This is a genomic window from Marinobacter pelagius, from assembly GCF_900114925.1.
Classification (GTDB): domain Bacteria; phylum Pseudomonadota; class Gammaproteobacteria; order Pseudomonadales; family Oleiphilaceae; genus Marinobacter; species Marinobacter pelagius.
In genome coordinates this window covers 1-57,671 of the sequence record NZ_FOUR01000005.1, presented here as the reverse complement: position 1 = coordinate 57,671, position 57,671 = coordinate 1, and the positions used below count along the sequence as shown (strand labels likewise).

The 57,671-nt window shown below is 61.1% G+C and carries 49 protein-coding genes (1 of these 49 running past the window's edge); 21 read left to right on the top strand and 28 right to left on the bottom strand.

The features are described 5' to 3' along the window. The 4 genes from phoR to rsuA form a co-directional block, all read left to right on the top strand. On the top strand, positions 1-1,092 hold the 3' portion of the coding sequence (gene phoR, locus BM254_RS11190; protein ID WP_092003302.1) for a phosphate regulon sensor histidine kinase PhoR. The gene continues 231 nt to the left of window position 1, outside the view; the window shows 1,092 of its 1,323 coding nt (coding positions 232-1,323); the start codon falls outside the window, past its left edge; the stop codon is at positions 1,090-1,092. 246 nt (positions 1,093-1,338) lie between these two features. Then, positions 1,339-2,475, top strand: a complete 1,137-nt coding sequence (locus tag BM254_RS11185) for a lytic murein transglycosylase (RefSeq protein ID WP_245777437.1) — start codon at positions 1,339-1,341, stop codon at positions 2,473-2,475. Between the two features lie 32 nt (positions 2,476-2,507). Then, a complete protein-coding gene (locus tag BM254_RS11180) occupies positions 2,508-3,536 on the top strand; it encodes a metal-dependent hydrolase (RefSeq protein WP_092003295.1) in 1,029 nt (342 codons plus the stop codon). Positions 3,537-3,541: 5 nt separating this feature from the next. After that, positions 3,542-4,240 (top strand): 16S rRNA pseudouridine(516) synthase RsuA, encoded by a 699-nt coding sequence (gene rsuA / locus BM254_RS11175; RefSeq protein ID WP_092003930.1) that lies wholly within the window; start codon positions 3,542-3,544, stop codon positions 4,238-4,240. Here the strand turns inward: rsuA and BM254_RS11170 are convergent, their stop codons facing one another. Continuing rightward, positions 4,241-4,720 carry an asparaginase domain-containing protein gene (locus BM254_RS11170; protein WP_092003292.1) on the bottom strand — a complete coding sequence of 160 codons (480 nt, stop codon included), beginning with the start codon at positions 4,718-4,720 and terminating at the stop codon, positions 4,241-4,243. A gap of 18 nt (positions 4,721-4,738) precedes the next feature. Next, positions 4,739-5,647, bottom strand: a complete 909-nt coding sequence (gene pbpG / locus BM254_RS11165) for a D-alanyl-D-alanine endopeptidase (RefSeq protein ID WP_092003289.1) — start codon at positions 5,645-5,647, stop codon at positions 4,739-4,741. 223 nt (positions 5,648-5,870) lie between these two features. Between pbpG and BM254_RS11160 the strand changes: the two genes are divergently transcribed. Further along, positions 5,871-8,477: an EAL domain-containing protein gene (locus tag BM254_RS11160; protein ID WP_092003286.1), complete on the top strand. Its 2,607-nt coding sequence runs from the start codon at positions 5,871-5,873 to the stop codon at positions 8,475-8,477. Here BM254_RS11160 and ilvD read toward each other — a convergent pair. Continuing rightward, positions 8,474-10,150: a dihydroxy-acid dehydratase gene (gene ilvD / locus BM254_RS11155; protein WP_092003283.1), complete on the bottom strand. Its 1,677-nt coding sequence runs from the start codon at positions 10,148-10,150 to the stop codon at positions 8,474-8,476. The genes BM254_RS11160 and ilvD overlap by 4 nt on opposite strands. 169 nt (positions 10,151-10,319) lie before the next feature. On the opposite strand from ilvD, the gene BM254_RS11150 reads away from it, so the two are divergent. Together BM254_RS11150 and BM254_RS11145 are read left to right on the top strand one after the other, a co-directional pair. Beyond that, positions 10,320-12,746 carry a phosphoketolase family protein gene (locus BM254_RS11150; RefSeq protein ID WP_092003281.1) on the top strand — a complete coding sequence of 809 codons (2,427 nt, stop codon included), beginning with the start codon at positions 10,320-10,322 and terminating at the stop codon, positions 12,744-12,746. Positions 12,747-12,853: 107 nt separating this feature from the next. Continuing rightward, on the top strand, positions 12,854-13,957 hold the full coding sequence (locus BM254_RS11145) for a PilT/PilU family type 4a pilus ATPase (RefSeq protein ID WP_092003278.1): 1,104 nt from the start codon (positions 12,854-12,856) through the stop codon (positions 13,955-13,957). An 84-nt stretch (positions 13,958-14,041) separates the two neighbouring features. Here BM254_RS11145 and BM254_RS11140 read toward each other — a convergent pair whose 3' ends face one another. The 3 genes from BM254_RS11140 to ald all read right to left on the bottom strand — a co-directional run bounded on the left by BM254_RS11140 (position 14,042) and on the right by ald (position 16,565). After that, a complete protein-coding gene (locus tag BM254_RS11140) occupies positions 14,042-14,653 on the bottom strand; it encodes a Yip1 family protein (RefSeq protein WP_092003275.1) in 612 nt (203 codons plus the stop codon). Between the two features lie 206 nt (positions 14,654-14,859). Continuing rightward, positions 14,860-15,432 carry a glutathione S-transferase family protein gene (locus BM254_RS11135; RefSeq protein WP_092003271.1) on the bottom strand — a complete coding sequence of 191 codons (573 nt, stop codon included), beginning with the start codon at positions 15,430-15,432 and terminating at the stop codon, positions 14,860-14,862. A gap of 14 nt (positions 15,433-15,446) precedes the next feature. After that, positions 15,447-16,565 (bottom strand): alanine dehydrogenase, encoded by a 1,119-nt coding sequence (ald, locus tag BM254_RS11130; RefSeq protein ID WP_092003268.1) that lies wholly within the window; start codon positions 16,563-16,565, stop codon positions 15,447-15,449. 162 nt (positions 16,566-16,727) lie between these two features. Between ald and BM254_RS11125 the strand changes: the two genes are divergently transcribed. Then, positions 16,728-17,531 (top strand): dienelactone hydrolase family protein, encoded by an 804-nt coding sequence (locus BM254_RS11125; RefSeq protein WP_092003264.1) that lies wholly within the window; start codon positions 16,728-16,730, stop codon positions 17,529-17,531. Between the two features lie 41 nt (positions 17,532-17,572). On the opposite strand, the gene BM254_RS11120 is transcribed toward BM254_RS11125, so the two are convergent. The 6 genes from BM254_RS11120 to cysZ form a co-directional block, all read right to left on the bottom strand. Further along, positions 17,573-18,283, bottom strand: coding sequence for a lysophospholipid acyltransferase family protein (locus BM254_RS11120; RefSeq protein WP_245777434.1), 711 nt, complete (start codon positions 18,281-18,283; stop codon positions 17,573-17,575). A 133-nt stretch (positions 18,284-18,416) separates the two neighbouring features. After that, the gene (locus tag BM254_RS11115; RefSeq protein WP_008172950.1) at positions 18,417-18,623 is read right to left on the bottom strand and encodes a cold-shock protein; all 207 of its coding nucleotides are present in this window, start codon (positions 18,621-18,623) and stop codon (positions 18,417-18,419) included. 246 nt (positions 18,624-18,869) lie between these two features. After that, positions 18,870-19,250, bottom strand: a complete 381-nt coding sequence (crcB, locus tag BM254_RS11110) for a fluoride efflux transporter CrcB (RefSeq protein WP_092003261.1) — start codon at positions 19,248-19,250, stop codon at positions 18,870-18,872. A gap of 77 nt (positions 19,251-19,327) precedes the next feature. Further along, on the bottom strand, positions 19,328-21,778 hold the full coding sequence (locus BM254_RS11105; RefSeq protein ID WP_092003258.1) for an acyl-CoA dehydrogenase: 2,451 nt from the start codon (positions 21,776-21,778) through the stop codon (positions 19,328-19,330). Positions 21,779-21,932: 154 nt separating this feature from the next. Continuing rightward, positions 21,933-24,791 carry an RNA polymerase-associated protein RapA gene (gene rapA / locus BM254_RS11100; RefSeq protein ID WP_092003255.1) on the bottom strand — a complete coding sequence of 953 codons (2,859 nt, stop codon included), beginning with the start codon at positions 24,789-24,791 and terminating at the stop codon, positions 21,933-21,935. 43 nt (positions 24,792-24,834) lie between these two features. Continuing rightward, the gene (gene cysZ / locus BM254_RS11095; RefSeq protein WP_092003251.1) at positions 24,835-25,584 is read right to left on the bottom strand and encodes a sulfate transporter CysZ; all 750 of its coding nucleotides are present in this window, start codon (positions 25,582-25,584) and stop codon (positions 24,835-24,837) included. A gap of 97 nt (positions 25,585-25,681) precedes the next feature. Between cysZ and BM254_RS11090 the strand changes: the two genes are divergently transcribed. Beyond that, positions 25,682-26,086: a VanZ family protein gene (locus BM254_RS11090; protein WP_092003248.1), complete on the top strand. Its 405-nt coding sequence runs from the start codon at positions 25,682-25,684 to the stop codon at positions 26,084-26,086. A 411-nt stretch (positions 26,087-26,497) separates the two neighbouring features. Here BM254_RS11090 and BM254_RS11085 read toward each other — a convergent pair whose 3' ends face one another. Further along, a complete protein-coding gene (locus tag BM254_RS11085; protein ID WP_092003245.1) occupies positions 26,498-27,157 on the bottom strand; it encodes a 50S ribosomal protein L11 methyltransferase in 660 nt (219 codons plus the stop codon). Positions 27,158-27,290: 133 nt separating this feature from the next. Between BM254_RS11085 and mnmH the strand changes: the two genes are divergently transcribed. From mnmH to BM254_RS11060, 5 genes are all read left to right on the top strand, one after another. Beyond that, complete coding sequence (mnmH, locus tag BM254_RS11080) at positions 27,291-28,394, top strand: tRNA 2-selenouridine(34) synthase MnmH (protein WP_092003242.1); 1,104 nt, start codon at positions 27,291-27,293, stop codon at positions 28,392-28,394. Positions 28,395-28,539: 145 nt separating this feature from the next. Further along, complete coding sequence (locus BM254_RS11075; protein ID WP_092003239.1) at positions 28,540-29,373, top strand: mechanosensitive ion channel family protein; 834 nt, start codon at positions 28,540-28,542, stop codon at positions 29,371-29,373. Positions 29,374-29,542: 169 nt separating this feature from the next. Then, positions 29,543-30,097: an aminoacyl-tRNA deacylase gene (locus BM254_RS11070; protein ID WP_092003236.1), complete on the top strand. Its 555-nt coding sequence runs from the start codon at positions 29,543-29,545 to the stop codon at positions 30,095-30,097. Between the two features lie 81 nt (positions 30,098-30,178). After that, positions 30,179-31,474, top strand: coding sequence for an FAD-dependent monooxygenase (locus BM254_RS11065; protein ID WP_092003233.1), 1,296 nt, complete (start codon positions 30,179-30,181; stop codon positions 31,472-31,474). A 33-nt stretch (positions 31,475-31,507) separates the two neighbouring features. Next, a complete protein-coding gene (locus tag BM254_RS11060; protein ID WP_092003230.1) occupies positions 31,508-31,873 on the top strand; it encodes a histidine triad nucleotide-binding protein in 366 nt (121 codons plus the stop codon). 220 nt (positions 31,874-32,093) lie between these two features. Here BM254_RS11060 and phoU read toward each other — a convergent pair whose 3' ends face one another. The 5 genes from phoU to BM254_RS11035 all read right to left on the bottom strand — a co-directional run bounded on the left by phoU (position 32,094) and on the right by BM254_RS11035 (position 37,598). After that, a complete protein-coding gene (phoU, locus tag BM254_RS11055) occupies positions 32,094-32,816 on the bottom strand; it encodes a phosphate signaling complex protein PhoU (RefSeq protein WP_092003227.1) in 723 nt (240 codons plus the stop codon). Positions 32,817-32,849: 33 nt separating this feature from the next. Next, entirely contained in the window at positions 32,850-33,737 is an 888-nt protein-coding gene (gene pstB, locus BM254_RS11050) for a phosphate ABC transporter ATP-binding protein PstB (RefSeq protein WP_092003224.1), read from the bottom strand. 11 nt (positions 33,738-33,748) lie between these two features. After that, entirely contained in the window at positions 33,749-35,023 is a 1,275-nt protein-coding gene (gene pstA, locus BM254_RS11045; protein ID WP_092003221.1) for a phosphate ABC transporter permease PstA, read from the bottom strand. After that, the gene (gene pstC, locus BM254_RS11040; protein WP_092003218.1) at positions 35,016-36,404 is read right to left on the bottom strand and encodes a phosphate ABC transporter permease subunit PstC; all 1,389 of its coding nucleotides are present in this window, start codon (positions 36,402-36,404) and stop codon (positions 35,016-35,018) included. Before pstC ends, pstA begins: the two co-directional genes overlap by 8 nt. Positions 36,405-36,545: 141 nt before the next feature. Further along, positions 36,546-37,598, bottom strand: coding sequence for a substrate-binding domain-containing protein (locus tag BM254_RS11035; RefSeq protein WP_092003215.1), 1,053 nt, complete (start codon positions 37,596-37,598; stop codon positions 36,546-36,548). A gap of 195 nt (positions 37,599-37,793) precedes the next feature. On the opposite strand from BM254_RS11035, the gene BM254_RS11030 reads away from it, so the two are divergent. Next, a complete protein-coding gene (locus BM254_RS11030; protein ID WP_092003211.1) occupies positions 37,794-38,198 on the top strand; it encodes an acyl-CoA thioesterase in 405 nt (134 codons plus the stop codon). Between the two features lie 3 nt (positions 38,199-38,201). On the opposite strand, the gene BM254_RS11025 is transcribed toward BM254_RS11030, so the two are convergent. The 6 genes from BM254_RS11025 to BM254_RS11000 form a co-directional block, all read right to left on the bottom strand. Then, positions 38,202-39,194: a dihydroorotate dehydrogenase-like protein gene (locus tag BM254_RS11025; RefSeq protein WP_092003207.1), complete on the bottom strand. Its 993-nt coding sequence runs from the start codon at positions 39,192-39,194 to the stop codon at positions 38,202-38,204. Continuing rightward, entirely contained in the window at positions 39,187-42,783 is a 3,597-nt protein-coding gene (gene nifJ, locus BM254_RS11020) for a pyruvate:ferredoxin (flavodoxin) oxidoreductase (RefSeq protein ID WP_092003204.1), read from the bottom strand. The genes BM254_RS11025 and nifJ overlap by 8 nt, the downstream gene beginning before the upstream one ends. Positions 42,784-42,873: 90 nt before the next feature. Then, positions 42,874-43,761 (bottom strand): universal stress protein, encoded by an 888-nt coding sequence (locus BM254_RS11015; protein WP_092003202.1) that lies wholly within the window; start codon positions 43,759-43,761, stop codon positions 42,874-42,876. A 13-nt stretch (positions 43,762-43,774) separates the two neighbouring features. Further along, positions 43,775-45,262, bottom strand: a complete 1,488-nt coding sequence (locus tag BM254_RS11010) for a SulP family inorganic anion transporter (RefSeq protein WP_092003199.1) — start codon at positions 45,260-45,262, stop codon at positions 43,775-43,777. A gap of 286 nt (positions 45,263-45,548) precedes the next feature. Further along, on the bottom strand, positions 45,549-46,688 hold the full coding sequence (locus tag BM254_RS11005) for a tRNA-queuosine alpha-mannosyltransferase domain-containing protein (protein ID WP_092003925.1): 1,140 nt from the start codon (positions 46,686-46,688) through the stop codon (positions 45,549-45,551). 14 nt (positions 46,689-46,702) lie between these two features. Beyond that, positions 46,703-47,887, bottom strand: coding sequence for an MFS transporter (locus tag BM254_RS11000; protein ID WP_092003196.1), 1,185 nt, complete (start codon positions 47,885-47,887; stop codon positions 46,703-46,705). Between the two features lie 169 nt (positions 47,888-48,056). Between BM254_RS11000 and BM254_RS10995 the strand changes: the two genes are divergently transcribed. Then, positions 48,057-48,683 (top strand): porin family protein, encoded by a 627-nt coding sequence (locus tag BM254_RS10995; protein WP_092003193.1) that lies wholly within the window; start codon positions 48,057-48,059, stop codon positions 48,681-48,683. 7 nt (positions 48,684-48,690) lie between these two features. Here the strand turns inward: BM254_RS10995 and arsJ are convergent, their stop codons facing one another. Genes arsJ through BM254_RS10980 form a run of 3 tightly spaced genes read right to left on the bottom strand, consistent with a single transcriptional unit; the run spans position 48,691 to position 51,696 of the window. Beyond that, on the bottom strand, positions 48,691-49,884 hold the full coding sequence (gene arsJ / locus BM254_RS10990) for an organoarsenical effux MFS transporter ArsJ (protein ID WP_092003189.1): 1,194 nt from the start codon (positions 49,882-49,884) through the stop codon (positions 48,691-48,693). A 2-nt stretch (positions 49,885-49,886) separates the two neighbouring features. Further along, positions 49,887-50,891: an ArsJ-associated glyceraldehyde-3-phosphate dehydrogenase gene (locus BM254_RS10985; protein ID WP_092003185.1), complete on the bottom strand. Its 1,005-nt coding sequence runs from the start codon at positions 50,889-50,891 to the stop codon at positions 49,887-49,889. Between the two features lie 40 nt (positions 50,892-50,931). Further along, positions 50,932-51,696 carry a metalloregulator ArsR/SmtB family transcription factor gene (locus BM254_RS10980; protein WP_092003181.1) on the bottom strand — a complete coding sequence of 255 codons (765 nt, stop codon included), beginning with the start codon at positions 51,694-51,696 and terminating at the stop codon, positions 50,932-50,934. Positions 51,697-51,829: 133 nt separating this feature from the next. Between BM254_RS10980 and BM254_RS10975 the strand changes: the two genes are divergently transcribed. The 5 genes from BM254_RS10975 to BM254_RS10955 all read left to right on the top strand — a co-directional run bounded on the left by BM254_RS10975 (position 51,830) and on the right by BM254_RS10955 (position 56,157). Continuing rightward, positions 51,830-53,152 carry a permease gene (locus BM254_RS10975; protein WP_092003178.1) on the top strand — a complete coding sequence of 441 codons (1,323 nt, stop codon included), beginning with the start codon at positions 51,830-51,832 and terminating at the stop codon, positions 53,150-53,152. Between the two features lie 30 nt (positions 53,153-53,182). After that, entirely contained in the window at positions 53,183-53,413 is a 231-nt protein-coding gene (locus BM254_RS10970; RefSeq protein ID WP_092003175.1) for a thioredoxin family protein, read from the top strand. A 29-nt stretch (positions 53,414-53,442) separates the two neighbouring features. Beyond that, positions 53,443-54,159 carry an arsenical resistance protein ArsH gene (gene arsH / locus BM254_RS10965; RefSeq protein WP_092003171.1) on the top strand — a complete coding sequence of 239 codons (717 nt, stop codon included), beginning with the start codon at positions 53,443-53,445 and terminating at the stop codon, positions 54,157-54,159. Positions 54,160-54,166: 7 nt separating this feature from the next. Beyond that, positions 54,167-55,231, top strand: a complete 1,065-nt coding sequence (gene arsB / locus BM254_RS10960; RefSeq protein ID WP_092003167.1) for an ACR3 family arsenite efflux transporter — start codon at positions 54,167-54,169, stop codon at positions 55,229-55,231. A gap of 128 nt (positions 55,232-55,359) precedes the next feature. After that, on the top strand, positions 55,360-56,157 hold the full coding sequence (locus BM254_RS10955) for an undecaprenyl-diphosphate phosphatase (RefSeq protein WP_092003164.1): 798 nt from the start codon (positions 55,360-55,362) through the stop codon (positions 56,155-56,157). Between the two features lie 100 nt (positions 56,158-56,257). On the opposite strand, the gene BM254_RS10950 is transcribed toward BM254_RS10955, so the two are convergent. After that, a protein-coding gene (locus BM254_RS10950; RefSeq protein WP_091999048.1) for an IS3 family transposase occupies positions 56,258-57,627 on the bottom strand; the annotation gives its coding sequence in 2 pieces (ribosomal slippage) (positions 56,258-57,150 and positions 57,150-57,627; 1,371 coding nt in all). Positions 57,628-57,671 lie beyond the last annotated feature (44 nt).

The following is a 57,671-nucleotide window of genomic DNA, read 5'->3' as shown; positions in this document are numbered from 1 at the left end:
CTGAATAAGCTGCACCAGAACCACCTGCGCACCCAGGACCGGCTGAGGGCGCGCATCAACCGGGTGCAGGAGTCCACCAATGCCATGCGCGACGGGGTCATCATGACCGATTCCCGGGGTGCGATGGAGTGGTGGAACGGCTCGGCCGAGTATCTGCTGGGTTTCCGCCGCAATACCGACCAGGGCCAGTACATCCATAACCTGATCCGCAACCCGGTGTTCAAAAGCTATTTTGATTCGCGGGACTACCGCGATCCGTTGGAGATCAACTCTCCGGCCAAACCTCACATCCATCTGCAGATCCAGATCAGCCTGTTCGGCGATGACGACCGGCTGATCGTGGCCAAGGATGTCACCCGCCTCTACCAGCTGGAGCAGATGCGCCGCGACTTTGTCGGCAACGTGTCCCACGAGATGCGCACCCCGCTGACGGTGATCAGTGGCTACCTGGAAACCCTGGTGGACCACGCCGACGAACTGCCGCCCAAGTGGCGGCGGGCCATCAACACCATGGCCGCCCAGTCCTCGCGGATGGAGGCCCTGATCACCGACCTGATCCTGCTGTCCCGGATCGAGACCGGCGAGCAGACGGTGGATGATGCCCTGACCGACGTCGACGCCCTGATCGAACAGATCTGCCATGACGCCAAGGCACTGAGCGGCGAAAAGCAGCACGAATTTACCGTCGACATCGCCGACCACCGGCTGTTGCGGGGCGACGAGAACCAGTTACGCAGCGCCTTCTCGAACCTGGTGTTCAACGCGGTGAAATACACGCCGGCCCATGGTCACATCACCATTTCCTGGACCACCAACCGGGAGGGCGCTCACCTCTCGGTCAAGGACACCGGGATAGGGATCGACCCGGTGCACATTCCCCGGCTGACCGAACGCTTCTACCGGGCCGACCCGAGTCGCCACAAGGACACCGGCGGTACCGGCCTGGGCCTGGCGATCGTCAAGCACGTGCTGCTCAACCACGATGGCAACCTGGAGATCCGCAGCCGGATCGGTGAGGGCAGCGAGTTCATCTGTCACTTCCCACGGGAAAGGCTGGTCGAGCGGGTACCGGAATCCACCGCGAACGATTAACCGGCCCCCGGGGAACCGGAAGCTTAAACAATTGTCATCACCCACTGGTGATTGCGGTATTTTCACACCACGAAAACACGCTACCATGACAACAACAGCTTCCATCCAAGACTATCCGGTTCGAGGTATCGAGTGCGCTTCACTCTCTCAAGGACATCCCGCGGGCCGCTGGCCCTGATCATCGCCAGCATCCTGGCTCCGGCTACTGGCACCGCCCTTGCCCAGGAACAGAACCAGGCCGAGCCAATCACCCAGCAGGCATTTTTCGAATGCAAGGCGAGGCTTGAGCAACAGGCCATCGACGCCGGCGTCAGCCAGGCTACTGCCAGCCAGGTCATGGCCCAGGTGGAACACCTGGACCGGGTGATCGAACTGGATCGCCGGCAGCCGGAATTCACCACCACCTTCGCCGATTACCTGAACCGTCGGGTCAATGAGGCCCGGGTCAGCAAGGGCCGGGAGATGCTGGCCGAACACCGGGACCTGCTGGAGCGGGTAACGGATGAAACCGGTGTTCCGGCACCCTACCTGGTGGCGTTCTGGGGCCTGGAGACCAATTTCGGCAGCTACTTCGGCAAGATGTCCGTGCCCAGCGCCCTGACCACCCTCGCCTGTGATGCCCGCCGGAGCACGTTCTTCACCCAGCAGCTGATCGCCGCCCTGCGCATCATCGATGAGGGCGCGATACCCGCTGACCAGATGGAGGGCTCCTGGGCCGGCGCCATGGGGCACGTCCAGTTCATGCCCACGGTCTTTCTGCAGCATGCGGTGGACGCCGATGGCGATGGCCGCCGGGATCTCTGGAACAGCCTGCCCGATGCCATGATGTCTGCCGGAAAATTCCTGCAGTCCATGGGCTGGGACGGGGACTACCGCTGGGGACGCGAGGTATTGTTGCCCGATAGCTTTGATTACAACCTGGCCGATGGCCGCCGCCTGGCGCTGAGCGAATGGCGCAACATGGGCATCACCGATGCCTTTGGCAACGCCTTATCCCGCGCCGACATCAAGGCCAAGCTCGTGGTGCCTGCGGGGCATCAGGGACCGGCGTTTCTGGTCTACGATAACTTCCGGGTGATCATGGGCTGGAACCGTTCCGAATTCTACGCCATCGCGGTCGGCCACCTGGCGGACCGGGTGGCGGGTGCCGGCAAGCTGCAGAACCCGCCACCGGAGGATGCACCGGCCCTTTCCCGGGACAACATCATGGAACTGCAGGAAGCCCTGACCGACCGGGGTTTTGACACCGGCAAACCGGACGGCATCCTCGGCCCGGCCACACGATCGGCCATTCGCAAGTTCCAGGCTGCCTCCGGCATGGTTGCCGACGGATATCCCGGACAAGCCGTTCTGGCCAGACTGAACGTATCTACCGGTAACTGATTCGATACGTAAGGCAGAGGTCGGAAAACACCATGGATTCCATAACCCAGGTTGCCCTTGGAGCCTCCATCGCCGGCGCGGTTGCGGGCAAAACCCTGGGACGCTCGGCACTCCTGATCGGCGGTGCGCTCGGCACACTGCCCGATCTGGACGTGGTCATCGACTATGGCTCCGCCGTGGCCAATTTCACCCAGCATCGCGGCTTCAGCCACTCACTCCTGGTCCTGGCGCCGCTGGCGCTGCTGCTGGCCTGGCTGCTGTGGCGCTGGAAGCCCGCGCTGGACTTCCGACGATGGCTGCTGCTGACCGGTCTCGTCCTGCTGACACACCCGATACTGGATGCCTTTACCACCTATGGCACCCAGTTGTTCTGGCCGTTTGGCGGGCCGGTTGCCGTCAACAGCATCTTCATCATCGACCCGGCCTATACCCTGCCACTGCTGGCCGGCTGCATCCTGTTCCTGATCCGACCTCCGGCCCAGCGTGCCATTGCCGTTGGCCTGGCCCTGTCCACCGTTTATCTCGGCTGGACCCTGGCCGCGCAGCAGATCATCACCAACCGGGTCACGCCCGCGCTGGCACAGGCCGGCATGGAAAACGCCCGGCTGATGGTACAGCCCATGCCCTTCAATACGGTGTTGTGGCGGGCCACCGCCATAAACGACGAACAGCGGGTGGAAATCGTGACCGGTTTCCTCGACGGTGACCAGGCGCTGACCCTGGAAACCTTCCCCCGCGATCCGCAACTGGCTCAAGCCGTGGCCGATCTACCGGAAGTGCAACGCCTGGAGTGGTTCACCGGCGGCTTTCTGGACTACGCCACCGACGGTGACCGGATCACCGCCACGGATATCCGCCTTGGCCTGCCCGGTGCGCATCCCTTTACCTTCGTGGTCGCCCGCAATAACGGCGGCCAGCTCCTGCCGCTCACCAGCAGCCGCCTGCCAAGACCCGCGGTCAATGATCAGGCGTTGAACCAGCTGTGGGCCCGGGTGACCGGCAAGAGCAAGGTGCTCTGCCTTGCCACCCTGAGCACACCGGCACCGGGACAGAGTTGCTGATGACTCTGCGCCTGGACCAGTTCATCGCCAATTGCACCGAACTGTCCCGCAAGGAGGCCAAGCGGGCAATTGGCACCGGCGCCGTTAACGTCGACGGGGCCGTCTGCAAAACCGCCAACCGGAAAATTCCCGATGATGCCCGCGTCACCCTGGACGGCGAGTTGCTGACCCTCCGCGGCGAGCGCTACCTGATGATGAACAAGCCCGAGGGCGTGGTCAGTGCCACCAGCGACAGCGAGCATCCGACCGCCCTGGACCTGCTGCCAGCAGAGCTTGCCCGAGACCTGCACATGGCCGGCCGGCTGGACCTGGATACCACAGGCCTGTTGCTGCTGACCACCGACGGCCTGTGGTCCCACCGCGTCACCTCGCCCCGGACCGACTGCCCCAAGACCTACCGGGTCAGTCTCGAAGAACCGCTGACCGAAGCGGCGGAGCAGACACTGACCACCGGGGTGTTACTGCGCAATGAGGACAGGAAAACGCGCCCGGCGACCATCAGGCGGGTGAATGACAGGGTGATCGAGCTGACCATCTCCGAGGGGCGCTATCATCAGGTCAAACGCATGCTGGCAGCGGTGGGAAATCATGTGGTGGCGCTGCACCGGCTACGGGTAGGCGAGATTGTTCTGGACCCGGAGCTTGCGCCCGGCGAATACCGTGCCCTGACCAGGCAGGAGGTCGCCAGCGTCGGTCCGGGCTGATCAGATCCGCTCGAAGCGTTTGGCCTCTAGGTTCTTGCGGACTGCCCCGGCCTCGAACACCTCGCCGTTCATGGTGATGTAGACCCCCGGCGGCAGTAATTGCACCGCCGACCAGGCGAAGCCCAGGTTGAACACCGCATCGGTACGGCGCATCCGCGCCGGCTGCATGGCTCCGAACAGCACGATGGTCCGGTCGCTCAGGGACGACAGCCGTTCCGCCGTCTGGGCCATGGTATCCGTACCGTGGGTGATCAGTATCTTCTGCCCCTCACAACCGGCCACGGCATCGAAAATCCTGTCCCTGTCATCATCGGTCATATCCAGGCTGTCCTTGCGCAACACCCCGTGGACACGGTAGCCCTCGTGGATGTTGGATTCCGACAACAGTTCGGGCAACAACGAATCACCAATCTCGAACTGGCTGCTGGCATCAAAATACACCTTGTCGATGGTGCCGCCGGTGGTGAAGATGTCGATCATGGCTCGGGTGCGTCCCTGTCAGTTCACTGTGGCGGGGCCGTTGTCGGCAACCGCGTATGAGGCGTTCTTTTCCTGCTCATAGCGACGGGCCGCCTTTGCGACGGTACCGGTTTCACCGGAAGCCAGCCAGCGCTTGATGCGCCCGGAATCCCCCAGTGGCGAGCGGGTACCCAGGGAGTCCAGCAGGACCGTCACGACCTTCTCACCATTCATGTCTGAAACCATCACCAGGCAACGCCCCGCCTCGGACAGGTAACCGGTCTTGCTCAACTCGACGCCCCAACTGTCCCGATGCACCAGCGGGTTGGTGTTGCCGAAGGACAGACTGTATCTCGGGTTCCGGAAATGGGCACGGTAATAGCCGGTGGTGGAATACTCCCGGATCTCCGGATGTTTCAGGGTAGCATTGACCAGACGAACCAGGTCCGAGGCCGTGGAGACATTGAGCACCGACAAACCGGTGGGATCCACGAACCGGGTGCCGGACATACCCAGAGCCCGGGCTTTCTCATTCATCGCTTGGACAAAAACGTCATAACCGCCGGGATGATTGCTGGCGAGGGTATAGGCGGCGAAGTTCTCCGAGGACATCAGCGCGATCCGGATCACCTCGGACCGGGGCAGGGTCGAGTCCACACGGATCCGGGTGTAGGCATTATTGGCCGCCGGGGTGTGACGTTCATGGAAAGTGAGCGCTTCATCCAGGGGCTGACCGGATTCCAGCACCACCAGGGCGGTCATCAGCTTGGTGACGGAGGCGATGGGCACCTGCCGGTCCGCGTTCTTGCCAAAAACCAGGTTATCGTCACCAACGCGGGCCACCGCGGCGTTAACCGACGCCAGATTCGGCCCGGTACCGGCCTGCGCGGTGGTCACAAAAACCATCACCAGAAGCAGCAATGCCCCGCTTTTGAATTTCCCGATCATGCCTGTCACTGCTCCCCCTGTATCGAGCCTCGGCGATAGCACCCCACTATAACAGCGGAGACGAATGTCTGACATGTCACATTTTCCCTGAAGCCTGCTGGCCAGGAAATGCAAAATAACTTAAAAATCTGTAAAATTTCCGTTAATTCATGAAGTTACATTTCGTTAATCAATGTAACCGTTGTGCAACCGTCACGCCACCGGCAGTCAGGACTCCCTCCGAATGGATTCGCATGCCCAAAGCCACGCCAACGCACCAGCTCCGGTTGCCGGCCTGCGATGCTCCGCGACACAGCTGACCCGATGGCTGCCCCTGGCCCTGCTGGCGGCAAGCGTGGTCTATGGGCTGGTTGCCACTCTCTGGCTGCTACCGGCCAATATGGTCCACGATGAGCCGCAGCCCCCGCCAATGACGCCCGCCGGTGGGGTGAGCCTGCCCAGCCATTCGGATTACCGGATCGAGCCGTTGCAAACGGTACTGGCCACCGGCTCCTGGCAGCGCGCGGATGGCTGGACCTCGAAAGACCTGGACCACTCCGGCGCAGGCTATCCCTACCAGCCGGTCACCTATCGCCTGCAGCTGAGCAACACCGCCGGTGCCCCGGTGGACAGAAAGCTGATTGTCGAAGCGCCCTACCTCGACCACCTGGCTCCGGTGATGATCCATCCGGACGGGCGCATGGAACACCTGGCGATCCTGGGCGATCTCTACCCGTTCGATCACCGCTACATTGGCCTGCCCCAGTGGATCTGGCCGGTGACCCTGGAACCGGGGACGACCACGCTGCTGATGGAGGTCCGGAACAACGGCCCGGTACTTCTACCGGTTTCCCTGGCCCGGACCGACGAAGTCATCAACCAGGGCGCTGCCAACCTCGCCTGGAAGGCCTTCATCACCGGCCTGCTGGTGTTCGCCCTGCTGCTGAACCTGAGCATTGTGTTCCGGCTCAGACGCCCCGGTCTGGCATGGCTGAGCGTGCTTATGGTCGCCGTCATCTACAGCCAGCTGATCATGGAAGGCCTGGGGCTCTGGCTGCTCTGGCCCGAACGCCCTGAACTCAACGCCCTGCTCGGCGTCACCCTACCGCTTTGCCTGATCGCCCTGTGCGAATTCACGCCCCATTTCCTGTCGGTGGGCAAGGTCGCGGCCGGGGTGCTCAGGTTACTCAGCGTGTTGGGCGGACTACACCTGCTGGCAGCCCCCTTCGCCCTGGACTGGATCGGCCAGGATGCCTTCCTGGTGATCAGCGCCCTGGGTGGTCTGTTCATATTCAGCCTGGCCCTGTGGCATCGCCGGCATCTGTACGGCCGCTATTTTGCCCTGTCGATCCTGGCCATTCTCATCGGTGCCATTGTTACGTCCATGCGGACGGTCGGCTGGCTACCGGTCAACAACCTGACCGACTCGGCCTTCTTCCTCGGAGCTGCGCTGGGCTCGCTGATCCTGACCAGCGGCGTCGGCCGGTTGCTGGTGCAGGAACGCAAGCGTCGTATGGGCTCCGATATCCGGGTCCAACAGGAGCGACAGTTACGGACCCGCATCGAGAAACGATATGACCAGCTGATGAAAACACACCGGGTAACCGGCCGGCCCAACCGCCCGGTCCTGGAAGAGACCCTGGAAACCATTGACTGTAACCAGACCCCCTTCAGCCTTTGCATTGTCCGACTGGCCCGGTTCAACGAGGTCGAACAGGCCCTGGGGTACCGCACTGCCGAAGACCTGCTCAAGCAGTACCTGCGACAACTCAACAACCTCCTCAAGCGCACCCTGGCCAGTCGGCTGGTGACGATTAACGGCCATGCCGTTGCCACGCTCGATACCGCCAACCACGCCTTCGCTTTCTACCGGGACGAGGACGGAAGCCAGAACGATCCGGCCCTGACCGCCATCACCGGTTGGCTGGGCGAGAACTTCCGGGAAGGCCGGTTTTCCTTTTCCTGGGCAGCAACGCTCGGACTCGCCCATGCTCCGGAGCATGGCCGGGATGCGTCCTCCGTGCTGTCGTCCGCCGGATTTGCATCGCTGGATGACAGCCGGCCATTGTCCGTATACGACCCGTCCGTTGCACACCGGCAATACCGCCAACAGATCCTGATCCTTGATGTTGAGGCAGCCCTGAAAGCCGGTGAGATGTGGCTGGAGTACCAGCCCAAGGTCAACATCCGCGACGGGCGAATCAGTTCCCTCGAAGGTCTGGTGCGCTGGCACCACAGTGAATTTGGCCGGGTATCACCGGACCAGTGGATTCCCCTGGCCGAAGAGGTGGGCATCATCCATCCGGTGACGCTATGGGCACTGGATCGTGCCTGCCGGGACTTTGCCGTGCTGCGCCAACAGTTCGGGCCGCATATTGCGGTCTCGGTTAACATCTCCGCAAAGGACCTGGCCCGCCCCGGGTTTCACCGGGTTGCCGCCGGTATTACCCGCCGCCACGGCCTGGCTCCGGAGAACATCATTCTGGAGATCACCGAAACGGCCATGATGAGTGACCCCCGCATCGCCCGCACCACTATCGGTCAACTAAGTGATACCGGATTCCGGATCGCCCTTGACGATTTCGGCGCCGGACATTCCTCCCTCGGCACCCTGGCCACTTTCGACCTGGACGAGCTCAAGATCGACCGCAGCTTCCTGAAGGACATCATGGCTGACCCCAGGCGCCAGAAGATTCTTCAGGTGGCTATGGAGCTGGGCGAGAGCCTGGACCTGGATGTGGTCGTGGAAGGGGTCGAGGACGAAGCCATCGCCATCTGGCTCCAGCAGTTCCCCGGCCTTTACGGCCAGGGCTACTACTGGGGGCCACCGGTGATGCCGGGAACAGATTAGGGCAGGTCTGTGACTGCGCCTTTGGAGGCGGAACTGACGGTTCGGGCGTACTTGGCCAGCACACCGCGGGTCACCCTCGGGACCGGTGCCTGCCAGGCCTGGCGCCGGCGCTCCATCTCCGCTTCTGACACGTCCAGCTCGATGCGGTTAGCCACGGCGTCGATGGTAACCGTGTCGCCATCCTCCACCAGCGCGATGGGGCCGCCGTCCGCCGCCTCCGGGGTGATATGGCCGACCACGAAGCCATGGCTGCCACCGGAAAAACGGCCATCGGTGATCAGTGCCACATCACTGCCAAGTCCCTTGCCCATAATCGCGGAGGTAGGACTCAACATTTCCCGCATACCGGGGCCGCCCTTCGGACCTTCGTAACGGATCACCAGGACATCTCCGGCCACCACGGTGCCGTCGAGAATCCGGGCCTGGGCCTCCTCCTCGGAATGAAAGACCCGGGCGCGACCGGTGAAATGAGTGCCCTCCTTGCCGGTGATCTTGGCCACCGCACCGGTAGGCGCCAGATTGCCGTAGAGAATGCGCAGATGGCTGTCGGCCTTGATGGGATCCTCGAAGGCATGGATGATGTCCTGCCCCTCGGGGTAGGGCTCGACATCCGCCAGGTTCTCCGCCAGCGTCCCGCCGGTCACGGTCAGACAGTCGCCGTGCAACAGCCCCCGATCCAGCAACATTTTCATCAACGGCTGGATACCGCCAATGGCCACCAGTTCGGACATCATGTAGTGGCCGCTGGGCCTCAGGTCCGCCAGCACGGGGACCCGCTTGCCGATCTCGGTGAAATCGGCCAGATCCAGCTCCACGCCCACGGTACTGGCCATCGCCAGCAGGTGAAGTACCGCATTGGTGGAACCGCCCAGGGCGATGACTACGGTAATGGCGTTCTCGAAAGCCTTGCGGGTCATGATGTCCGAGGGCCGGATACCCTTTTCCAGCAGGTTCAATACCGCTGCACCGGCGGCCCGGCAATCCTCCACCTTGGTCTCGGAAACCGCGTTCTGGGCCGAGCTTCCGGGCAGACTCATGCCCATGGCCTCGATGGCCGACGCCATGGTGTTGGCGGTATACATACCGCCACAGGAGCCCGGACCGGGTATGGCGGTCTCCTCGATCTGCTTTACCTCGATCAGGTCCAGATCGCCCCGGGCATGGGCACCCACCGCCTCGAACACCGAGATGATGTCGGTGTGGTTCTTGCCAGGCATGATGGTGCCGCCATAGACAAACACCGACGGCCGGTTCAACCGCGCCAGCCCCATCATGCAACCGGGCATATTCTTGTCGCAGCCGCCGATGGCCACCAGGCCGTCAAAGCCCTCGCAGCCGGCAGCGGTCTCGATGGAATCGGCAATCACCTCACGGGACACCAGGGAGTACTTCATGCCCTCGGTACCGTTGGCGATACCGTCGGACACCGTGATGGTATTGAAGATCAGGGACTTGCCACCCGCCTCGTCGGCACCGGCGGCGGATTCCTCGGCCAGCCGGTTGATGTGCATATTGCAGGGCGTGAGATTGCTCCAGGTTGAGGCAATACCCACCTGCGGCTTGCGGAAATCCTCATCGGTAAAGCCCACGGCCCGGAGCATGGCCCGACTGGCGGACTTGCCAATGCCATCCACCACCGGAGATGAGTATTGACGGCGTTTGTCGTCTGTCATGGCAGCCTCCAGATCTTCAGGAATGATCGGCTCAGGATCTCAGATTCGGCGGTTAACCTCAAAATCCCGACCGGAAACAATATGCAGTCCCGAATGACCTGCATCAAGGGGCCCCGTGCTGCCAGCTCTTACAATCCCAGACAGATCATCCCAGTCACGGAGGCATACCATGCCATCGCCAATCCAGCCCCGGCCGGCGCCGACCACCGGTCAGCATTGCCCACAATATGATCTGTGGCGACAAGGCTACGGGGTCATCCAGCACTCGGATGCAACCTGCGTTCAGGTCCAGACGCTGGCGGAGCGCCTGGTACAGCGGGGACTGCAACCGGACACCGAAGCGGTCTATCGCAAACTGGTGGCGTTGGACCGCCTGACCAGTGCCGGCCTCTGGCTGGTGGTGCATATGACCTATACCCGGCGTGTGGACATGACCGGGGCGCCCCTGACTCCCCAGGATTTCAAAACCAGCCCGGAGGGCCATACCGGTGGTGCTCTGAACATGGTCCCCGCCTACGCCGCCTACCTTGCCCTCAACAGCCTGACCGGCGAGACCCGAAGCTGGTTGATGGGTCAGGGTCATTGCGTTGCGGCGGTGGACGCACTCAACGTCCTGACCGGCAATCTCCATCCGGAACAGCAGGCGCGTTACCGGGGCCCCGAGGGCCTGTCCCGGCTGGCCGAGGATTTCTACAGTTATGGCCAGAAACCCGATGGTTCCATGGCGGCGCCGATCGGCAGCCATGTCAACCCGCATACGGCCGGGGGCATCATTGAAGGAGGTTACCTGGGTTTCGCGGAACTCCAGTACGCCCACATGCCCCTGCCCGGTGAATCCCTGGTGGCTTTCCTGTCTGACGGGGCCGCCGAGGAGCAGCGTGGCAGTGACTGGATCCCGCGATGGTGGCGTCAAGAGGATTGCGGCCTGGTTCTGCCAATCATGATTGCCAACGGACGGCGCATCGAGCAGCGCACCGAGCTGGGTACCCGGGAGGGTCTGGAACGGTTCGAGGCGCACCTGAGCCACCGGGGGTTTGACCCGGTCCGTTTCGACGGCCGCGACCCCGCCGCCTTCGTCTGTGCCCTGTTCTCCATGGAGGAGGCCCTGAAAGATCACGGGCAAGCCGCCATGAAGGGCGAAATACGTTACCCGGTGCGCATCCCCTATGGCATCGCCGAAACCGTCAAGGGTTACGGCTTCTATGGCGCCGGCAGCAATGCCGCCCATAACCTGCCCCTGCCCGGCAATCCCCGGATCGACGCCCGGGCCCGGGAGCTGTTCCAGACCCACATCAAGCCACTCTGGGTCAACCCGGACGAGCTTCAGGACGCGGTCCGGCAACTGGGCGAACATGAACGGCAAAACCGGCCCCTGGAACGTGATCATCCCCTGGCACGCCGCAACCCGGACGACCCGGTCATTCCCCGACTGGCTCCGTGCCGGGAGCCATCGTCATCGCCCATGAAAGCGGTGGACCACTTTTTCCGGGCCCTGGTTGCCGAGAACCCGGATTTTCGGCCTCGGGTCGGCAACCCGGACGAGCTTGCCAGCAATCGGCTGACCGGGATCCTGAAGGCCCTCAAACACCGGGTCAACGATCCCGAGAATGACCAGGAAGATATCCACGGCAAGATCATCACGGTACTGAACGAGGAAGCGGTGATCTCGGCATGCCTGGCCAACAAGGCCGGCCTCAACCTAGTGGCCAGCTATGAGGCGTTCTGCGTCAAGATGCTCGGCGCCATCCGCCAGGAACTGATTTTCGCCCGGCACCAGAAAGCCGTCGGTCGACCTGCTCGCTGGCTTGGGTTCCCGGTCATCGCAAGTTCCCACACCTGGGAAAACGGCAAGAACGAACAATCACACCAGGACACCACCTTCTGCGAGAGCCTGCTGGGCGAGATGAACGATGTTTCCCGAGTGATCTTCCCCGCGGACTACAACAGTACTCTGGCCGCGCTGCCCTCGGTCTACACCGACCGTGGGCGTCTGACCTGCATGGTGGTACCCAAACGGGAGCGGCCTTGTGTCTTTGACGCCCATGAAGCCGACACCCTCGCCCGACACGGCGCGCTGGTGGTGGACGAGGACACCTGTGCCGGGGAACCGCTGCTGCTGATTGCCAACGGCGCCTATCAGCTGTCCGAGACAATCCGGGCCTGTGAACGCCTGCGGGAGACCGGAACCCCGTTCCGGCTGGTCTATGTGCAGGAACCCGGCCGGTTCCGTCAGCCCCGGGATGCCGACGAAGCCGCGACCTGCGCCTCGGAATTCGAACGGGAACGACTCTTCCCCCATCGCCTGAGGCGGCGTGTCAGCCTGACCCACATGCGCCCGGAGGTTTTCAGGGGGCACCTGCATACCCTGTTTCCGGAACCGGCTCATAGCCGGGTACTGGGCTATATCAACCAGGGTGGAACCCTGAATGTGGCCGGTATGCTGTTTGCTAACCAGTGTTCCTGGGGCCACCTGCTGGTCGCCTGCGCCCAGGCCATGGAACAGCCCCCCGGGGAATGGCTGTCGAGTGCCGAACTGGCCGCTGTGGAAGGCCGGGGCGATCCGTCTGTGATCACCCGGGGCCTGCCCACCGCCTGAGCCCGGGCAAACTCGGGCGGCTTGCCAGCGGGCTCAGGGAGGCCGAGCAAGCCCCCGGTTTGTAGGCTAGTATTCGTACTTTGATCAGTGGATAGCGAGTCTGTTTTATGGAGTTGCCCGCATACCTCAAGGTCATGGCCGACAAAGGTGCCTCGGACCTGTACTTCTCCACCGGTGCACCGGTGATGATCAAGATCGAGGGCCATACCCGGCCCATCACCCAGAACACCCTGCCCCCGGGCACCGTCAAGCAGCTGGCCTATTCGGTGATGAACGACCGGCAGCGAGCGAGCTTCGAGCGGGATCTCGAGCTGGATATGGCCATCGGCGTCAATCACATCGGCCGTTTCCGGGTCAATGTGTTCTGGCAACGGGGCGAGACGGCCATGGTGATCCGCTACCTGAAGAACGACATTCCGTCGATCGAATCTCTGGGCCTGCCCGGCATCCTGGAACAGCTGATCATGGAACCCCGCGGCCTGATCCTGGTGGTCGGCGCCACCGGCTCGGGCAAGTCCACGACGCTGGCGTCGATGATTGATTACCGGAACCGCCATCGCAGTGGTCACATCCTTACCATCGAGGATCCCATCGAATATACCCACAGCCATGGCATGAGTGTGATCAACCAGCGCGAAGTCGGGGTCGATACCCACTCCTATTCCGATGCCCTGAAGCGGGCCATGCGCGAGGCACCGGACGTGATCATGATCGGTGAGATCCGGGACCGCGAGACCATGAAGCAGGCCCTGACCTACGCCGAAACCGGGCATCTGTGTATCTCCACTCTGCATGCCAGTAACGTGGATCAGACCCTGCGGCGCATCGTGAACTTCTTTCCGGACGAGGCCCACCGGGAACTGTTCATGGACCTCAGCCTGCACCTGCGGGCGGTGGTTTCCCAGCGCCTGTTACGCAGCGTCGACGCCAAACGCGTTCCGGCGGTGGAAGTGATGCTGGCCAGCCCCTACATCAGGGAACTGGTCAACAAGGGTGAGATCGGAGGCATTGCCGAAGTCATGGAGAAAAGCCGGGAGATGGGGATGCAGACCTTCGACCAGGCCATCCTGGATCTGTATCACCAGGGCAAGATTACCAAGGACGAAGCCTTTGCCAACGCCGACTCCAGACACAATCTGGAAGTGGCCATTCGCCTGGAGCAGGGCAAGATGGGTGACAGTTCGGGGCTTCAGATCGATGACGGCAACTGAAAGAGCGCCGGCTTAAACCCCGAAGGGAGCCGGCTCGGCTCCCTTCCTGTGTACTTCATGGTAATTTGACGACGCTGTCGCCGTTCACCCGCTGACGAACACCGGGCCGACGCCGAAGTTCCAGATAATGACGGAACCCACACGGGTGGACACCAGGATCACCAGGGCCACGGTCAGCAAGGCACCGGCATACATGACTGCCCGCTCCTTCTCGATACCCATGACAATCGGCAGTCCGTCATACATGAGCCAGGCACCGTAGCAGGCGGCAATCAGGAACACGATCGCGTTGAACCAGGGCACCGGGTACAGCAGGGCGAAGCCCGCCAGGAACAGCGGAGTGCATGAGTATGCCGCCAGAGCAATGCCGTTGGACGGCACATGTTCTTCCCGGGCGCCGTAGGTTTTCGCCATCCAGTTAATCGCGTAACCCAGGGCGAAAACCCCCACCAGCATGGCGAGGTAGGTCAGCACACTCAGTTGCAGGGCACTGATTTCCGTCAGCTTGATCAACCGTTCGTTACCCACTGTCCAGCCAAAATAGGCCGTCGAGATGTAAGCACAGATCGGAGCGATCGCCGCCAGAACCAGAACATAGGCCACGTACAGACGTCGCGGAGTCTCATGTTCTTTGCGAATGGACACCCACTCTTCATCCGGGTGCGTGAAAAGACCGAAGGCATGTTGCAGGAGCATGGACACCCCCTTTTCTTCTGTTGTTGGTATGGGTAGGTACGTTTCCCGCACGCTGCTGGATCTGAGAACGATACCTGAACTTAACTATAGTCAAGAATGAGGGGGTTAAAAGGCAGCTTTAATGCCTTTTTGTCATTTAGAAAGGGCTTTCAGATCCTTTGGTTCTGGCAGGGCCCCCTGAACCTTTCAGGAGGCCAAGACAATCATCAGGCCTGGCGGGGATCGGTCTGGGCCACCCAGGGCTTGTCCTTGCGGCTGTCCCGGAATGCCAGCAGGCTCTCAACGCCGGTGAAATCCACCAGGTCCCGGAAATCCAGCCAGTCCACCAGACAGTACAGGCAGATCGCCGGGTAGTTCCAGGCCTCGAACTGGCCTTCCTCGACCTGGGCCGCCAGGGTCCGCAGGGTGGTCATAATCCGCTCCCGCTGCAGGTTGAAGAACATCACGTCGGCATCGACATCAATGCCTGAGCGTTTGGCCAACAACAGGGTGACCGCGGAATCATTGGCGGCATCAATCAGGGTCAGCTGGTTCTGCTGGTCCCAGGTCAGCGGATCACGGTTCTGTTTGGCGCTCACGTAGCGGGCAATGATGCGGGAGTCATAGAGTTCCTGGCCCTCATCCTCAAGCATGGGAATCTTCAGCGCCGGATTGTTGCGCCGCAGCTCGTCCCGGCCTTCTCCATAGATATCCAGGTTGATGAACTCGTAGGGTTCCTCATCCAGCAGGATACGGATTCGGCGCACGTAGGGAGAGGTGGTGGATCCAATCAGCTTCATATCTGCTCCGGTTGTCAGGTTCCCAGCAGGGTTTCAGGGTTTGTATAGGTATACCCGGTGGCTTCGGCCACTTCCCTGTAGGTCACCTTGCCAGCCATCACATTCAGGCCCGCCAGCAGGTGCGGATCATCCCTCAGTGCCTGCCCCGGCCCCTTGTTCGCAAGGGCCGCGATGAATGGCAGGGTGACGTTATTCAGTGCCAGGGTGGACGTTCTCGCCACCGCACCGGGCATGTTGGCCACGCAGTAATGTACCACACCATCGACAATGTAGGTCGGATTGTCATGTGTGGTGGGTTTCGAGGTCTCGGCACAGCCGCCCTGGTCGATGGCCACATCCACGATGACACTGCCCTCGGGCATGCGCCGGACCATGTCCCGGGTGATCAACTTGGGTGCCGAGGCGCCGGGAATCAGCACGCTGCCGATCACCAGGTCAGACTCGATGACCGCCTGGTCCAGGGTGTGAGCCGTGGAGAACAGGGTGGAAATCTGGTTGCCAAAGCGGTGGTCCAGGTGCCGGAGCACCTCCATGTTGCGGTCCACCACCGTCACCTGGGCCCCCAGACCAACGGCCATGGCGGCAGCGTTCTGCCCGACCACGCCACCACCAATGATCGTGACCCGGGCCGGACTGACCCCTGGCACACCGCCGAGCAGGACGCCCCGCCCACCGAGGTACTTCTCCAGGCAGTGAGCGCCGGCCTGGATCGACATACGCCCGGCCACTTCGGACATGGGTGCCAGCAGCGGCAGCCGGCCGGCGTGATCGGTCACCGTTTCATAGGCGATGCAGGTAGCGCCGGATTGCACCAGGTCGTCGGTCTGCGCCTGGTCCGGAGCCAGGTGCAGGTAGGTGAACAGGGTGTGTTCCGGCCGGAGCATGGCCCGCTCGCCGGCCTGGAGCTCCTTGACCTTGACGATCAGCTCCGCCTGTTCGAACACCTCCTCTGCGCCGGCCACCAACCGGGCACCCGCCTGCCGGTAATCCTCATCGGAAAAGCCGATGGCCGCTCCGGCACCTTCCTGCACGTACACCTCATGACCGTGGCCACACAGCTCATGAACCGACGCCGGGATCATGCCGACCCGGTACTCATGGTTCTTGATCTCCTTCGGAACCCCGACTTTCATGGACAATCTCCCGCACTGTGCCAAAGTGAATCTGTGAGTTTCTGGCTCAAGTGTAGTAAAAAGGACGGTATTCCGGATGACGCAAATGAATGCATCGGTTTTCCGGCCAAGGCCGTATCAAACGGCACAAGAAAACCAGAACCAGAAGGAACAGGAGGAAGCATGAACCCGATCAGAACGACAACCCTGGCAACCGCTCTTGGCCTCTCCCTGGCCAGTACAGGAGTCCTCGCCGAAATGCAGACCGAAACCATCGAGTACACGATTGATGGCACCACCTTCACCGGCTATCTGGCCTGGGACGATGAGGATGAGGGCCAGCGCCCCGGCGTGCTGGTGGTTCACGAATGGTGGGGCCATAACGAGTTCGCCCGGGACCAGGCCGAAAAGCTGGCGGCCGCCGGCTACACAGCGCTGGCGCTGGACATGTACGGCTCGGGCAAGGTCACCGACCACCCCGACACGGCCCAGAAATTCATGCAGGAAGCCACCAAGGACATGGACCAGATGAAGGCGCGCTTCCTCAAGGCCAAGGAACTGCTGCAAAACCACGAGAGTGTCGATGGCGACCGTATTGCCGCCCAGGGTTACTGCTTCGGCGGTGCGGTGGTGCTGAACATGGCACGCCTGGGTGTGGATCTGGATGGTGTGGTGAGCTATCACGGCGCCCTGGGCAGCCCGATCAAGGCCCAGGCCGGTGAGGTGAAGGCGCAGGTCCAGGTCTACACCGGCGGAGCCGACCAGATGGTCCCCTCCGATCAGGTTGCCGGCCTGGTCAAGGAAATGCAGGACGCCGAAGTGGACCTGACCCTGGTGAGCTTCCCCGGGGTCCGGCACTCCTTCACCAATCCCGGTGCCGACAAGGTCGCCGAGGAATTCAATATGCCCATCGGATATGACGAAGAGGCTGCCACCCGCTCCTGGCAGGGCACCATGGAGTTCTACCAGCGTATCTTCGCCCAGTAAGCGGCAACCAGCGCGCGTCCCGGAAGCTCCGGGGCGCGCCCCTACCCTTCCTGCTCCAGGGCGCCAGCGATCGTTGCCCGCACCTCGTCCATCAACACTTCCACCGGCTTGTCCGCAGCACTCACCGGGGAATGGATGACAATGTGGATTTCGCCACTGGTAAAGGCGGCATGGCCCTTGGGCAGCCGGTCATGGGAGCCAACAATGGTGATCGGCAGGATTGGCAGTCCACCATCCCGGGCAATCACGAACCCTCCCCGCTTGAAAGGCAACAGTTTGCCGTCCCAGGAACGGGTCCCCTCGGGAAACAACAGGATACCGGTACCATCCGGCAGCTGAGCGACGCCCTGCTTGATGCTCTCAAGAGCGTCCGCGCCTTTTGACCGGTCGATGAACAGGTTACGGGACGTTTCCAGTGCCAGGCCGAACAGGGGCACCTTGCGCAACTCCTTCTTGATCACCCACCGGTACTGCAGGCCCAGGGCCAGTACCAGGGCGGGCGGATCGAAATAGGAGGCGTGGTTGCTGAGAATGACGTAACGCTGGCCCGGCTGGATATGTTCCTTGCCACTGACTCGCAGGCGGATGCCACAGACCTTCAGGATGATCCAGGCATAGATCTGTGTACCCTGGAACGCGGCATCACCACGCTTGCCGGCAAGGGCAGCAATCACGATGGGCAGGAACAGGATCAGGGTAAGGAGGACCGCCCAGAACAGGATCCAGGTGGCTTTCAGAAATCGCAACAGCATGGAGGGAATCCCTGTATTTCTCGACAACCGGTTAAACGAGCAACAGGGGGACAAAGATTACATATTGCCGGGAAAATCACAAAAAAAGGCAGCCGAAGCTGCCTTTTTTGCGTGTTGCTGAATCCGTCAGGGATTACAGAGCAACAACGTTCTCCGCCTGAGGACCCTTCTGGCCCTGAGTTACGGTGAACTCGACCTGCTGGCCTTCAGCCAGGGTCTTGAAACCAGAGCCTTGGATGGCGCTGTAGTGAACGAATACGTCCGGGCCGCCTTCACGAGTGATAAAGCCAAAGCCTTTAGCTTCGTTGAAGAACTTAACAGTACCGGTAGTAGTAGACATACTTAAACTTCCTGAAATCAATCATTTACTCTACTGCCTCGCACCACAGCGGCGCTCGGTCAGCGTTTGCGGAAATACAGAACTCGCTTAATCAAAAACAGGACGGCACTACTTACTACAGGTACGTCTTATTCATGAAACGCTTTACTGACTCTTTCCTTGAGATCCAACTCTACGCGGGAATCCCGGGAATGCCAAGCGAAATTTCAAAGATTTATGTAGGTAAAGATACCCACCGCCAGGGAGTCAGCCCCTGATCAGTGAAAAGGTGTAAAAACCCAGGGCAGTCATCAGGATAGAGCCCACCACGTGGGCGAGAATGCCGGCCATCGCCATGCCCCACTTCCCTTCCTGGAGCGCCGTAAACATCTCGAGGGAGAACGTGGAGAAGGTGGTCAGGGCACCGCACAGGCCGGTGATGGCAAACAGCCGCCATTCGGGCGAGAGGGAGCTGCCGTGGGTGAAATACCCCATGAGCAGGCCAATCAGCCAGCCACCACTGAGGTTGGCGACCAGGGTTCCATAGGGAATGGCATGGTAGGTGGTATTGAGCCACAGCCCCAGTGCCCACCGGAGGTTGGCACCGATCACCGCACCCACACTTACTGCCAGAACCGATAGCCACATGCGTGTTTACTCCACCCTGAACACAGAAGGCGCCCGACCGGGCGCCTTCCATTACACTACGGAATATCCGGCGATGATCAAGCCGGATTGTGGTCGATCACGGTTTCCTGGTTACGGGCAAAGGCATCGAACGGAAAATCGTCCACGGTCAGCATTTCGAGAACAACCTCCTCGTACTGCCGCATGAAGTCCGCTTCTTCCTTGGTATAGATGCCGGCCTTGAGAGCCGCCTCAAAGCGCTCCTCAGGATGCAGGGCGGTCATCGGCAACTCGCCCTTGGCGTATGCCTTGGTTGCCTTGCGGTACAGCTGCTCCGCCTTGTCGTAATCCTTCAGCAGGCCATTATAACGGGCCACCGGATTCTCAACCGTGCCCTCGCCGTCGGTGCTCCAGATACTGGCCAGCAGCTTGTGGCGGATCGGGGTATCGGTGGAGATCGCTCTGGCCAGTTTGCGGGCCAGGCTATCGTGGGGCGCATCCCAGCGACGCCCAAGCGGCATGGTGATGGCCCGGAGCGTCATGGCCACCGGCCGGTTCGGCAGGTTCTGCAGGAATTCGTCCAGAGCGTTCTCGGTGCGGCTGAGAAGTAGCTCCAGGCTGTATTCCATCACTTCCCGTTCGCCTTCGACCGGCTGGGTCTCGTGCCAGTTTTTCAGCACCATGGATGCCAGGTAAAGGTTGGAGAGCATGTCTCCCAGGCGGGCAGAAATCAGCTCACGCATCTTCAGCTCACTACCGAGAGTGGTCATGGCGGCATCGGCACACAGACCAAATGCGGCACTGAACCGGGCCACCGCCTGGGCATAGCGACGGCTGGAGCTGTCAAAGGGCACATCGGCCCGACCCAGCCCCAGGGCCTGGGTGAAGGCCCGGGACGCGTTGCCGAAGATCAGGCCGGCGTGGCCGAAGAATGCCTTGTCGAAGGCCCGGATATCGTCATTGTCCTTGGCCGCCAGCTCCTCGAGAACATAGGGATGGCAGCGGATCGCGCCCTGGCCGAAGATCATCAGGCTGCGGGTCATGATATTGGCGCCTTCCACGGTAATGGATACCGCAGCGCCACTGTAGCCGATGCCCAGGTAGTTACGTGGCCCCAGGGTCACGGTTTTGCCACCGTGGACATCCATGGCGTCGGTAAGAATGCCGCGCTGGAACTCGGTCAGGTGGTATTTCAGGATGGCCGACGGCACCGCCGGTTTCTGGCCGTTGTCGATCATGTTGGCAGTGTGGTTCACCGCGGCCTGGGCGATGTAGGTCTTGGCGGCGATACGGGCCAGAGGCTCCTGCACGCCTTCCATCTCGGCCACCGGGGTGTTGAACTGGCGGCGGATACGGGTGAAGCCGCCAGCCGTGCCCACCGAGTAGGCCGCAGCGCCCGCTGCACCGGACGGCAGGGTGATGCAGCGACCAACCGACAGGCATTCCACCAGCATGCGCCAGCCCTCACCGGCCATCTTCTGGCCACCGATGATGTAATCCAGCGGAATGAAGACATCCTTGCCCCGGATCGGGCCGTTCAGGAACGGCGTACCGATCGGGCAATGGCGACGGCCGATTTCCATGCCCTTGGTGTCCCGGGGAATCAGGGCGCAGGTAATGCCGTAGTCCTCGGTGTCTCCGAGCAGACCATCGGGATCGAACATGCGGAAGGCCAGACCAACCACCGTCGCCACCGGCGCCAGGGTGATCCAGCGCTTCTCGAAGTTGAGACGGATGCCCAGTACTTCCTTGCCGTCCACTTCCTGCTTGCACACGATGCCGGTATCCGGCAGCGAGGTGGCATCAGAACCGGCACGCGGGCCGGTCAGGCCGAAGCAGGGAATCTCCCGGCCATCGGCCAGGCGCGGCAGGTAATACTTTTTCTGTTCTTCAGTACCGTACTTGACCAGCAACTCGCCGGGCCCGAGGGAGTTCGGCACGCCGACGGTGACCATCAGCATCTCGTTCGCCGCCAGCTTCTGCAGTACCGCCGTTTGGGCCTTGGCGGAGAATTCCAGGCCGCCATATTCCTTGGGAATGATCATGCCGAAGAACTTCTCTTTCTTCAGGAAGTCCCACAGCTCTTTCGGAAGGTCCGCCCGTTCCACCGCGATATCCCAGGCGTTGCACATGGAGATGGCATGGGTGCACTGGTTATCCACGAACGCCTGCTCTTCCTCACTCAGGCCGTTGTGGCGGTTGATCAGCAGGCTGTGCCAGTCGGGGCGGCCGGTGAACAGCTCCCCGTCCCAGCCAACGGTGCCGGCTTCCAGTGCCACCTTTTCGGTATCGGAAACCTTGGGCGCCACCTTCTTGAACATGGCGAAGATACGGGGTGTCAGCCAGCCCTGGCGAAAGCCCGGCAGGCCGGCCGCGGCGGTGGCAGCGGCACCGAGAAACAGGACCAGGGCCAGCCAGCCGGAGGCGAAGATCCAGGACAGGAACCCGACCACCACCATCACACCGATGGCCGGTTTGGCCCCCGCCTCGCGGCGCATGACGATCAGCAGGCCCGCGAGCGCTACCACAAACAGAATGAAAGTCATCATAGGTTTTCTCTGTCCTCCATGGATTGCGAGAACTCCGGCGACTGACGGCTGCCAGTCGGTCCCGGAGCACCAAGACTACACAGTGTTACGTTCACGGTACCTCATCAGATGAGGGCTGACCAGCAATTGCTTCCCAGTCAGGGAGTTACCGCCATCAGGCGGTCACAATCACGCGAATTCCCTCCAGCGCCAGACTGGCATGACTGACCGCCTCCCGGGCGGCCGCCAGCTGGTTACGGAAATAATCGATCTCCTCATCCCGGATGGCCGGGTTGACCTTCTGCAGGGCCTCAAGGCGGCGAATTTCCGGACCGAACACGGCCTCGACACCGGCCAGGGCTTTCTCCTTCATGGGCTCCAGATGCGGCTCGGACAGGCGCTCGGCGTGATCCACCATGGTCTCCACCTGGGGCCGGATCTGGGGCACGATCGCCTGTGCGGTACGGCGGCGGATGTTGGAGCACAGCTCATTCAGCCGGTCGTGGGGCAAGGCGGCAGAGAGCTCCTTGCCATTGACGTCCACCAGCAGCCGCAGGGGCGACACCGGCAGGTAACGGGTCAGCTGCAACGACTCCGGGGCCGGGCAGTGCACGGTAAACAGGGCCTCCATCAGCAGGGTGCCCGGCGGCAGCGCCTTGACCGAGAGGCTGGCCAGCGCGGCCTTGCCCAGGCCGGAGCTGGTGACCGAATCCATCACGCCGGTCACCATCGGGTGCTCCCAGCTCATGAAGGCAAGGTCTTCCCGCTCCAGGGCTTGTTCCCGGCTCCAAGTCACGGTCAGGCCGTCTTCCGGCAAATCGGTCACATGCCCGGCGTGGTAATGCTCACCGGGCTTGAGCACATCCGAGTGCTCGCCGTGGTCTTCCACGTCCACGCCGAGGATGTCGAAGGCCTCGATCATGTAATCCCGGACCTGGGCGGAAGCCTCTTCCTCCTCGATCCGGCCGATCAGCTCCTCGGCCACGTCGCGGCGGCAGGAATTCAGTTCGATCAGGGCATCCCGGCCGTTCTGCAGCATGGTCTTGAGCCGCGCGGTTTCCCGGGCCGAGGCCTCGATCAGCTCGTCCAGTACACCGGTGTCGCCATCGATGGCCTGCTGCCACCGTTCCTGCAGAGCCTCCTGCACGGCCACGCCCACGGCGCAGCTCTCGGCGAAGGCATTCAGCCCGTCATGGAACCAGCGGTACTGGACCTCCTGGCTGGTGCCCTCCAGGTACGGGATATGGATCCGGATGGCATCGGTCTGGCCAATGCGGTCCAGCCGCCCGATACGCTGCTCCAGCAGATCCGGATTGGCCGGCAGGTCGAACAGCACGAGGTGATGGGCAAACTGGAAATTCCGGCCCTCGCTGCCGATCTCCGAACAGATCAGAGCCTGGGCGCCCTGCTCGCTGTCAGAGAAATAGGCCGCCGCACGATCCCGTTCCACCAGGCTCAGATGCTCATGGAATGCGGCGCTGCGGATACCGGCCCGCAGCTGCAGATAGTGTTCCAGCGCCATGGCCGTTTCGGCGTGAGCACAGATCACCACCACCTTGGCCGGGCGCAGGCCCAGCAAGGTCTTCTCCAGCCAGGCAACGCGGGGGTCCTCGGCCAGCCAGCGCTCCTCGGCGCGGCCATGCTCGGGGCTCAGCCCCTCCAGCCCCACATCGAGGCCGTCATAAAGTTCCGGGCATGGCAGCGGAACCGGCTCCGGCTGGCGTTCGGGAAAGCCCCGGATCGCCGCGCGGGTGTTGCGGAACAGGATCCGGCCGGTGCCGTGGCGGTCGAGCAGCGCATCAATGATGGCCTGGCGGGTATCACTCTCCTGCTCCAGCTGGTCCAGTTCCTGGCCGAGCCAGCCGCGCAGGGCCTCGCGGTCGGCGTCACTGATCGCCTCGTCCTGCTGCAGGCGACGCACCACCTGGTTGATGGTTTCGTAATGGGCTTCCTCTTCCCGGAACGTCTCCAGGTCGTGGAAACGGGCCGGATCCAGCAACCGCAACCGGGCGAAGTGACTGGCGATGCCCACCTGCTCCGGTGTGGCAGTGAGCAGCAGCAGGCCCCGGGTCCGGGCCGACAGGGATTCCACCACCTCGTATTCCGGGCTCGCCGCCTCCGGCGCCCAGGCCAGGTGATGGGCCTCATCGACAATCATCAGGTCCCAGCCAGCGGCCAGGGCATCCTCGCGGGCACCGGCGTTCCTGGTCAGGAAATCGAGACTGCACAGGACCAGTTGGTCGGTCTCGAACGGGTTTTCCGAATTCTCGTCACCAAAGATGTGGTTCACCAGGGCGTCAATGTCATCCTCGTCATCCTTGAGGGCGTCATAACGCTCCTGGTCGATGATGGAAAAGCGCAGGTTGAACCGACGCAGCATTTCCACCAGCCACTGGTGAATCAGGGAATCCGGTACCACGATCAATGCCCGTTTAGCACGACCGGTGTGGAGCTGGTAATGCAGAATCAGGCCAGCCTCGATGGTCTTGCCCAGGCCGACCTCATCCGCCAGCAAGACCCTCGGCGCGTGGCGCCGGGCCACTTCCTGGGCGATATAGATCTGGTGAGGCAGGTGCTGGGTACGGGCACCGATCAGCCCCTGGGCAGGCGAAGCCCGCAGGCGATCCTGGTGCTGAACCGTAGCGTAACGCAGCCGGAATGCCCCGTTACGGTCAAACTGGCCGGCAAACAGACGCTGGTGCGGGGCAGAGAAATTGACCGAGCCGGCCAGCTTTACCTCGGAGATCTGATGGATGTTCTCGCCGTCATCGGCGTGGTACATGAGCACACCGCCGACGTCCTCCACGGCGCGGACGGTGTAGCGGTCGCCGCCAAAGGTCTCGATCTCTTCGCCGATCTGGAAGACGATGCGGGACAGAGGCGCGTTGTCGATGGCATAAGTGCGCTCCTCGTCCGCGGCTGGAAACCCCAGGGTGACCCGACGCCCGGAAATATCCGTGACAATCCCCAGGCCCAGCCCGGTGTCGCTGTGACTGACCCAGCGCTGACCAATGACAAAATCCGATGTTTCCAAGAAGCCTCCAAACCGAAATTACTTGCCGAAATTTTTGCAGAACTTATTTAAGAGCCGAGCCGTTTTCCCGCACCCAGTAAGCAGTCGCGCCGCAAACCGCCGCCGGCACCACCACCAGATTCAGCACCGGTACCATCGCTGCCAGCGCCACCGGCAACCCGAACCCCAGGGCCGAGAGCCGGGTGTCACCCAGCAGCCGGCGCAGGGCGGGGAAGCTGACCTTGTGGTTATCCGCCGGGAAATCCACGTACTGCAGGGCCATCATCCAGCAGTTGAACAGGAACCAGAGCACCGCCGCCACCAGGTTGACCACGGGAATAAGACCGATGATGAACAGGCCGATGGCGCGGGGCAGGTAATACAGGATTTTCTGGACTTCCCGCCACAGGGCGCGGGGAATGTCCTTGATGATGACCGCCCAGCTGTCATCGGTATTGATTTCCTGGCCGGTGAGATGCTTCTCGGTCAGCTCGGCCAGGTAACCATAGAACGGGGAACCGATCAGGTTGGCGACGATGACGAACCCGTAGGCCAGCATCAGCAGGATCACCGCGCCGTACAGGATCCAGAACAGCCAGTCCAGCGCCTGCAGCCAGGTCCAGTCCGGCAGGAACCCCATGGCCATGGCAATCAGGGCCGCAAAGCCCTCCGCCATGAAATAGAACAGGATGCCGAACAGGAAAATGTTGATAACAATGGGGATGACGACGAACAGGCGCAGGCCGGGCTGTCGAATCAGGCGGAAACCCTCCCCCAGGTAACCCAGTCCGCGAAAAAAGTTACCCTTGAGCATGGCTGGCTGATCCTCCGCTTCAATGACAGTGACGGGGCGCAAAGCATATCATGTTGGCAAATATCCCACAGCCCGGAAGGACTCTCGGAAACTCCCCATGGCATCATTGAAACAACTCAGTCAGGACCTGCTTCACAACCGGACACTCTGGCGGGTAGCACTGGCCGTGTCCCTCGCCGCCATCGTGATCCTGGCCACCATGGACACCCGTTACCCCATACCCTCAGCCCCCAGCGACAAGATCAACCACCTGATCGCCTTTCTGGAGCTGACCATCCTGACCCGTCTGGCCTGGCCGGAACTCCGGGCTCTCTGGTACGTGCCGGCGCTGTTGCTGTTTGGCCTGGCCATTGAACTGGTGCAGGCGACCCTGCCGTACCGGGATTTTTCCCTGAAAGACCTGCTTGCCGATGGCGTCGGCATCGCCATTGGCCTGCTGCCCTGGCCGGGGCTGCCCAGGGCCGGAAAGCTGGATTTGAGAGATTCGCCCGAATCCTTGTGAGATATTTCCTACATTGCTGTGAGAGCTTTCAGCATCAATGAGTGCGATGGCATCGGAGAGTCCACTTATTGCACGCCAACTCATTGATATTATTGCACCGACCCGAAAGTGATACAGCATTGAAAAGTCAGATCACGCCCCCGTCACACGTTTGTCAACGTTACCTTGCTATAGTGATCTCGTCAGGGATGACAAGGAAGTGGACGACGCATCGGATGCACCCCGGCACGGAGCGCGGGGAGAGGCAGGGACACAGGGACGCCTCGCTTAAGGGATAATTAATCGGAAAGCCGGCCAGGATGCTGGCGCCAGGGAGCGGAGACCAGGGACCAGCAACAAGGCAGTTGCCCCAGCGCACGGATGCGCCGACCTGTTCCGAAAGGGTGACCCATGGTCACCCTTTGTTTTTTTTCAGCCCCCGGCTTTTACCCGATAGATCCTCACCCTGTTGAATTCCTCGAATTCGTTAAGATCCGGCCAGGTCCTGGCTTCAATCACGGCCTGTTTTTCATAACGGTCGTTCCCGAGATTTCTGACCCGGGAATCCGCCAGCAGGACCTCTGGCGCTGCGGCCCGAAACACCTCCAGCAAAGGGCGGTTTTCCGGATCGTAGAGCACGTCCGCCGCAGTCACCAGATCGATATCCTCGGGCCTCCGGTTCCAGTCCTCAAAAAACTCCAGGACCACGCCGTTGAGTTCCGCATTGGCGGCCGCGGCATCCAGGGCCGCCGGATCCAGGTCGCACGCGATCACCCGGGCCGCACCGGCCAACGCGGCCGCCACCGCAACCACCCCCGACCCGGTCCCGAAGTCGAGCACCACCTTACCTCGCACAATATCAGGATGTTCGAGGATCCATTGCGCCAGCACCTGGCCGCTGGCCCAGCAGAACGACCAGTAAGCCGGTTCCGCCACCACCGCCTGGGCCTCGTCATGGGACAGGGGACCTTCCAGTACCGCCGGGTCAAAAAGGTACAGGGGGATGTCGGGACAGCCCGCCGGCCGGGTTTCGGCCACCCGTCCCCGGCTCAGGGTCTTGCGCAAGCGTTCGTTCAACCGTTCCGGTGACATTGCCCCTCCAGCTCCGGATCCAAAAGGCCCGACATTGTACCCGCCCGCAGGCCCTGAGGCAGCGCCGGATGGGCAGAAAGACACTCGATCCGTTATACTCTCGCCTCACATTTTCAACCTCCAGGTCCGTGCAATGGCGACCCGACCCGACACCGACGACTACCTGTCCCTGTTCCTCAATGACGTGCCACTGATGGACGTCCGGGCACCGGTGGAGTTTGCCAGGGGCAGCTTTCCCAGTGCCGAGAATGCGCCACTGATGAACGATGAGGAACGGCACCGGGTCGGGATCTGCTACAAAGAGAAGGGCCAGGACAAGGCCATTGAACTGGGCCACCAGCTGGTATCCGGCGACATCAAGGCCCAGCGCATCGAGGCCTGGAAACGATTCGTGGCCCGCCATCCGGACGGTTACCTGTTCTGTTTCCGTGGTGGCCTGCGCTCCCGCCTGACCCAGCAGTGGATCAAGGAATCAGGCATCGATTACCCGCTGGTCAAGGGTGGCTACAAGGCCCTGCGCCGGTTCCTGATCGACAGCCTCGAGGAACTCATCGTAAAGAGCGAGTTCCGGATTTTGAGCGGTCGCACCGGCACCGGCAAGACCCGGGTACTGCACCAGCTGCCCAACCCGGTGGACCTGGAGGGGCTGGCCAACCACCGTGGCTCGAGCTTTGGCCGCCGGGTCACGCCCCAGCCTTCCCAGATCGATTTCGAAAACCGCCTGGCGGTAGCCATGCTCAAGGCCCATCACCTGACCGGCGGCCCGGTTTACCTGGAGGACGAGAGTCGCCTGATCGGCCGCTGCGCCCTGCCCGAGAGCCTGCGGGAGCGTATGGCGAGCGCGCCCCTGCTGGTGCTGGAGCAACCCATGGAAGAGCGTATCGCCATCATCCGCAAGGACTACGTGGAAGACATGCATGCCGACTACGTGGCCCGGGACGGCGAGGAAGCCGGCTGGCTGAACTTCCGCGACTACCTGTTGTCCGCCATGGACCGCATTCGAAAACGCCTCGGCGGCGAGCGCCATAAGCAACTGCGGGCGCTGATGGAAGCAGCCCTGTCGGCCCAGGAGCAGCAGGGCGACCTGCACGGCCACGATGCCTGGATCGAAGCGCTCCTGACCGACTACTACGATCCCATGTACGACTACCAGCTCGGCCAGAAAGAGGGGCGGATTCTTGTCCGAGGGGGCCCCGAGGTGATCATCGAGCAAGCCAGGCTGGCCCGGCCCGCGTAGAACTCCCTCCACACCGGATTTCCCTGCTGTTACACGCCTGACGCAAATGTCTGCTATAAACAAGGCTGGAAGGTACCGGTTTTGTCAGCTTTTTTGCAAAGACTGAACTCACTCTGAAAAACTCTAAGGAACAAGGAGTCTCTTGATGGAAGACCTCATCGGCGCCAACGGGCGTGCATCCGAACTGCTGGACCAGGCGATGGCCCTGGTGATGACTTACGCTCCCAAGGTGGTGCTGGCGATCATCACCCTGGTGATCGGTATGTGGCTGATCAACAAGCTGGTAGGTGTACTTGATGCCAAGCTCAGCCAGAAGGACCCCACCCTCAACAAGTTCCTCTGCGGCCTGATCGGAGCTGTCCTCAAGATCCTGCTGCTGATCTCCGTGGCTTCCATGGTGGGCATTGCCACCACCTCCTTCATCGCCATTATCGGTGCTGCCGGTCTGGCGGTCGGTCTGGCATTGCAGGGCAGCCTGGCGAACTTCGCCGGCGGCGTGCTGATCCTGATCTTCAAACCGTTCAAGGTTGGCGATGTGATCAACGCCCAGGGCTATCTCGGCTCGGTGCGTGAAATCAGCATCCTGTATACCATTGTCGACACCTTCGATAACCAGCGGATCATCATCCCGAACGGCCAGCTGGCCAACGCCAGCCTGACCAACCTCAGTGCCTACGAGACCCGTCGCTGCGACATGACCTTCGGTATCGGCTATGCCGACGACATCGACAAGGCCAAGGACATCTGCAAGCGCCTGATCGAGGAAGACGAGCGTGCCCTGAAAGATCCGGAGCCGCTGATCGTGGTGGGCGCCCTGGGCGAGAGCTCTGTCGACCTGACCGTCCGGGCCTGGACCAAATCTGCGGATATGTGGCCGTTCTACTGGGATATGCAGGAGCGTGTGAAAAAGGCCTTCGACGCGGAGGGCATCAGCATCCCGTTCCCCCAGCGCGACGTCCATCTGTATAAAACCGAGTGAACCTTATCGCAATTGATACATTCGGTTACTCGCAAACTGCGTAACCTCAACTAAGATGAGCAGTAACGGCAGGGTGTTGAACCGGCGCCCTGCCGAACCCCGGCGGAGCCAGATTTCGCAACGCTCAACGGCTCCGGGACGCTGTCATTGCTGGTAGGAGGTTGTCGCTATGCCGGTACAGCAGTTGAAGGATTACCTCGACCAGGCAGGTGTGGAATACATGTGCCTGTCCCACCCCCCGGCGTTCACGGCCCAGGAACTGGCCCACCACGTCAAGATTGCAGGCGACCGCGTCGTCAAGACCGTTATCATTGAACTCGATGGCAAGATGGCCATGCTGGTGATGCCCGCCACCTGGCGTATCCGCTGGGACCGCCTGTCACAGATTCTGGATACCGATTTTGTCGATCTGGCCGACGAACAGGAGTTCCAGGATCGTTTCCCGGATTGCGAGGTGGGCGCCATGCCACCATTCGGCAACCTGTTCGGCATGACCGTCTATTGCGCCGAATCGCTGACGGAGCAGCCAGAGCTGGCCTTCGCCGCCGGCAGCCATACCGAATCGGTGCACATGAAGACCTCGGATTTCCTGAACCTGGTGCAGCCGATGGTACTGAACCAGGGCTTCGTGAAACCCGGCGCCCGCAAACCGGCCTGGCTGGTGAAACGCCGCCGGCACCGGGAACTGGACGAGGAACGGGTGTCCGGAGCCGCCGGCTACTGACAACCCGGCCCCGGGTTGATCCGGGTCGCTTGTCTGGATGCCTCCATCGCGTAAACTGACGGCATCAGACAGGAACCCGCTATGACCCAAGCATTTGATATTGTCATTGTCGGCGCCGGCATGGTCGGTGCCGCACTTGCCACCGGACTTGGCCGCGAAGGTCTTTCGGTCGCCATGATCGACCGGGCCTCTGCGCCTCCATTCAACCCCGAAGCCACCCCGGATATCCGTGTATCGGCCCTGAGTGTCGGCAGCGAACGCTACCTGGACAGTCTGGGCGCCTGGGCCCGTATTCTCGACAAGCGGGCCACACCCTACCGTCGGCTGGCAGTCTGGGACGAGACTCCGCACCCGCTCAGCAACCTGGTGCCGCGCCGATTAACGGAAGTGACCTTCGACGCCGTGGACCTGGGCGCTCCGCACCTTGGGCACATCGTGGAAAACTCCGTCACCCAGCAGGCGCTGTGGCAGGCGGCGGAGGCCGAACCGGGCGTTACCATCCTGGCAGGCTCCGGCGTTGCCAGTGTTTCCCAGGATGAGAACCAGGCGACGGTCACCCTGGAGGATGGCCAGACCCTGAGCGCCAGGCTGGTGATCGGTGCCGATGGTGCCCAATCCCGCATCCGCGATATGGCCGGAATCGGCGTCACCCGGGACCAGTATGGCCAACAGGCCATGGTCATTTCGGTGCGCTACCGCGGAGCGGTGGAGGACATCACCTGGCAGGGCTTCTATCCCTCCGGGCCGCGCGCCTTCCTGCCGCTGCACAGTGCCGGCGAGACCTTCCCCGGGGAGAGCTGGGCGTCACTGGTCTGGTATGACTCCCCTGAGCAGCTGGCACACCTGAAAAGCCTGGATGACGAGGCCCTGATGGCCGAGATCCAGAGCGCCTTCCCGAAAGACCTGCCGGTACTGACCCACATTGATGCCCGGGCCAGCTTTCCCATTGCCCGCCAGCACGCCAGGCATTACTTTGCCGGCAGGATGGTCCTGGCCGGGGATGCAGCCCACACCATCAACCCGCTGGCAGGCCAGGGTGTGAATCTCGGGTTCCAGGATGCCCAGAGCCTTCAGGCCATGATCCGGGAAGCCCTCCGTGCCGATGGCGATCCCGCCAGTCCACACTGGCTGGCACGCTACGAGCAGGAACGCCGCCCCGCCAACCGGCGGATGATGATGACCATGGACCTGTTCTATCACCTGTTCAGCAACCGCATCCCGCCGGTGCACCTGCTGCGCAATCTGGGTCTGGGAACCGCCCGCGCCCTGCCCTTTGCCCGCAACCGGGTTGCCCGTTACGCCATGGGTATAGACGACCAGTTGCCGGCGATCCTCAGGCAGCTTACCGAACGGCTGCCGGGCCTGGGTCAGCTTTGAACGATCACTACTGAAAACCAACAAGGAGCCACCATGTCAGAGACGATATTCTCCAAGATCATCAACCGCGAAATCCCCGCCGACATCGTCTACGAGGACGACATCAGCCTGGCGTTCAAGGACATCAATCCGCAGGCACCGGTACACCTGCTGGTGATTCCCAAAAAGGAGATTGCCTCCATCAACGACATCGAGGAAGGCGACCGGGAGCTGGTGGGACACCTGTATTACGTAGCCAGCAAGCTGGCGAAGGAAATGGGCTTTGCCGAGGATGGCTACCGGACGGTCATGAACTGCGGGGAGAATGCCGGGCAGACCGTTTTCCATATCCACCTGCACCTGCTGGCCGGCAAGCCGTTTGGCTGGCCGCCGTATACCGACAAGATGAAGCAGGCCTGAGGGCTGAAAACGGGACAGGGTGGAAGCGTTAAAACGGGGTCAGAAGAAGGCTTTCTTCTGACCCCAACCTGGCGGCAAATCCCGAAGCTTGAGCATGAAAAAGGGGTCAGATGAAGACCTTCATCTGACCCCAAATTAGCGGCAATACTCGGGGTTTGGTCTTGAAAAAGGGGTCAGATGAAAGCTTTCATCTGACCCCGACCTGGGCGCAAACTCCGAATCAGCGACCAACCACCCGCTCAGCTTCTTCCACCGGCGTGTGGCGCACGTCCTCGCCCTTGACCATGAAGATCACGTTCTCGGCGATGTTGCAGGCGTGGTCACCCACCCGCTCCAGCGCTCGCAGCACCCACATCACCGACATGCACCGGGAGATGTTGCGGGTGTCTTCCATCATGAACGTCAGCAGGGTGCGAGCCGCAGCCTGGTATTCCTCGTCCACCCGCTTGTCTTCCTTCATGATGCGCAGCGCCTGCTCGGAGTCGAGCCGGGCGAAAGCGTCCAGGGAGTCGTGCAGCATTCCGAGCACGTGGGTGCCGATGTGGCGCACTTCCACATAGCCCCGCGGGGCCTGGCCTTCCTCGGACAGCTTGATCGCCAGCTTGGCGATCTTCTTGGCTTCATCGCCGACCCGCTCCAGGTCCGCCACCATCTTGATCACGGAAATCACCAGCCGCAGGTCCCGGGCGGTGGGCTGGCGACGGGCGATGATCAGGGTCGCTTCCTCGTCCAGGTCCATTTCCATCTTGTCGACCTGCTTGTCCTTGGCGCGGATCTGTTCGGCGAGGTGGCCGTCACCGTCCACCAGGGCCTGGATGGCATTCTCCACCTGGGCCTCAACCATCCCGCCCATTTTCAGGAATTCGGTCTTGAGCTCCATGAGCTCGTCGTTGAACTTGTGGGAGATATGATCTCCGTAAACATCGTCCTTCTGTGTAGGCATACTATCTTTCTCCAAAATTCCTCAGATCCGGAATCAGCCGAAGCGACCGGTGATGTAGGATTCGGTCAGTTCATGTTCCGGCGAGGTGAATACCTTGTTGGTCTCGTTCACTTCCACCAGATGCCCTAGGTGGAAATAGGCCGTACGATGAGACACCCGAGCCGCCTGCTGCATGGAGTGAGTCACAATCACGATCGTGTAACTCTCGGACAGCTCGGCAATCAGCTCTTCGACCTTGGCCGTGGCAATGGGGTCCAGTGCCGAACAGGGCTCATCCATCAGGACAACTTCCGGGCTGACCGCAATGGCGCGGGCAATGCACAAGCGCTGCTGCTGGCCACCGGACATGCCGGTTGCAGTGGCATCCAGGCGATCCTTGACCTCTTCCCACAAACCCGCTTTGCGCAAGCTGTTCTCAACGATGTCATCCAGATCCGATTTCCGGTTGGCGAGACCATGAATCCGGGGGCCGTAGGCCACGTTGTCGTAGATGGACTTCGGGAACGGGTTTGGCTTCTGGAACACCATACCCACCCGGGCGCGCAGTTCTACCACGTCCCGCTTGGGATCGTAGATATCCTGGTCATCCAGATGCAGCGAGCCTTTGACCCGACAGATATCGATACTGTCGTTCATCCGGTTCAGACAGCGCAGGAAGGTAGACTTGCCACAACCGGACGGTCCGATAAAGGCAATCACCTCATTGCGGGCGATGTCCAGGCTGATGTTCTTGATGGCGCGGTCCTGGCCGTAGAACACCTCGACATTGCGTAGTTTGAACTTGGCATCGTCCGAGAAGGGACGACCTACTGTCTTGCCCTCCTCAATCACGGTTTCCGCCGGCTTCTCTTCCTGGACAGGAACAACATTTTCTTCAGGCATTTCAGCTTCACTGGTTACCGTTGTATTCAGGGTATTCATGGAGATTCTCCTTACCACCTGCGCTCAAGACGCTTGCGCATCCAGATGGCCAATGCATTCATACTGATCAGGAAGGTCAGCAGCACCATAATCGCTGCCGACGCGCGTTCGATAAAGGCCAGTTCCGGACTGCCCGCCCACAGGAAGACCTGCACCGGCAGCACCGTGGCCGAGTCAAAGAAGCCATCCGGTACATCCACGATGAACGCCACCATGCCGATCAGCAGCAGCGGTGCGGTCTCGCCCAGCGCCTGAGCCATACCGATGATGGAGCCGGTCAGCATGCCCGGCATCGCCAGTGGCAATACGTGGTGCAGGACTACCTGCATCTTGGAAGCGCCGATGCCTTCTGCAGCCTCGCGAATCGATGGCGGCACACTCTTGATCGCCGCCCGGCTGGAAATGATGATGGTCGGCAGGGTCATCAGGGTCAGCACCAAGCCACCCACCACCGGCACCGAACGGGGCATGCCGAACAGGTTGATGAACACGGCCAGACCCAGCAGGCCGAAGATAATGGACGGTACCGCCGCCAGGTTGTTGATGTTCACCTCGATGAAGTCGGTGAGCTTGTTCTGGGGCGCGAACTCTTCCAGATAGATGGCTGCTGCCACACCGATCGGGAACGACAGGATCAGGGTCACGAACATGGTCAGCAGGGAACCCACCACGGCGCCAAGAATACCGGCTTTGGAAGGGTCCCGGGAGTCACCGTTCTGGAAAAAGACATCGTTGAACGAGGTCTCCACCACACCGTCTTCCTGCAACTGATCCACCCATGCCTGCTGCTGTTCGCTCAGCTTGATGGAATAGGCCTCGTCGCCGGCGTGCTTGGCGTAGACATCCACGTCCGTATGGGCCAGGAACGTCATGGTCCGGGTGGTGTTCAGCCACTCCGGATTTTCCTTCAGCCTATCCCTCAGCGTCACCGAGGCGTACGGATTGATGAGATCACGCACCGCATCCCGATCGGCTTCCGTTGCGGATGGAATCTCCCGGATCAAAGCCTGAACGAGAGGCTCGACGAAATCCGCCATTTTCAGTTGGCGCTCGTCCGTAGCGTCGTCCAGATACATCATTTCGCCATCAATCTGGACTTCCATCGTCAGGGTCGTCTTCATGAACCCGGTATAGCCCTTGCCGATGATGTCGGCAAACAGGATCACCAGGGCGGCGAGGGCTACCGCGATTGCCGCGATGCCGTAAGCCCGGAAACGACGTTCCTTGCGATAGCGGCGCTTGAGTGACTGGCGGACGATCTCCGCCTGAGAGCGTTGGTCAGTCATACTGTTCCCGATATTTACGTACAATTTTCAGGGCGATTACGTTCAGCAGCAGCGTGGCCAGGAACAGCATGGCACCCAGAGCAAAGGCGGCCAGTGTCTTGGCGCTGTCGAATTCCTGGTCACCGGTGAGCAATGTCACGATCTGCACAGTCACGGTGGTGACGGTTTCGAGGGGGTTGGCGGTCAGATTCGCCGCCAGGCCAGCTGCCATCACCACGATCATGGTTTCGCCAATGGCACGTGATACGGCCAGCAGGATACCGCCCATGATGCCGGGCAGCGCCGCCGGAAAAATAACCTTCTTCATGGTTTCCGACTGGGTGGCACCCAGGGCCAGGGAGCCATCCCGCAGGGACTGTGGCACCGCATTGATCACGTCATCCGAGAGCGACGAAACGAAAGGAATGATCATGATGCCCATTACGCCGCCGGCAGCCAGGGCGCTCTGGGACGAGGCTTCAATTCCGAGCGAAGCTGCCAGGTTACTGATGAATGGCGCCACGGTCAGGGCGGCAAAGAAGCCATAAACAACGGTGGGAATACCGGCCAGCATCTCCAGCAGCGGTTTGACGATACTGCGCACCCGTTTGTTGGCATACTCGGACAGATAGATCGCCGAGAGCAGTCCCACCGGCACCGCCACCAGCATCGCGATGGCAGAAATCAGCAGGGTACCGGTGAACAGCGGTATCATGCCGAACGCACCCTCGGCGGCAACCTGATCCGCCCGCAGCGCCGTTTGAGGACTCCAGCTGGTACCGAAGAAAAACTCGACGAACGAGATCTTCTCGAAGAAACGGAAGGTCTCGAAGGCAACCGAGAAGATAATGCCGAGGGTAGTCAGAATGGCCAGGGCGGCGCAGGCAAAGAACAACCACTTGAGGATGGACTCCACCTGTTCCCGGGCGTTGATCCTCGGACGTATACGCAGCCAGCCAAGGAAGCCGGCCAGCACCGCTACCGAAATCACCAGGGCGGACATCAGCATCCGGCTCTGGCCCCGCAATGCTTTCAATCGCTCGGCGGCCTCCACTATCGGGGCTTCAACAAACCCCGGGGGCAAGGCACCGCTGGCCACGTTGCTGATTTTACTCAACAGCAGACTGGCACTGCCTTCATCGGCGGGAATCATCTCTGGAGGCAGAGAGCCGATCACCAGCATCTGAATGACCTTACCCTGGAATGCCGCCCACAATGCCAGCACGATCAGCGCGGGGATGCCGCACCATAGCGCCGCCCGGGCACCATAATAGAATGGCAGGGACTTGAGATGACGTATCCCGCCCAGGGGCATCGCCAGCGCCCGGGACCGGGCATAGCCCAGACCATATGCGACGACGGCCAGGACCAGGGTCAGTAGAAGGAGATTGGCAGGTTGCATGAATTATCCTGTCTGACGCTTCAAATAGGCAACAAGTGTAAAGACCTAAAGTGAGTTTCGCACTTGCTGCTTTTTACGTACGAAAGGGTGCGAGCCCGTGAGGACTCGCACCCTTGTCAGTTACTGGTTTGTGTAACTGGCTTACATCAGCTCGTCTTTCTGCAGGTTCGGCATGTTGGCTGCCTTGTCCTGCAGGTTCATCAGAGCTTCACGCGGCGGAACGATCAGGCCTACACTCTTCAGGTAGCCGTTCGGGCCCATGGCAGCCGGACTGACGAACTCCTCAATGTACTCTTCCATACCCGGAATAACACCGATGTGAGCCTTCTTCACGTAGAAGAACAGGGAGCGGGCAACCGGGTACTCATCAGCAGCGATCGCCTCAGCGGTCGGCACCTTGCCGTTCAGGGTCGCAGCCTGCAGACGGTCAGCGTTCTCTTCCAGGAAGCTGTAGCCGAATACGCCGTACATGCCTTTGTCATCGATCAGCTTCTGAACGATCAGGTTGTCATTCTCACCGGCTTCGATGAAGGCGCCATCTTCACGGATGCTCTGGCAAACGGCTTCCATATCGTCTTCGCTCATGTCAGCAACGGCGGGCAGATCTTCACAGCCACCTTGCAGGGCCAGCTCGTTGAAGGAGTCACGGGTACCGGAAGTCGGAGGCGGACCCATTACACGAATGGCAACGTTCGGCAGGTCAGAGTCAATCTCGTTCCACTTCTTGTACGGGTTCGGGATCAGTTCCTTCTCGTTCTCCGGGTTCGGTACTTCCTTGCCCAGGGCCAGGAACAGCTGCTCGAGAGTGATATCCAGGTTGTCAGCATTCTTGGAGCTGGCGATCACGATGCCGTCAGAACCAATACGGAACTCGGTGATGTCGGTGACACCGTTACCCTGACAAAGGTCAAACTCGGAAGGCTTCATGCGACGGGAAGCGTTGGTGATGTCCGGGTGCTGGGTGCCGATACCCTGACAGAACAGCTTCAGACCGCCGCCGGAACCGGTGGATTCCAGCTTGGGAGTGGCGAAGTCAGTCTTGGTGCCGAAGCGCTCGGCCACCACGGTAGCGAACGGATAAACAGTGGAGGAGCCCACGATGCTGATGGTGTCACGGGCCATCGCCGGTGCGGACATGGCGGCTACGGAGCCGGCCAGCGCAACGGTGGCGAATGCTTTATTCAGTTTCATCACGTCAAGTCTCCATTATTTGGTTAGGACGTTGTGTCGGATGTGCTTTACCGATGAGTGCATCCTAGGAGGTCTCTGTGACAACTTTGTTACAACTTCTGAAATATAGTCGTCATCGTGCAAATTTTCTTGCAGCACGCGTTCAGGCCATTAACATGCGGGGTTAAAACAATTCCAGCACTTATAAAGGCAGGCTCCATGACGGCTTTCGACGATGACAGACCCGCTCCCCGGGGCGAACTCACCCTTCAGGTTATTCCCCTTCCCGTTGACACCAACGCCAATGGCGACGTCTTCGCCGGCTGGCTGGTCAAACAGATGGATATTGCCGCTGCCACCATGGCGGGCCGGATTTCCCAGGGCCGCAATGCCACCGTGGCCATGGACCGCATGGAGTTCCTGTCGCCATTGCGGGTGGGCTCCCAGGTAGGTTGCTATTGTGAGCTGGTGGACATCGGGCGCAGCTCCATGAAGATCAATGTGGAGGTCTGGACTCTGGACCGCACCGCCAAAAACCCGCGGAAAGTCACCGAAGGTCTGTTTGTCTATGTGGCCATCGATGAGCATGGCCGGATCCGGGAAGTACCCGAGCAGGGCCTCTGACCGTCAGTGCCAGCCATGTAACAGACGGGCGTAATTCAGGCGCTCCCAGGTCTGTGAATCAGGCGCGCTATCCAGTGACATGGCACCCCTGGCCTCGGCCAGGGTGTTATAGCCTATCCCGCGCAGGCGTCGGCTCATGGCATCGCTGATCCGCGCCAGGGCCTGCGGCCCCTCCGCCAGCAAGGCGGACACCACCTGGACCACGGTGGCGCCGGACAGCAAAGCCTTGGCGGCATCATCACCGGTATGGACACCACCGGAGACCGCCATTTCCAGCCCCGTGCGATTGAATAGCATGGCGACCGCGTGCAACCGCAGGGGCAATTCCGCACTACTGGACAGAGCCAGCTCCCGGCTCAGGGTCAGCTGGTCCAGATCGATGTCCGGCTGATAGAACCGGTTGAACAGCACCAGTCCCCGGGCGCCCGCCGCCTCCACACCCGCCACAAAGGCGGGCAAGGCCGAATAGAACGGTGACAGCTTGACGCTCACCGGAATCGACACCTGCTCCACCACCGAACGCACCACATCCAGCTGCCGCTGTTCCAGCGTTGCCGCCGTATCGGCAGGGTCCGTGGCCAGATCGTAGAGATTGAGTTCGATGGCCGACGCACCGGCGTTCTCCAGTTCCCCCGCATGCTGGATCCAGCCGCCGGGGGAAATGCCATTGAGCGAGGCAATCACGGGAACATCCAGCGCACCCTGCAATCGTTTTAGGCGTTTGAGGTAACTGCCGGAGCCCATTTCGAACATTTCCGAGCCGGGAAAGAACGAGCGCGCCTCGGCGTCCATATTGATCCGGGAATCGATAAAGCGATGGGCCGCCATCTGCTCCGCCACCAGCTGCTCTTCGAACAGCGAATGCATCACCACGGCACCGGCGCCGGCATCGACACAGGCCTTCAGGGCATCAAGATCATCGGTCAACGGGCTGGCCCCCACCACCAGGGGCGAGTGCAGGTCCAGGCCGAGCCACCGGGTTGTCAGGTCAGTCATGTGATTCCCCCTCCCCCTCGTCGGATTCCGGGTGTTCGTGGGGCTCGAAATGGATGCCCGCCAGCTGTTTATAGAGTTCCCGTTGGTCGTGCGCCGCCTCCGTGGCGGCTGCCACCAGCTTTTCGTACCTTTCCGGGTCCCGCAGTTCCAACATGCGGAAACGGGCCTCCTCCTGCATGTAGGTTTTCATGGGGACTTTCTGCCGTACCGAATCCAGCTGCAGGGGCGGCAGGCCCTCGTCAATCCGCCGCGGATCGAAGCGGTAGATCGGCCAGGCCCAGCTGTCCACCGCCCGCTTTTGCTGTGCCGGCGAGTGCACCAGGTCATAGCCATGGGCGATGCAGGGGCTGTGGGCAATGATCAGGGCGGGGCCATCGAAACTTTCGGCCTCCTGCAGGGCTTTGGTGGTCTGGTTGCTGTGGGACTGCATGGCAATCTGGGCCACGTACACATGGCCATAACTCATGGCCAGCAAGCCCAGGTCCTTCTTTCGGGTTTCCTTGCCGGCCGCCGCAAACTTGGCAATCGCGCCCAGGGGCGTGGCCTTGGACTGCTGGCCGCCGGTGTTGGAATACACCTCGGTATCGAGCACCAGCAGCTTGAGGTTCTGGCCGGAGGCCAGGGCATGGTCCAGGCCACCATAGCCAATGTCATAGGCCCAGCCATCACCCCCGATGACCCAGACGCTCTTGGGGCAAAGCTCATCGGCCAGGGTCGCCAGTTCCCGTACCTCGGGGCTTTGTTGTTGATCCGCCAGCCACTCACGTAATCTTGCGACCGCCTTGCGCCGTGCTGCCATGGCCGTCTCGTCGAGGGTGGCGCAGGGGCCCGTCAGATTGCTGTACAGTAGTTCAGGCAGACGGTCCCTCATGCCATCCAGCAACTGTCGGGCCCGGCCCACCAGCCTGTCCAGCCCCAGGCGCATGCCCAGACCCAGTTCCGCGGCATCTTCAAACAGCGAGTTGTTCCACGTCGGACCCCGTCCATCGGCATTCACCGTGTACGGTGTGGTGGGCAGGTTGCCGCCGTAAATGGAGGAACAACCGGTGGCATTGGCAATCAGCAGACGGTCGCCCAGCAGCTGGGTGAGCAGGCGGATGTAGGGGGTTTCGCCACAGCCGGCGCAGGCGCCCGAGTACTCGAACAACGGGATCAATAATGGCAGCGACTTGAAATCACGGGGAATACGATCCCTGGGAACATCCGGCAAGCTACGGAAGAACTTCAGGTTTTCCGCCTCAACCTCGCGATGCTCCTCCAGAGGCTGCATGTTGATCGCTTTGCGTTTGGGCCGGGTGCGGTCTTTGGCGGGACACACCTCCACGCACAAACCGCAACCGGTGCAGTCCTCCGGCGCCACCTGCAGCCGGTAATCGAGACCTTCCAGCTCCGCCGTGTGGGTTTCGGGAACGGCCTCGAAGGTTTCAGGAGCGTTTTCGCCTGCCTCCGGCTCGAAGACTTTGCTGGTGATGGCGGTATGGGGGCAGATCATCGCGCAGAAGTTACACTGAACGCACAGATCGGACTCCCAGATCGGAATTTCCTGGGCGATGGACCGTTTCTCGAACTGGCTGGTACCCGTTGGCCAGGTGCCATCCGGAGGGAAGGCACTGACCGGCAGTTTGTCGCCCTGCCCTTCCAGCAGCAGCCGGGTCACCTTCTGGACAAAGTCCGGCGCATCCTCCGGCACCCTGGGCGGTCGGGTGCGGGTCGCGGTCACCTTGCCCGGTATTGGCACTTCATGCAGGTTGTCCAGGGCGGAATCCACCGCCTCCACATTACGGCGAACCACCTCCGGTCCGCGACGGCCCCAGGTCTCACGAATGGCGTCCTTGATGCGGGCGATGGCCTCGTCCTTCGGCAGGATATCGGCCAGGGCAAAGAAGCACACCTGCATGACCGTGTTGATGCGACGTTCCAGCCCGGCTTTCTCTGCCACCTCCGCGGCGTCGATGACATACAGTCGGGCCTTGCGCTCCACCAGCACCTGCTGCACTTCGACCGACAAACGGTCCCAGGCCTCATCCTCTGACCAGGGGACATTCAGCAGTACCGTTGCCCCCTCGGCCGCATGCTCCAGGACATCGAAGCGCTCGAGGAACTGGGGCGCGTGAATGGCCACGAACTGGGCCTTGCGGATCTGGTAACTGGAACGGATAGGCAAAGGACCGAACCGCAGATGGGAAACCGTGGTGGCACCGGATTTCTTGGAGTCATAGACAAAATGGCCCTGGGCAAACAGGTCCGTGCCCTCGCCCAGGATCTTGATGCTGGCCTTGTTGCTGCTGACCGTACCATCGGCGCCCAGGCCGAAGAACAGGGCCCGGCGGGTTTTCGGCGACTCGATATCGAGCTCACTATCCACCTCCAGCGACAGCCGGGTGACATCGTCGCGGACACCGACGGTAAAACGGGTTTTCGGTTGGTCTGCCTTCAGTTCGTCGAAAACGGCACAGACCATGGCGGGGGTAAACTCCCGCGAAGACAGGCCATAGCGGCCACCGATTACCCGGGGCAGGATCTGCCGCTCGCCCCGGCTCCAGGCTTCCATCAACGCCCCGCTGACCTCCAGCAACAGTGGCTCGCCCTGGGCCCCGGGCTCTTTGGTCCGGTCCAGTACCGCCAGGTGCTCCACGGTGTCAGGCAGCGCCGCCAGGAAACGGTCAGTAGCGAAGGGCCGGAACAGCCGCACCTTGAGCACACCCACTTTTTCGCCCTGCGCCATCAGCCATTCGACGGTTTCATGGGCGCATTCGGCGCCAGAGCCCATCAGCATAACCACGCGCTCTGCCTCGGGGTGACCCACATAATCAAACAGCTGGTACCGCCGGCCAGTAATATCCGCAAACCGGTTCATCACGGTTTCCAGTCGCTCCGGGAAAGCCTGATAGAAGGGATTGACCGCTTCCCTTGACTGGAAAAAGGCATCCGGGTTCTGGGATGTGCCCCGCAGTATCGGCCGGTCCGGGGTCATACGGCGATTTCGGTGGGCTTCGACGCCTTCATGAGGCACCAGCGCTTTCAGTTCTTCGTCACTCAGCGCGGTAATCTTGGAAATTTCATGGGAAGTGCGGAAGCCATCAAAGAAGTGCAACACGGGCACCCGGCTTTCCAGAGTTACCGCATGGCCAATGGCGGCCAGGTCCTGAGCCTCCTGCACCGAGCCCGAGGCCAACAGAGCAAAGCCGGTGCCCCGGGCAGCCATCACGTCGGAGTGGTCGCAAAAGATGGACAAGGCATGGGTGGCCACACTGCGGGCAGCCACATGCATACAGAAAGGCGAGAGCTCGCCGGCGATCTTGTACAGGTTGGGCAGCATCAGCAGCAGCCCCTGGGAGGCGGTGAAGGTGGTCACCAGCGAACCCGCCTGCAAGGCACCGTGCATTGCTCCTGCGGCACCTGCCTCGGACTGCATTTCTACCACTCCGGGCACCTGGCCCCAGAGGTTGGGCCGACCCAGCGCGGCCCAGTCATCGGCATGTTCGCCCATCACCGACGCCGGTGTAATCGGATAGATGGCAATGGTTTCGCTCAAGCGATAGGCCACCGAGGCCACAGCTTCGTTGCCATCAAGGGTCTGGAACGCCATGGCCACTTCTCCCTGTCATAACCGTCCAACAGTCATGAGTCTAGGCAGGGCTTGTCACAGCCGCAAGCGGCCGGGCGTTCCTCTGGTTACTCAGCGCAGAATCACCAACGGTTTCCTGGCAGTCTCCAGCATACGGGTGGTGGTGCTACCCACCAGGAACCGGCGGATACGGGAGTGGCCATAGGCGCCCATGATCAGCACGTCTATGTCGTGCTCCGCCTGGTAGGTGTGCAGTGTCTGCTCCACATCGCCCTGCCGGATGGCAAGGTGCAGGTCCATACCCTGGTTCTTCAGTGCTTCCTCTGCCCGCTTGAGTTGGGCCCGGTGTTCTTCGGTATCCGAGCCGACCATCACCAGATGCATGGGCATGCCCTTGAACACCGGCGTCCCGGCCAGTAACTCGATGCTTCGGAACGCCGTCGGGCTGCCATCAAAGGCCAGCATGGCGCTGCGCGGCTCGGTGTAGTCATCGGGAACCAGGAAAACCGGCCGGTGCACACTGCGGATCACGGTCTCCAGCTGACTGCCGACATGACGACCGGCAGCGGCACTGCTCTCGCCATGCAGGCCCATGACGAACAGTCGCGCCTCGGGCTCCAGTTCCACCAGCGAACCTGCCAGCTCATCATGGCGCTGGCGTTTGGTCACCTTGCTTATACCCGCTGCCAGCACCCGCTTTTCGGCTTCGTCCAGCATCAGGTGGCCATGTTTGAGCGCGAGCTTGCTGCGTTGCTGATCCAGATTGACCAGTTCCTCCTGCAGTTGCTCCCGGCTACCGAGCCCGATGCTGCCGGTCATATCGGTGCGGGCCGGGTATTTTTCCTCATCCAGCACGTGCAACAGCATCAGGGGATCGTCCATTCGGGAGCTGGCCCAGGCTGCGTAGTCACAAACCGCCAGGGCGGCTTCGGAGCCGTCGATACAGGCCACCACCTGGAGGGTATCCGGAGCGCCGGTCTCTGAATTTTCAACGATCATTGTTTCAACTCCTTTAGTGGGCCATCAGACGTTCGACGGCATCTGGCTTGTCGTGCACGCCGAAGCGGTCAACAATGGTGGCACTGGCCTCGTTCAGGCCAACCACGTCGACATCGGCACCTTCCCGGCGGAACTTGACCACCACCTTGTCCAGCGCCGCCACCGCGGTGATATCCCAGAAATGAGCCCGGCTGAGGTCGATCACCACATTGTCGACGGCTTCCTTGAAGTCAAAGGACTCGATGAACTTCTCGGAAGAGCTGAAGAACACCTGCCCCACCACGTTGTAGCGTCGGGTATCGCTCGCTTCGTCATAGTCCGACCTCACCAGCATGTAGTGGCCCACCTTGTTGGCGAAGAACAGGGCCGCCAGAAGCACGCCAGCCAGTACGCCGAAGGCCAGGTTGTGCGTCGCCACCACCACGATCACGGTAACCACCATCACGATGTTGGTTGAAAGCGGGTGCTCCCGGAGATTCCTGATGGACTCCCAGCTGAAGGTACCGATCGATACCATGATCATCACCGCCACCAGCGCCGCCATGGGTATCTGGACCAGCCACTGGTCCAGCACCAGCACCATGACCAACAGGAAAGCACCGGCGGTGAAGGTGGAGAGCCGGGTACGGCCACCGGATTTGATGTTGATGATGGACTGACCAATCATCGCGCAACCGGCCATGCCACCAAGCAGCCCGGCCCCAATATTGGCCACACCCTGGCCCTTGCATTCGCGATTACGGTCGCTGGTGGTGTCAGTCAGGTCGTCCACGATGGTCGCGGTCATCATGGATTCCAGCAGGCCGACCACCGCAAGCCCCAGGGAATAAGGCAGGATAATCATCAGCGTCTCGAGGTTGAGCGGCACATCCGGCCACAGGAACACCGGCAGGGTATCCGGCAATTCACCCATATCGCCGACGGTGCGGATATCCAGGCCCAGGATCATGGCAACGGCGGTGAGAGAGATGATGCACACCAGCGGTGACGGCAGAACCTTGCCGACCACCGGCACCAGCGGGAAAAGGTAGATGATCGCGAGACCCGCGGCGGTCATGGCGTAGACATGCCAGGTGACATTGGTCAGTTCGGGCAACTGGGCCATGAAGATCAGGATCGCCAGAGCGTTGACGAACCCGGTCACCACCGAGCGGGAGACAAAGCGCATCAGTGCCCCCAGCTTGAGGTAGCCTGCAATAATCTGGAACACACCAGTGAGCAGGGTCGCGGCGAGCAGGTATTCGAGACCGTGCTCTTTCACCAGCGTGACCATCAGCAACGCCATGGCGCCGGTGGCAGCTGAAATCATCCCGGGGCGACCGCCCACGAACGCGATCACCACAGCAATACAGAAGGAAGCATAAAGACCCACTTTCGGGTCCACGCCTGCAATTATGGAGAAGGCGATGGCCTCCGGAATCAGGGCGAGGGCCACCACAATACCGGCGAGCAGATCGCCGCGGACATTGGAGAACCAGTTGTTTCGTATACTGCTGAGCATATTCGTGTAATCCGATTAAAGGTTTCAAAAGCCGGGCAACAGACACCAGGCCGATTCCTGTGAAGCCAGAGTCTGGAGAAGAACCATGACAATCGCTGTTCCGCGAGCAAGATATCGAGAGCTACGAATCCACGTGGCCGATGACAGCGCACCGGCTGGATGCTCAAGCCTTGCTGGAGTATCGAGGGAGAAGGGAAGTCTGAATGCTAGGGTGGAAGGATCGTCACAGTCTGGTTTCAGTATCTTTGATGAAAATCAGGCATCGGCCGAAAAGAGGGCGCGAAGTCTAGCAGAGCCGGGATTGAAAAGTAAGGTCGGTTTTCCCGGCATGGATCAGGTCATCAAAGAGAGTCTGGTACTGTCCTGCCAGCACCGACGCCCGCCAGGCTTCCGGCCCGGAGGGCTTTGGCCGGCATCGCATCAGTCGTTCCAGGCCGTCTGCCGCGGCGTCCGCTTCAGTATCAGCAGCCTGTTCGTAGCTATGGTATCGGCAGAGGTCCGGCACATACTCCGGGTAGGCCAGCCGGTCCGGGGCCAGGGGCACGCACCCGGAGGCCATGGCCTCCAGCATCGACAGCCCCTGGAAATCATGCAGAGCCGTGGAGAGGACAATATCCGCCCGGCGGAGCAACCGGTCGTAGTCGTCCCGGCTTTCGAGGAACCCCCACTGCTCTATCCGGTCACCAAACGCCTCACGAATTCGGCCGAATGCCGGTGGCTGATTCCTGAAACTCTCGCCGACAACGCTGAGCCGGAACGGTACCGAGCGCTTGTCGAGCACCTGCAGGAATTTCAACAGGCGATCCGGCCCCTTGTCGTATTCCCAACGATGGTTCCAGAGCAGGTGTGGCCGGGCCCAGTTCACCGCATCCCGTTCATCGGCAAACAGACGGTCTTCAATCGGCACCGGGATCACCCGGGACTTACCACGCAAAGTTTCGATCAGCCCTTCGGGCACTCTGTCAGGCAGTTTTTGGACGAACGTATCGACACCGTCCAGAAAACTGTCCCGGTTCCAGCCACTGTTGAACACCACACAATCGGCAGACAGCGCACTGTAGAGGTTCACCATCTGTGGATCGACGCTGCTGTTCTGACCACTTGATACCGGAAAGGCGAACTGGTTTTCGTGCATGTACAGCAGGCAGGGCGTACTGGCCAGGTGCGGGTGCAGACCGCGCAGGGTGGCCAGATCCACCATCGATGTAGCGATAATCAGATCCCAGCGTTCCTGCAGGAGCGGCTCATTAAGCCAGCTCAGTGGATTGCCCCGGATGCGCCAGCGGAAGAACCTCGGAGGCAATGCCAGGCCGTGCCAGTGGAAGTCCGGCAAAAGTGCCGCTAGTTGCTCACGCCAGCGCATATGGCTGGCGGCGTCGTAACCGGACAGCACCAGCACTCTTGGCTTGGACGTATCGGACTTCATCAGGCTCACACCCATTAACCAGGCTTAACGTCAGGTCGCGCTCTGGACAGCGACCACAATCCGAGCACAGGCCCCGGGAATAGGAGCAGCACCACCCAGACATCCAACTGGCCCCATAATCCGCTGGTCAGCCAGATGGCGGGCAGGGTCAGCCCGAACCCGACGGCGTTCATGACGGCAAGTGAGGACCCCACCGATTCCTTGGGCGCTGTCGCCGCAGCCAGGGCCGAGAATTGCGGCGAATCTGCAACCACCGCAATCCCCCAGACAACCAGCAACGCGATCAGCAAGACCGGGGCGAGCCCATTCAACCATGGATACAGAAAACAGACAGCCCCTGACACCATCAGCGCCCGCCGGGCCACCCACTCGCTACCCAGGGTTCGACTGAGTCGACCTCCACCGACGCAACCGGCGGCGCCAATGCCGATCACCGCGAACGACAGCCAGGGAACCAATGCTTCGCCCTGCCCTAGGCGCTGAAGTTCCCGGCCGATCAGCAGGGGCGTCAGCGTCCAGAAGGCGTAAAGTTCCCACATATGGCCAAAGTAACCGCCGGCCACTGCCCGGAATCTCGGGATACGCAAGGCCGCCAGTCCCTGGCTGAGGGGCAGACGGCCACTGCTTTTCGGAAGGTGCGGACCGTCGCCCAGCAGGAAAACCAGCAGCCCGCCGGCCAGTGCGAGACAGGAGGCCGCCATCAGCGGTAGCTCCCACGGCATGCCCAGCGTTGCCCCTCGCATCAGATGTGGCAGGGCGGTACCGAGGGTAAGCATGCCCACCAGCCAAGCCAGCGCTGCACCGGCGTACTTCGGGGTCCAGGCAATCACCAGCTTCATGCCCAGGGGATAGATACCGGCCAGGCAGAGACCGGTGGCGAATCGGAGGATGAAATCCAGGGGTGGCTGCCCGGCTGCAAAGACAAATCCGCCATTAACAAGGGCCCCCAGCAGACTCGACAGGGCAAAAATCCGGCTGGCGCCAAAGCGGTCCGCCAGACCGGTCACCGCGATGGTCAGGGTACCTGTGATAAAACCGGCCTGAACTGCCAGGGTCAGCCGGCCCAGATCGGTTTCGGTCAGCCCCAACTGGGCCGAAAGAGACAGCCAGACGCCATTGATGCTGAACCAGAGGGAAGTACCGAAAAGCTGGGCCAGGACAATGACGGGTAAGGGGTAACGTTTTAGCAGGTCGATCATTATTGTTGTCTTTTATGCAAGCGGTGAGCAAAGCCTAGCGTCGGGAAGCGTACTTCGCCCATGCTACTTTGGTGCCTGGTAGATACTGGCAAGGCTTGCGGCTCTGCAATGGTAATATCGTTACACGGAATCCGCCCAACCTCCAGCCACCCAGCAACGGAGTCACAGTATGAATCTCCACATTCCCCTGGCTGTGCTACTCGCATTGACCCTGGCACCGACTCCGGGCGCAGCGGACATTAGCCTTGCGCCGTTTGCAGGCTTTCGCATGAGTAGTTCGGTGAATATCGAGACCGCCGGCGCCAGCACCTCAGACCAGATCGACTTCCGGGATTCCGCCAGCCAGGGCCTGGTGGTCAATTTTGATCTGCCGGAGCCCGGCAAACAGGGAGAACTCTATTTCGGTCGGCAGAGCACCTCAGCCAGGCTGGACAATGGCCTGTTCGCACCCAGCGTGGAGTCCATTGACCTGACGATTTACCAGCTCCAGTTCGGCGGACTGTATTTCCCGGGTGGCAAGAATCACGGTGGATTTGTCTCTGGTGTGCTCGGGGTTACCCGGCTCGAACCGGACGACTCGGGGTACGAAACCCACCACCGAGCCGCCCTGTCTCTTGGTGGTGGTTATCAGTTTTTTCTGACTGACCAGCTGCGCCTCAGGCTGGATCTGCGCGGTGTTTACACCGCCCTGAATTCGGGAGGCTCCGCGTTCTGCTCCGGTGGCTGCGAACTCAGATTCGACAGCAGCGGCTACTTGCAGGTGGAAGCGGGCGCAGGGCTGGCCATGCGGTTTTGAGGCCCGCTCAGGCTGTCACGAGCCGCCGCTCGGGCAACATCAGCGACAGCAGCGCTGCCATGGCCACCAAACCCGATGATATCCACAAGCAGACCTCCAGCCCCCAGGCCTGGTAGACCCACCCGGACAGAATCGTTCCCAGCAGCCGGCCAGCGGCATTAGACATGTAATAGAACCCCACATCCAGGGAAACCCCATCGCCCCGGGCATAGCTAACGATGAGATAGCTGTGCAGGGAAGAGTTGATCGCAAACAGCACGCCAAACAACAGCAGGCCACCGACAATCACAGTCTGGGGTGACCAACCCGCTGCCAGGCCAATCGCAATCGCCGCGGGAATCAGGGCCAGGGCCGCCGCCCAGAGTACTGCCGACCGTTTTCCTTCGCCATGGCCGGTGATGCGCGGTGCCATGGTCTGGATAAAGCCGTAGCCGATAATCCAGGTGGCCATGAATCCGCCCACCTTCCAGAAGTCCCAGCCGAAGACCGTGTGCAGGTATACCGGCAGGGCCACCACAAACCACACATCCCGGGCGCCGAACAGGAACATGCGGGCTGCCGAAAGGACATTGATCGCCCGACTCTTGGACAGGATCTCGCTGAACTTCGGCTTGGCCTTGCTCTTGCCCAGGTCCTGCCCCAGCAGGAACAGGCTGGCCAGCCACACCAGCCCGAGCGCAACCGCCATGAGGATCACCGCGCCCTTGAAGCCGGCCGCCATCAACAGCACACCACCGAGGAAGAAACCGACACCCTTGAGGGTGTTCTTGGAACCGGTGAGAATCGCCACCCACTTGTACAGGGTGCCTTGCTGCTCATCCGGCACCAGTAACTTGATGCCGCTCTTGGCGGACATCTTGTTCAGGTCCTTGGCAATCCCGGACAGCGCCTGCGCCGCCATCACCCAGGGCACCGTGAGCATCGCCGCCGGTACCGCCAGCATGGCGAGTGCCACGATCTGCAGGAAGAGCCCGATGTTCATGGTGCGGTTCAGGCCCATGCGGGCGCCCAGGTAACCGCCCACCAGGTTGGTCACCACCCCGAAGAACTCGTAGAAGATGAACAACAGGGCGATTTCCAGAGGCGAGTAGCCGAGCTGGTGGAAATGCAGCACCACCAGCATCCGCAGGGCACCGTCCGTCAGGGTAAAAGCCCAGTAATTGCCGGTGATGACCAGGTACTGTCGGATGGCGGCCGTCATGATCAGGCAGAGCCCACCCGGCGCGCGAGTTCCGCCGTGCGGTTGGCGTAACCCCATTCGTTATCGTACCAGGCGTAGATTTTTACCTGGGTGCCGTTAACCACCATGGTGGACAGGGCATCGACGATGGAAGATCGCGGGTCGGTCTTGTAATCGATGGACACCAATGGTCGCTCTTCGTAACCGAGGATGCCTTTCAGCTCGCCTTCCGCCGCTTCCTTCAACAGCTTGTTGACGGTTTCCTTGTCGGTGGGCTGGTTCACCTCAAACACGCAGTCGGTAAGCGAGGCATTGGTCAGCGGTACCCGCACGGCATGGCCATCGAGCCGGCCTTTGAGTTCCGGGAAAATCTCGATAATCGCAGTGGCCGAGCCGGTGGTGGTGGGAATCAGGGAACTGCCACAGGCCCGGGCCCGGCGCAGGTCTTTGTGGGGCGCATCGATGATGTTCTGGGTATTGGTCAGGCTGTGGATGGTGGTGATGGAGCCATGCTTGATGCCCAGCTTCTCGTGAATCACCTTCACCACCGGCGCCAGGCAGTTGGTGGTGCAGGAAGCGGCGGTGACGATCCGGTCATTGGCCGGGTCAAAAATCCCGTCGTTCACACCCAGCACGATGTTTTTGGCGCCCGTTTCCTTGACTGGCGCAGTGACCACAACACGCTTCACGCCCTGGTCCAGATAGGCTTGCAGAACACTGACCTTCTTGTTGACGCCGCTAGCCTCGATCACCAGATCGCAGCCGGACCAGTCGGTCTCATCAATGCCCTTGTTATGGGTCACCCGGATGCGCTGGCCTTCGATGACCATATCCTTACCGTCCGCAGCCGCCTCATGACTCCAGCGGCCATGAATACTGTCAAAATTGAGCAGATGCGCCAGGGTGCCGGCATCGGCGCCCGGGTCGTTGATGGCGACAAATTCCATGTCCGGCCACTCCCAGGCCGCACGCAACGCCAGCCGGCCGATGCGGCCAAATCCGTTAATTCCTACCTTGATCTTGCTCATGATGTTCTCCTTGCGCGTTGGCTAATCTGTCCGTGGATAGTCAGGGGCACGGTACGACCGGGCGATCCGCCATGGCCTGTAATCTGGCCAGTGGCTGTTCAATCAATTCCAGGTTGTTCAGTGCGGTTTCATTCAAAACCCGTGCAACCCATTCTGGCAGCCCCGGATTAAGATAATAATAAACCCACTGACCCCGGCGTTCTGTTTCCAGCAGGCCGGCATCCCGGAGTGAGGCCAGATGGCGGCTGACTTTTGGCTGGGATACTTCAAAGGCCTCGGTCAGTTCACACACGCACAGCTTTTCCTGGTCCTTGATCAGCAACAGCGCGGCCAGGCGAAGCTCGTCTCCCATCGCCTTGAAAATGGTCACCGGGTTGTAACTGGCCGGATTCAGGCCGGTTTCTTTCTGGTGAACCAGGGTGAACAGGCCGATGCGCTCTTTCAGTTCCTTGAGGGTCAGTGCAAAGGTGGCGTGTCGGTTAGTTTCGGCCGGGTCCGGAAAATCCCAGGCGATCTGCTGAGCTCCGGAAGCCACCAACATGCACTCCCGGGCGGCCTTTTCACACAGCGTAATCACGTAATCCCAGTCCTGTCCCTGCAACTCCGCCAGCGACTTGCTGTAAAGCCCACCAGTCGGAATGCCGGCCTCCTGCAATACCTGTATCGCCAGAGGATGGGGCCGGGAAGGCTCCGTACCGGCACTGGCCACCTCGAACCGGTCACCGGCCATGTTCCGGAGCAGAGCTTCCGCCATCAGGGAGCGGGCGCTGTTGGCGGTGCAGACAAACAGGACTTTTCTTTTCATACGAAATTCCGCATATTCGATTTGCCATATATTCAGTTTTTGCGATAATAGCCTTCAAGTGTGACAGAGTAAAGACAGTAACTCACCCTGCGGCCAGCGCGGGATAACCAGTCAAAGGACACCGGAAAGGGCTATGACAGAAAGACTGCTGGAGATTTATCGAAGCAATCAGCGGGAAGGCAACCTGCTGGTTTTCATGATCCTCGCCTTTCTGGCCATCTTCTTTATGCCCGCCGGGACCGAGCGGTTTGATAACGCCGTGCTGGAAGCTTTCCGGCTGACCAACTGGTATGCCCAGGAACACGTGATCCTGTGCCTGCTGCCGGCCTTCCTGATTGCCGGTGCCATGTCGGTCTATATCAGCCAGGGCTCGGTGATGCGTTATCTCGGCCCCTCCGCCTCCAAGCCGGTGGCGTTCAGTGTGGCATCAGTGTCCGGCACCTTACTGGCTGTCTGTTCCTGCACCGTGCTGCCGCTGTTCGGTGGCATCTACCGCCGGGGGGCGGGCCTGGGCGCAGCCGTAGCCTTTCTCTACTCCGGCCCCGCCATCAACATCATGGCCATCGTGGTCACCGCCAAGGTACTGGGCGCCGAAATCGGCCTGGCCAGGGCCATTGGCGCCATTGTGTTTGCCGTGGTCATCGGCGCGATCATGCACCTGATCTACCGCAAAGAGGAAGCCGAACGCTCCGTCAGCAACGCCCGGGGTTTTGGCGGCGATGACGCTGACAAACCCGTGGGCATCATTACCCTGTTCTTTGCCCTTATGGTGGGCATTCTGGTGTTTGCCAACTGGGCTGCGGCCGACAGCAGCGCCTGGATGGCCATCTACGACCTGAAATGGCCGATCACCGCTGCCCTTGGCGCTGCCCTTGGCGTCCTGCTGGTCTGGCGCTGGCACTGGCCACCCCGTCAGCTGCTGATTCTGGCAGCGGCGGTTGCCATCGCGGCCACCGTGGCTCCGACCATGCCGGAACTGCCTTTCGTGATCGCCATTGGTGGACTGATGCTGATCGCCACCATGCGGGATGAAGACCGGGAGTGGCCGCTTCAGAGCTGGGATTTCGCCAAGCAGATCCTGCCGCTGTTGCTGGCCGGGGTGTTTGTGGCTGGCTTCGCCCTGGGCCGGCCGGGCCATGAAGGCATGATTCCCTCGGCGTGGGTGGCCGCTGCCGTGGGTGACAACTCCCTGCTCTCCACGATTCTGGCCTCCGTGCTGGGCGCCCTGATGTATTTCTCCACCCTGACCGAGGTACCTATTGTCGAAGCCCTGATCGGCTCCGGCATGGGCAAGGGACCGGCACTGGCGCTGCTGCTTGCGGGCCCGGCCCTGTCGTTACCGAACATGCTGGTGATCCGGACCATTCTGGGTACCCGGAAAACCCTGGTGTACTGTGCCCTGGTGGTGGTGATGGCCACCATCACCGGCTTTATTTACGGAAACTGGTGGGTATAGACCTGCCGCGGATAAACGAAGGAGATAACGATGAAATTCACCATTTATGGCAGTGGCTGTGCCAAGTGCAACCAACTGACCGCGAACGCCGAGGAAGCTGCCAAGGCACTCGGGCTGACCTACGAAGTGGAAAAAGTGACAGACGTGAACAACATCATTGATGCCGGCGTCTTGCGCACGCCCGCCCTGGCCGTGGACGGCGAGATTGCCGTGGAAGGCAAAGTGGCCAGTGCCGACGACATCAAGAAACTTCTGAGCTGAATCCGTTTACAGGAAACCTGACGCTGACCATGACTCCATCTGATCTGCCAAACATTGAATCCGGGCTGTTCCGGGCCCCCACCAACGACGACCTGTTTGCCGCAGCGCCTTCAAGCCACCGGCCGAGAATTCTGCTGCTGTACGGTTCCCTGCGGGAGCGCTCGTTCAGCCGTCTGGCGGTGGAAGAAGCGGCCCGCTTGCTTGAGGCAATGGGCGCGGAAACCCGGGTATTCAATCCGCGCGGCCTGCCCCTGCCCGATGCCGAGGACGCCTCCCACCCGAAGGTTCAGGAACTGCGGGAACTGGTTCAGTGGAGTGAGGGGATGGTGTGGTGCTCGCCGGAACGGCACGGGGCCATGACCGGGATCATGAAAACCCAGATCGACTGGATTCCCCTGTCGCTTGGCGCTGTTCGCCCGACACAGGGTAAGACTCTGGCGGTGATGCAGGTGTGCGGTGGCTCCCAGTCGTTCAATGCGGTCAACCAGCTGCGGGTGCTGGGTCGGTGGATGCGCATGGTCACCATTCCGAACCAGTCCTCGGTGCCCAAGGCGTTCATGGAGTTCGACGACAACAACCGCATGAAGCCTTCGGCCTACTACGACCGTATCGTCGATGTCATGGAAGAGTTGGTGAAGTTTACCCTGCTGGTGCGGGACCGCAGCGATTACCTGACAGACCGCTATTCTGAGCGCAAGGAAAGCGCAGAGGCCTTGTCCAAGCGCGTGAACCAACGTTCCATTTAAGGGTGCCATGAGCAGTAACGAACTGACCGCTGAAGCTTCATCCAGCGGCATGGGGATTTTCGAGCGCTACCTGTCGGTATGGGTGGCACTGGCGATTGTGGCCGGCGTGGCCCTGGGGCAACTGGCCCCGTCTGTGCCGGAAACCCTGTCCCGGTTTGAATACGCCCAGGTATCCATCCCCATCGCCATCCTGATCTGGGCGATGATTTTTCCGATGATGGCGCAGATTGATTTCAGTGCCGTTGTCGGTGTTCGCAAAGAGCCCAAAGGACTCGCCATCACCACTACCGTGAACTGGCTGATCAAGCCGTTCACCATGTTTGCGATTGCCTGGTTTTTCCTGACCGTGGTGTTCGAGCCGCTGATTTCGCCTCAGCTGGCAAGCGAATACCTGGCCGGCGCGATTCTGTTGGGCGCGGCACCCTGCACCGCCATGGTGTTTGTCTGGAGTTACCTCACCAAAGGCGATGCCGCCTACACCCTGGTGCAGGTGTCCCTGAACGACATCATCATGCTGTTTGCCTTCGCGCCCATTGTGGTGTTCCTGCTGGGCATTTCCGACATTCAGGTGCCCTGGGATACCGTGCTCCTGTCGGTGGTGCTGTACATCGTGATCCCGTTAACCGCCGGCTACCTCACTCGACGCACCCTGATCGCCCGCCATGGCCAGCGCTGGTACGACGAGGTGTTCATGAAGCGTTTGGGACCGGTGACGCCGGCGGCCCTGATTGTCACGCTGGTGTTACTGTTCGCCTTCCAGGGTGAGGTGATCCTGAATAATCCGTTGCACATTGCGCTGATTGCCGTACCGCTGGTCGTGCAGACCTTCCTGATCTTTTTCCTGGCCTATGGCTGGGCCCGGCTGTGGAAAGTGCGCCACTGCATTGCCGCCCCCGGCGCGATGATCGGCGCCAGCAACTTCTTCGAGCTCGCCGTGGCCGCGGCTATCGCCCTGTTCGGACTGCAGTCAGGGGCTGCGCTGGCAACGGTGGTCGGGGTGCTGGTGGAGGTGCCGCTGATGCTGGTTCTCGTACGCATCGCCAACAAGACCCGGGACCATTTCCCTGCGTGAAACGCGGATACCAGCGCCGGAGCATCGGTGTCCGACGCTGGTATCAGCCCGGCAATCTGTTCAGCCCATCGCCACCCTGCTAATATCCCGCCCACATTTGAAGCACTGAACCGAACGGAACCCACAGAATGGATCTTTTCCAGGCGCTGTTCCTTGGCCTTCTCCAGGGACTGACCGAATTCCTGCCCATTTCCAGCTCCGCCCATTTGATCCTGACACCGGCCTTCTTCGGCTGGACCGATCAGGGTGTGGGGTTTGATTTATCAGTGCACGTGGGCACGCTCCTGGCGGTGGTACTGTACTTCCGCCGGGATGTGTTCGGCATCGCCCGAGACGGGCTGATCTCCATGGCTCAGCGCAGGATTGTCGGCCAGGGCGCCCTGGCCTGGTACCTGGTGATCGGCACCATCCCGGCGGGCCTGGCCGGACTGGCCTTGCTGGACATGATCGACAATGAACTCCGGGGCGCCTCGGTGATCTTCGTAACCACCCTGGTGTTCGGCATTCTGCTCGGTATTGCCGACTGGCTGCCGAAACGGCAACGTACCCTGGACTCACTGAACTGGAAAGACGCCCTCCTGGTCGGCATCGCCCAGGCCATGGCCCTGGTACCCGGCACCTCCCGCTCCGGCGTCACCATCACCGCCGGCCTGTTCCTGGGCATGACCCGGGAGACCGCCTCCCGGTTCTCCTTCCTGCTGGCCATTCCCATCATCGTGCTGGCCTCGGCGGTGAAGCTGCTGGAAGTGGCGACTTCCGATGTAATTGTGGACTGGAGCGGGTTCCTGATTGGTGGAGTGACTTCGTTCCTGATGGCCATTACGGCCATTCACTTCTTCCTGAAGTGGCTGAACACGGTGGGGATGTGGCCGTATGTGATCTATCGGATTGTGTTGGCAGGGGTGATTTACGCGGTGCTGATGTAGGTTGACGGGGTTGAAGATGGGGTCAGATGAAGGCTTTCATCTGACCCCGGTTTTACCGCGGAGCCAAACTGAAGTGACCCCCAAAACCTGGACAGTTTAATCAGGCTGCCACGGCAGCCTGTTCTCTGTACTCCACCGGAGTCAGGCCGTTTAAGGTCAGCCGGATTCGGTGGCGGTTGTAGTAGTCAATGTACTGCTCAATTCCGTGCCGTAATTGCTCCACGCTATCAAACCGGTTCAGATAGTAGAACTCGGATTTCAGTGTGCCGAAGAAGCTCTCCATGGCGGCGTTGTCGAGGCAGTTGCCCTTGCGGGACATGCTCTGAACTAGCCCTTGGTCTGAGAGCATCCGGCAATACTCTGGGTGCTGGTAGTGCCAACCTTGATCTGAATGCACCACCGGTTTGGCGTCGCCCTTCAGTCGGCCAAAGGCCTTCTGGAGCATCCCGGTAACCATCTTGAGTACGGGCCGCTCACTGAGTTCGTAGGCCAGAATTTCACCGTTGAACAGGTCCATCACGGGCGACAGATACAACTTGCGCCCTTGCACCTTGAACTCCGTAACATCCGTCGCCCACTTCGTGTTGGGACTGGCGGTCTGGAAGTCCCTGGCCAGCAGGTTAGGTGCCTTTTTGCCCACAGGGCCACGGTAGGAGCGATATCGCTTCACCCGAACCTTGGATCTAAGTCCCAGCTGCTGCATCAGCCGTTGAACGATTTTGTGGTTTACCTTCTCACCCAGCCGGCGTAAAGCAGCGGTAATGCGTCGGTACCCATAACGCCCCTGGTGATCGCGGTAAATCGCCTGTATGCGAGCCTTCAAGGGCTCGTATTTATCTCCCGCCTGAAGCACGTTGAGCTGGTAATAAAACGTGCTGCGGGACAGCCCGGCTGCCCGTAGCAGCCGTGGCAGGGAATGCTCGCGCCTTAACCCTTGGACCGCTTCCGCTTTTTGTTTCGCGCTGCGGCTTTCTCTTCCCGGATCAAGGCATCCAGCTTTTTTAGGTACGCGTTCTCCGCTCGCAGGTACAACAGCTCTTCGAGCAGCTCCTCCTGTGACATGGTGCGTTCTGGCGCATCAACCGGTGGGCGTTGGACAGACTTTTTGGCCATCGGGGCAGCTCGCTCGATCTCGGGACATGGCTTTGTTAACTGACCACTATGATACTGCACCAACCATTTGCCAATAAGTCCGGTGCTTCGGAGATTAAACCGCGCCTCGGCTTGCCGGTCTGACAAGCCTTCTCTGGCCACGCATTCGATGACCTGACGCTTGAACGATGGGCTGTAATGATGCCTGGTTGCCGCCTCAAGCCCACTGGCACCATGGAGCCGATACCTCGCAACCCAGCGCCGGGCCAGTGAGTAATCAATACCGTAATGTCTGGCGACCTGGTGAAGGCTGATCTCATTCTCAAGATAGAGCCGCGCCACCTGTATTTTAAAGGTCTTGCTGTAGGTTCTTTTCATGTAACCCCTCGAAAGTCGGTGTCCAACTTTCGGGGGTCACTTCA

Bases quoted from the DNA above. Each gene is read 5' to 3' on its own strand.
- BM254_RS10995 (WP_092003193.1), top strand. From the start codon at position 48,057: ATGAATCTCCACATTCCCCTGGCTGTGCTACTCGCATTGACCCTGGCA.
- BM254_RS11085 (WP_092003245.1), bottom strand. From the start codon at position 27,157: ATGTCACCGGAACGGTTGAACGAACGCTTGCGCAAGACCCTGAGCCGG.
- arsH (WP_092003171.1), top strand. From the start codon at position 53,443: ATGACTCCATCTGATCTGCCAAACATTGAATCCGGGCTGTTCCGGGCC.
- BM254_RS11180 (WP_092003295.1), top strand. From the start codon at position 2,508: ATGGATTCCATAACCCAGGTTGCCCTTGGAGCCTCCATCGCCGGCGCG.
- BM254_RS11105 (WP_092003258.1), bottom strand. From the start codon at position 21,778: ATGATGACTTTCATTCTGTTTGTGGTAGCGCTCGCGGGCCTGCTGATC.
- pstB (WP_092003224.1), bottom strand. From the start codon at position 33,737: ATGAATACCCTGAATACAACGGTAACCAGTGAAGCTGAAATGCCTGAA.
- BM254_RS11070 (WP_092003236.1), top strand. From the start codon at position 29,543: ATGCCGGTACAGCAGTTGAAGGATTACCTCGACCAGGCAGGTGTGGAA.
- BM254_RS11170 (WP_092003292.1), bottom strand. From the start codon at position 4,720: ATGATCGACATCTTCACCACCGGCGGCACCATCGACAAGGTGTATTTT.
- BM254_RS10980 (WP_092003181.1), bottom strand. From the start codon at position 51,696: ATGAAAAGAAAAGTCCTGTTTGTCTGCACCGCCAACAGCGCCCGCTCC.
- BM254_RS11065 (WP_092003233.1), top strand. From the start codon at position 30,179: ATGACCCAAGCATTTGATATTGTCATTGTCGGCGCCGGCATGGTCGGT.
- crcB (WP_092003261.1), bottom strand. From the start codon at position 19,250: ATGTGGCTATCGGTTCTGGCAGTAAGTGTGGGTGCGGTGATCGGTGCC.
- BM254_RS11015 (WP_092003202.1), bottom strand. From the start codon at position 43,761: ATGATCGTTGAAAATTCAGAGACCGGCGCTCCGGATACCCTCCAGGTG.
- BM254_RS11145 (WP_092003278.1), top strand. From the start codon at position 12,854: ATGGAGTTGCCCGCATACCTCAAGGTCATGGCCGACAAAGGTGCCTCG.
- BM254_RS11140 (WP_092003275.1), bottom strand. From the start codon at position 14,653: ATGCTCCTGCAACATGCCTTCGGTCTTTTCACGCACCCGGATGAAGAG.
- nifJ (WP_092003204.1), bottom strand. From the start codon at position 42,783: ATGGCGTTCCAGACCCTTGATGGCAACGAAGCTGTGGCCTCGGTGGCC.
- BM254_RS11150 (WP_092003281.1), top strand. From the start codon at position 10,320: ATGCCATCGCCAATCCAGCCCCGGCCGGCGCCGACCACCGGTCAGCAT.
- BM254_RS11120 (WP_245777434.1), bottom strand. From the start codon at position 18,283: ATGCTGTTGCGATTTCTGAAAGCCACCTGGATCCTGTTCTGGGCGGTC.
- arsJ (WP_092003189.1), bottom strand. From the start codon at position 49,884: ATGACGGCCGCCATCCGACAGTACCTGGTCATCACCGGCAATTACTGG.
- BM254_RS11090 (WP_092003248.1), top strand. From the start codon at position 25,682: ATGGCATCATTGAAACAACTCAGTCAGGACCTGCTTCACAACCGGACA.
- BM254_RS10955 (WP_092003164.1), top strand. From the start codon at position 55,360: ATGGATCTTTTCCAGGCGCTGTTCCTTGGCCTTCTCCAGGGACTGACC.
- BM254_RS11025 (WP_092003207.1), bottom strand. From the start codon at position 39,194: ATGACTGACCTGACAACCCGGTGGCTCGGCCTGGACCTGCACTCGCCC.
- mnmH (WP_092003242.1), top strand. From the start codon at position 27,291: ATGGCGACCCGACCCGACACCGACGACTACCTGTCCCTGTTCCTCAAT.
- arsB (WP_092003167.1), top strand. From the start codon at position 54,167: ATGAGCAGTAACGAACTGACCGCTGAAGCTTCATCCAGCGGCATGGGG.
- BM254_RS11010 (WP_092003199.1), bottom strand. From the start codon at position 45,262: ATGCTCAGCAGTATACGAAACAACTGGTTCTCCAATGTCCGCGGCGAT.
- BM254_RS11160 (WP_092003286.1), top strand. From the start codon at position 5,871: ATGGATTCGCATGCCCAAAGCCACGCCAACGCACCAGCTCCGGTTGCC.
- BM254_RS11005 (WP_092003925.1), bottom strand. From the start codon at position 46,688: ATGAAGTCCGATACGTCCAAGCCAAGAGTGCTGGTGCTGTCCGGTTAC.
- BM254_RS11115 (WP_008172950.1), bottom strand. From the start codon at position 18,623: ATGTCTACTACTACCGGTACTGTTAAGTTCTTCAACGAAGCTAAAGGC.
- ald (WP_092003268.1), bottom strand. From the start codon at position 16,565: ATGAAAGTCGGGGTTCCGAAGGAGATCAAGAACCATGAGTACCGGGTC.
- BM254_RS11135 (WP_092003271.1), bottom strand. From the start codon at position 15,432: ATGAAGCTGATTGGATCCACCACCTCTCCCTACGTGCGCCGAATCCGT.
- pstC (WP_092003218.1), bottom strand. From the start codon at position 36,404: ATGCAACCTGCCAATCTCCTTCTACTGACCCTGGTCCTGGCCGTCGTC.
- pbpG (WP_092003289.1), bottom strand. From the start codon at position 5,647: ATGATCGGGAAATTCAAAAGCGGGGCATTGCTGCTTCTGGTGATGGTT.
- pstA (WP_092003221.1), bottom strand. From the start codon at position 35,023: ATGACTGACCAACGCTCTCAGGCGGAGATCGTCCGCCAGTCACTCAAG.
- BM254_RS11060 (WP_092003230.1), top strand. From the start codon at position 31,508: ATGTCAGAGACGATATTCTCCAAGATCATCAACCGCGAAATCCCCGCC.
- BM254_RS11030 (WP_092003211.1), top strand. From the start codon at position 37,794: ATGACGGCTTTCGACGATGACAGACCCGCTCCCCGGGGCGAACTCACC.
- BM254_RS11075 (WP_092003239.1), top strand. From the start codon at position 28,540: ATGGAAGACCTCATCGGCGCCAACGGGCGTGCATCCGAACTGCTGGAC.
- ilvD (WP_092003283.1), bottom strand. From the start codon at position 10,150: ATGACAGACGACAAACGCCGTCAATACTCATCTCCGGTGGTGGATGGC.
- cysZ (WP_092003251.1), bottom strand. From the start codon at position 25,584: ATGCTCAAGGGTAACTTTTTTCGCGGACTGGGTTACCTGGGGGAGGGT.
- BM254_RS10985 (WP_092003185.1), bottom strand. From the start codon at position 50,891: ATGAGCAAGATCAAGGTAGGAATTAACGGATTTGGCCGCATCGGCCGG.
- BM254_RS11000 (WP_092003196.1), bottom strand. From the start codon at position 47,887: ATGATCGACCTGCTAAAACGTTACCCCTTACCCGTCATTGTCCTGGCC.
- BM254_RS11125 (WP_092003264.1), top strand. From the start codon at position 16,728: ATGAACCCGATCAGAACGACAACCCTGGCAACCGCTCTTGGCCTCTCC.
- phoU (WP_092003227.1), bottom strand. From the start codon at position 32,816: ATGCCTACACAGAAGGACGATGTTTACGGAGATCATATCTCCCACAAG.
- BM254_RS10970 (WP_092003175.1), top strand. From the start codon at position 53,183: ATGAAATTCACCATTTATGGCAGTGGCTGTGCCAAGTGCAACCAACTG.
- BM254_RS10975 (WP_092003178.1), top strand. From the start codon at position 51,830: ATGACAGAAAGACTGCTGGAGATTTATCGAAGCAATCAGCGGGAAGGC.